This is a genomic window from Tardiphaga sp. OK246, from assembly GCF_900188215.1.
Classification (GTDB): domain Bacteria; phylum Pseudomonadota; class Alphaproteobacteria; order Rhizobiales; family Xanthobacteraceae; genus Tardiphaga; species Tardiphaga robiniae.
Genome location: NZ_FZOX01000001.1, coordinates 229539 through 284572, shown reverse-complemented (window position 1 = coordinate 284572; position 55034 = coordinate 229539). Strand labels below are relative to the sequence as shown.

Genomic DNA, 55034 nt, shown 5'->3' with positions numbered 1-55034 from the left:
CGGCTACCCGTGCATAGACGGCCAAAATAAGCCCCTGGAAGGGGCCCGCCGACGAAGAAAAAGCCTGTCATTTCCTTGTCTTTTTGGCGTTTCGGCGGTAGAAGCCGCCCACGTCCGCAGCCCCCGCACCCCTGGAGGCTTGCTGCAGCGTGAAAACGGGCCGCATTGCGGCCTTTAACTTTTAGAAAACAAGGACTTAAACGATGGCGACCGTCAAGGAATTGAAGGCGACCTCACGTCCGGTCGGCGGCAAGGGGGCCGCACGGGCAGAGCGTCGCGCCGGCCGAGTGCCCGGAGTGATCTATGGTGACAACAAGCCCCCGGTGGCGATTTCGGTGAATGATGCCGAACTGCGTCAGCGCATTCTGGCAGGCCGGTTCCTCACCACGATTTACGACATCGAGCTTGAGGGCAAGAAGCACCGCGTGATTCCGCGCGACTTCCACCTCGACCCGGTCAAGGACTTCCCGCTCCACGTCGACTTCCTCCGCCTCGGCGAAGGCGCGACCATTCGCGTCAGCGTTCCGCTGCACATCAAGGGCGCTGAAGGCGCTCCGGGCGTGAAGCGTGGCGGCACCATCAACATCGTGACCCACACGATCGAACTGGAAGCCGAAGCCGAGAGCATTCCCCAGTTCCTCGAAGTTGATGTCGGCCAGCTCGATATCGGCACGTCGCTGCACATCACCGACGTTGTTCTGCCGAAGGGCGTGAAGACGCTGGCTCGCGATGCCGACCTGACGCTGGTCACCATCGTGCCGCCGTCGGGCTACGGTGAAGAAGCTGCGACCCCTGCGGCTGCTGCTGCGGCTCCCGCGGCTGCTGGTGCCAAGGCTCCGGCTGCCGGCGCCAAGGCCCCCGCCGCTGGTGCAAAGGCTCCGGCCGCTGCCGCCGCTCCGGCGAAGAAGAAGTAATCCGGCGCGGAGCTCCGCGTCATGCTTCTCTTTGTTGGACTCGGAAACCCTGGTGCCAAATACCAGGGCAACCGGCACAATATCGGGTTCATGGTTCTCGATGATATCGCGCGGCGTCACGGTTTTGGACCGTGGCGCCGTCGCTTTCAGGGCGAGACCTCGGAAGGCACGCTGTCTGGTGAGCGCGTCATCCTGCTGAAGCCCATGACCTTCATGAACGAGTCCGGCCGCTCGGTGCAGGAAGCGTCCGCCTATTTGAAGATTTCACTCGGCGACATCGCCGCGTTTCATGACGAGCTCGAACTGCCATTCGCGAAAGTGCGCGTGAAGGTCGGCGGCGGCATTGCCGGACATAACGGTTTGCGCTCGATCTCCGCGCATGTCGGCAACGACTATCGGCGCATTCGCCTCGGCATCGGACATCCCGGTGCCAAGGAGCTGGTACATAATCACGTGCTGAGCGATTTCGCCAAGGCCGAACGGCCTCAGCTCGAAGCGTTCAACGATGCGGTGTCGGACCATGTCGGCCTGCTGGTCGGTGGTCAGGACTCGTCGTTTCAGAACAAGGTGCATCTGACGATGCAGGCCAAGGGTTTCACGTCGAAGGACGACAACGGCTCCGCTGAGAAGCCGTCGAAGAATTAGGACAGGGTCATGGGATTCAAATGCGGGATCGTCGGACTGCCGAATGTCGGCAAATCGACGCTGTTCAATGCGCTCACCGAAACTGCCGCGGCGCAGGCTGCGAACTATCCGTTCTGCACCATCGAGCCGAATGTCGGTGAAGTCGCGGTGCCGGACAAGCGGCTCGACAAATTGTCCGAGATCGGCAAGTCGCAGCAGATCATCCCGACGCGCCTGACCTTCGTGGACATTGCGGGCCTGGTGAAAGGCGCGTCGAAGGGCGAAGGCCTTGGCAACCAGTTCCTCGCCACGATCCGCGAAGTCGATGCCGTCGCGCATGTGGTGCGTTGCTTCATCGATGACGACATCACCCATGTCGAAGGCAAGATCGATCCGCTCGCCGACATCGAGATCATCGAGACCGAGCTGATGCTCGCGGATCTGGATTCCTGCGAGAAGCGCATCGATAACCTGACCAAGAAGGCCAAGGGCAACGACAAGGACGCCAAGGAACAGCTCGATCTGGTCCAGCGCGCTTTGGTGTTGCTGCGCGACGGCAAGCCGACGCGTTTTCTCGAGCGCAAGCCCGAGGAAGAGCGCGCTTTCGGAATGCTCGGCCTGCTGACCTCCAAGCCTGTTCTCTATGTCTGCAACGTCGAAGAAGGCGCGGCGGGCGAAGGCAACGAATACTCGAAGCGGGTTGCAGAACATGCTGAGAAGGAGGGCGCTGTTGCGGTCGCCATCTCGGCCAAGATCGAATCCGAAATCGCGACGCTGTCACGTGCCGAACGTGCGGAATTCCTCGATACGCTCGGGCTTGAAGAAGCGGGCCTCGATCGCCTGATCCGTGCAGGCTATTCGCTGCTGCACCTCATCACCTACTTCACCGTCGGCCCAAAGGAAGCCCGTGCCTGGACCATCACCCAGGGCACCAAGGCACCGCAGGCTGCAGCCGTGATTCACACGGATTTCGAGAAGGGCTTTATCCGCGCGGAAACCATTGGCTATGACGACTATGTCAGGCTCGGTGGCGAAGCCGGGGCGCGCGATGGCGGCAAGCTGCGGCTGGAAGGCAAGGAATATGTCGTCGCCGACGGCGACGTGCTGCATTTCCGATTCAACACGTAAGATATTCTCAGTCCTCTCCCCGTCATTGCGAGGAGCGAAGCGACGCGGCAATCCAGGAGCCACAAGCGAAGACTGGATTGCTTCGTCGCAAGGGCTCCTCGCAATGACGGCGGAGAGAATTAACGCTCAGTACTGCTGGCCGTGGCCGTGATCCTGCCCGAGGTTTTGCCCCTGATCCCGTAGCGCGCCGAGGTGTTCGTTGATGCGGAACACGATCAGAACGAACTCAGCCGCAATGCGCGCGAAGATGATGCCGACGATCACGCTGGCGAGGCTCGACATCACGAGGACGAAACCGCCGAACGGGCTGATGGCCATTGCGGCGAGACCCGAAAAGATCCCGGAAATGCCGAACAGAATGATCAGTGCGATCACCAGCCAATAGAACGTCTTGATGATGGTGGGCGTGATGAAACGGTCCCACTGAAACAGATCGCGAAATTCGAACATCGGTAAAATCCCCCGCCGTGTAGATGTGTGACAAATTCAATTGCATTGAGAAACGGCTTCAAATATCCCGGCCCGACCACATTGACGGGCAGGATCGCGGGAAAGCCATGCAAGCGACCGGGTTGAGATTGCTGCAAATAACGGCCACAATCAGGCTTCCTCGACGGCATTCCCCATTATGACCCTGACATTTGAAGATTTTAAGCCCGGCCACTTCGGGACCTTCGGGCCGCGCCATATTACGCGCGACGAGATTATCGCCTATGCGAAAGAATACGATCCGCAGCCGATGCATCTCGATGAAGTTGCCGCAAGCGCATCGATGCTCAAAGGACTTTCCGGCTCCGGCTGGCACATGTGCTCGCTGATGATGCGGATGATCTATGACGGGTTTCTGCACAAGACCGCATCGATGGGCTCGCCGGGTGTGGATCAGATGCGATGGCTCGCGCCGTTTCGCCCCGGCGACGATCTGACGCTGGATGTCGAAGTGGTCGAGGCGCGCGTATCGCAAAGCCGGCCGACCTTGGGCATCGTCAAATTCAAGTTCAGCACACGCAATGCCAAGGGGCAGACGATTTCCGAGATGATCACCCCGATCATGATCGGGGTGCGTGAACCCGCCTCCGGGAACTAGGGTCGCAGCATGCGCTATCTGGAAGACATCCAAATCGGTATGCGCCGTGAACTCGGCTCGTTCACGTTCACGGCGGAGTCGATCAAGGCGTTTGCCAGGCAATTCGATCCGCAACCGTTCCATCTCGATGAAGAGGCCGGCCGCAAATCGCTATTCGGTGGTCTCGCTGCGTCGGGCTGGCACGTGGCGTCGGTGTGCATGAAGTTGCTGGTGGCCGACGGCCAGCGCGCAAAGGCGGAAGCAGAGTCGCGTGGCGAAGAGCCTCCAGTCGGCGGCCCATCTCCCGGTTTTCGTGATTTGCGCTGGACCCGGCCTGTTCTCGCCGGCGATACCCTGACCTATAGCAGCGAGGTCGTGTCCGTGCGCGCGACCGCGACGCGTCCGGGTTGGGGGATCTTGCAGTCGAGGAACGTTGCCGTTAATCAGCGCGGCGAGGAGGTCTACAGCTTCCTTGGTTCGGTCTTCCTGCCGCAACGGGGCGACGCGGCTTAACCATTTCAAACTTTATCGATGGAACCCTAGCTCTGTTAAGGGGTTCTGAACCTTGTGAGCGTGATCTGCGACTCACGGGTATGACGACCGAGACGACACTTCGTAGGACGATTTTGGGGACGACAATGGCTGACCGCACCGGATTAAAATTTGTGGGCTTCATCTTCGCGAGCGTGACGCTTGCGGTGATGCTGGCCACGTGCATGGTGGTCAAGGGTTATGCCGATGGCGCCTATACGCTCGAGAGCAGCGCGGTCGTCAGCGAGTAATTTTACGAGTTGCTAACCAGACCCGCGCCGAACTGCGCGGGTTTTTTCGTGAGCGGGGTCTATGGCGACCTCAGCGACTCCAGGCCCAGGCGAGCAATGCCACGGCCACCAACAGCAATCCGACAAAGCGTAAGATAATGGTCCCCATCCTGGGCGCATTGTTGCGCGCCGGAATGGGGTCGGTGTTGTTCGGCCGAATGGTCTCCACGGATCGATTCCCCCCAAAGCAGTTCGCAGGTGCTGCGTAACCGTTGGTCGGGAACAAAACGAATAAAGTTCAATTGAACGAGCTCATGAAAAAGCCGCCGCCCTTTCGGGCGGCGGCTTTTGATTCGGGTGGTCTAGTGCCGATCAGTCGTGACGCAGACCGTCAGCGGTACGCTTCCACTGCGCGACGTTGTCGGCGATCAGGCGGGTCGACTTCATCGCGGCCTGGCTGAGCTGGGCATAGCCGGAGATCTCGCGCTGAACGCGCTGGCCTTCGGCGTGGAGCAGGTCGCGCAGGCTCTCGAGTTCGGAAACCAGCTTCTCGATCTCGCCGAGCGAGGTGCCTGCAACGCGCTGGATCAGCGAATTGACGCTGTTCACGGTCGCTTCGGTCGTCGCTTCCAGCGGCGCTTCGGTGCCGGTGGTGGTTTCACTGCTGTTGTTCACCATGCCAGGCACCGGACGACGGAGGTAAGCGATATCGTTGCGCACGAAGTCGCGGATACCCGCTTCGACTTCAGACACAGCGGCGAGGTTGCTGTCGTCATCTTTGGCTTCTGTCTGTTCTGAACGAATGGCACTCATCAGCTCTTCCTTGTTTGTGTGAAGCGGACTTCACAATGAGCGAGCGCGGTCCCCCGCATGACAAATTTACGTGTACATCTGCGCAGTGGATTTTGACGAGATAGCGGCGAATATGCGGCAGGGCGCCGATCTTTGCCGGCAATCGTCTGGCAAAGTGTATTAAAACTTAATTCACCAACTATGCTTGAAGCCTGCCGAGAACGTCTTGTTGGTCACGCCCTGAACGGTCTCGCTGATCGATCCGGAGACGTTGACGCCGCCAAACAGCTTCTGCTCGGCGCCGAACTTGCGCAGCCATTTGTCGTCGGTGGTGGCGAGCGATTGCCCGGCGATGAAGCTGGTGCCGGTATCGGTGATGTTGAAGCGCGCGAGCTGATCGGTCTCGTAGCTTCGCGTGGGGCGACCGTTGTAACCAATGGCTGGAATGCTGCCTTGCTGGATCACGTTGTAGCCGCTCTGCAGCGTCAGCGAATACTGATCGCCGGCAATGGGTACCGACTTGCTGAGCGAAGTGCCCAGTTTGGTTTGATCCGCGCCCGGATCGACGCGCGCTTCGATCGCCGTCTTGTCCCAGATTGAGCCCACGCCGGGAGCAGTCGCTGCCGCCCAGGCGGCGCCGCCCGATTGGGCCTGCACCGTGCCGTCGCCGAATTGGTTGCGGTAGGCATCGGCTGCACTGCGCGGCGCGTTTTGCCGCGCGACATTGATGTCGGCGCCGACGCGGGTATCCCAGAACGGCGTAACCGACTGCTTGACCGAGAGCGCGGACGCGCCGTTGCTGTCGTTGGAAGTCCAGCTGGACGACGGGCTGCCGACGATCAGCGACGAGCGCTTCTCGCGGAGCGATGCCTTCGCCGTCGGCGAATCGTCGGTGTTCAAGAGGCTCCAGTCGGGTTCCGGGGTGTCAGCAGGAGGAGTGGCTGCCGTGTCGACCTGCTCTATTTCGCCGGGAGGCGGCGCAACGTCGACGAGGCCGCTCCACGGATTCTGCGCGTGAGCCGGAAAGGCAAACGCCGTTCCGCCGAGTGCTGCGATGAGCGCCCAATATGTCGGTTTGATTGAAGCCATCGTGCCACTGCCCAGCAAGATCGCGGATCGATTGGCACATAATACCATCAGGCTCGGCGGAATTGTGGCGTCGCAACATTTCGCTGGGGATGAACTTGGCGATTGGCAATCGCCGTGCTGCTCAGGCGATCTTCGGCAGATGGATAGGTCGGCCCAATGCCTGTTCGACCAGGTCGAATGTATCGACGACCACGCGCATGCTGGTCAGACGCCCGGCCTTGAACTGCGCGAATTGCGCCAGCCGCAGGCTGATAGGGCGGTTCGAATCCAGTGCGGTCAGCGAGAAGCGCATCATTGCGGAGCCAGACTCATCACCAAGGATCATCGACTCCCGCTCGAAGCGATGCACCCGCACATTGTCGGCGATCTGCTTGCAGACATCGAGCACGGCGGCTTTGCCGTGGCGCGCACCGAGAAACGGAAACATGTCGATCGGCCCGTAGACCGCCCATTCGATATTGTCGTCGATGATGTCAGCGAGTTGGTCGAGTTGGCGTTCATTGATGGCGCGATGCAACGCACGCGAGAAACGCCAGAGGCTGTGCTCTGTCATTGGGATAGTCCTGAAAATGGTTGAAACACTTGCGCGCCGGGGCAACGTTGTCCGGGCGGTCTGCACAAATTGCTTGATAGCTGAAGTAATATAATTTCGCTAAAATTCAACGGTTTATTTTGCAATGCACAAATGTTCGTGGTGAGGAGCTGCTCACCAAAACGTTAAGCTGCATTGCGGCGTCGGCATAACCTTACCGATATGTCTGCTCGTGGTCCTGCACGGGGAGCGGTTCCATGGCGACATCACCATTGCGGGCAGCCATGACGCCGAACAGGAGGGCCCCGCCGACGGCGCCGAGGAGTGCGCCAATGGGCATGAAGGTGAAAAACACCAGCATGGCGCTATAGCCCTCGAAATTGCTGGTCTTGAACAATTCGACCCAGGCAACGCCGGCGCCGATCCCCACGGCCGCTCCACCGAGCAAGCCCAGAACCAGACCCAGCAAGATCAGCAACGCGATTTTCATGCAGCGCCCCCACTCAATGTTTTATGCGTCAAACAACGGCGCCAGAAGGTTCAACGGCGGGCGGCGATTTCATGTGCCGGAGCCCGGGAAAGGAACGCTGCTTGGGCGGCTGCGTTTTCTCCCGATCTGCAAGGGAGATTCCCGATGACCAAGCACATCCAGCCCGTTCCCGAAGATAACTGCAGCGACAAGGGACCTGGCAGCGCGCCGAAGGTGACGCTCGATAACACCAAGGGTCATCGCGACGACGAGAAGCACAATATTCGCGAACAGGCGGCGCACGGCAATCTCACGCAGAACACCAGCAACCGTCGGTCGGGGTGATCGCAATGCAGCGGGCGGTTTCTATATAAGAGGAATGGCCAGCAAACCCGTCGTCACCGCGCGCTTGCGCCGCGCGCCCCCCGTTCTTGTCTGCAAGAAATGCCTTGGTCGCATTGATGACGGCAAGGCACTGCGCAAATCGCTCAAGTCGGACTTGAAACGCCGCAGCGCGAAGCAGGACGTGAAAAGTCCGCGCGTGGTACTGACGAGCTGTCTTGGCATCTGCCCGAAGCGGGCCGTCGTCGTGGCGAGCGCCGCGACGTTGCAGAACGGGCAGTATCTGTTGCTGTCAGGTGCGGACGCCAGCGCAGAGGCGGCGGCGACGCTGATGCCAGATCGGGTGCCCTAGACAGAGGGGTCAGGCGGCCGATTTCTCCGGCAGTTCTCCCAGCGGGCGGCGCTCCATCTCTTCGCCGAAATCGATCGGATGCAGCAGCGCCTCGTGGAGCTGATGGCGATCGAGTTCGCCTTCCCAGCGGCTGATGACGATGGTGGCGACGCCGTTGCCGATCAGATTGGTGAGCGCCCGGCATTCGCTCATGAACTTGTCGATGCCGACGATGATGGCCAGTGCGGTGATCGGAATATCGGGGATGATCGACAGCGTCGCGGCCAGCGTCACGAAGCCCGCACCGGTGACGCCCGATGCACCCTTCGATGTCAGCATCGCCACGCCGAGCACCGCGGCCATCTGGCCGAAGGTGAGATGCGTGTTGGTGGCCTGCGCCAGAAACAGCGTAGCGAGCGTCATATAGATATTGGTGCCGTCGAGATTGAAGCTGTAGCCGGTCGGAATGACGAGGCCGACCACCGGCTTCGATGCGCCCAGAGCTTCCATCTTGGTGATCATGCGCGGCAGCACGGTCTCGGACGACGAGGTGCCAAGCACGATCAGCAGCTCGTCCTTGATATAGCCGATGAAACGCAGGATCGAGAAGCCGAAGGCACGCGCGATACCGCCGAGCACCAGCAGCACGAACAGCAGCGACGCCAGATAGAAGGTGAAGATGAGATAGCCGAGATTGACGAGGGCGCCGAGGCCGAACGAGCCGATGGTGAAAGCCATTGCGCCAAAGGCGCCGATGGGCGCGAGCTGCACGATCATGCCGATGATGCGGAAGAACATCTTGCCGGCGAGATCAACGCCTTCGGCAATCTTTTCGCCGGGCTTGCCCATATGCGAGATCGCGAAGCCGGACAGGATCGCCACCAGCAGCACCTGCAGCAGATCGCCTTTGGCCAGCGAGTCGAAATAGGACGTCGGAATGATTCCCATCAGATGGGTGACGAAGCTTTCCTCCTTGGCGCGGCTGACATAGCTGGCGACGGATTTTGCGTCCAATGTGGAGGGATCGATATTGAAGCCGGCGCCTGGCTGCAGGAAGTGGCCGACCAGCAGGCCAATCAGCAGCGCCAGGGTGGAGACCGTCTCGAAATACAGCAGCGTCTTGCCGCCGATGCGGCCAACCTTGCTCATGTCGCCGATCGAGGCGATGCCGTGCACCACGGTGCAGAAGATCGCCGGTGCGATCATCATCTTGATCAGGGCAATGAAGCCGTCGCCGAGCGGCTTCAGGGCCTTGCCGGCATCCGGATAGAAGTAGCCGACGGTGACGCCGATCGCGATCGCGATCAGCACCTGGATATAGAGAATGCGATACCAGGGTTGCTTGGCCATCGTGGTTTCGTCCCTTGAAAGCGCTCATCACCATCGACAGCCGCGCGCAAAACATAGGTGCGCTGAGCTGCGGCGTAAAGTCACGGTTTGAACAGACCTGAGGTTAAAGCGCGGCGCAGCCCGGCCATGTCTCCCGCGCATGCTGCACTTGCAGTGGTGCGCGCCGGGGCCATTTAAATCTCAAAGGAAGCATCGCCATGCTTGATATCACCGCACATCCCTTAAATGACGATTCCGCGACACCCGCCGTTGCCGCAGTGCCGAACGATGCTGCGCTGCTCGATGCCTATTCGAACGCTGTCATCGATGTCACCGAACGCGTCGGCCCCGCGGTCGTGCGGGTCGAGACCGGAGCCAAGACGCCGAATGCCCGCGAACGTGGCGGGCTCGGCTCTGGCATCGTCATCTCGCCCGACGGCCTCGTCCTGACCAATAGTCATGTCGTCGGCGATTCCAGGCATATCCGCCTGCGCGACACCGAAGGCGTCGTCACCGATGCCCGCGTGCTCGGCGCCGATCCCGATACCGATCTTGCTTTGCTGCGGGCCGATGGCGCGCGCGAATTGCGTTATGCGGGTCTCGGCAACTCCAAGAACCTGAAGCGCGGCCAGCTTGTCGTGGCCATCGGCAATCCGCTTGGCTTCGAATCCACGGTCACTGCCGGTGTGGTCTCGGCACTCGGCCGCTCGATCCGCTCGGTGAGCGGGCGCAACATCGAGGACGTGATCCAGACCGATGCCGCGCTCAATCCCGGCAATTCCGGCGGCGCGCTGGTGTCGTCGCGCGGCGAGGTGATCGGCATCAACACCGCCATCATCCAGGGCGCGCAGGGCATCTGCTTTGCGGTCGCCAGCAACACCGCGCAATTCGTGCTGTCGGAGATCATCCGGCACGGCTATGTCCGCCGCGCCTTCATCGGCGTGTCCGGCCAGACCGCGCCGATCCCGCGCCGCCATGCGGTGCTCGCCGGCATCGAGAACACCATGGGCGCGCTGCTCGACCAGATCGATCCCGACGGTCCGGCGTTCAAGGCTGGTCTGTTGCCTGGCGATGTGGTGATCAGCCTCGATCACGTGCCGGTGAATGGCGTCGATGATCTGATCCGCATTCTTGATCGCGACCGTATCGATCGGACGATCGAGATCGACGTGCTGCGGATGGGCCGCTTGCGTGCCATCGACATTCATCCCGTCGAACGCAAGGTGCTGGCGCGCGCGTAACTATCAGGCCTTGTGCAGCAGCGACAGCTCGGCCTTGAGGCGCAGGCTGCGTTTGCCGGCGAGGGCGGTGGCTTCGAAGGCCGCGCGGCCGTCGCTGCAACTGCCGGAAAAGCCGATGCCCACTTCATAGCCGGCGAAAAGCGAACTCCCGCCGGCTGCGGGCGTGTGCTCCTGATTGACGATCTCGCCCTTCCAGCGGCCGCCGGCCGAGCCATAGGCGCCGAGATAATAGAACCGCGCGTCGCCGCCGAGAATGCGGCCGTCGAACAGCAGCATCACGCCGGTCAGCCCGTCCTCGACGCCGTCGAGGGTTTTCATGTGCAGCGAATACAGCCCGTTGGCGATGCCGCCATCACCCACGGTGCCGGTGTCCGGGAAGTCCTCTTCGTCGAGCCGCGTCATCACCGACTCGAAGGCCGGCCCCTTGCCCTGCGCGTCGCCGCCCGTGAACCTGTAGTTCTTGCCGTCGTGGATGCCACGGACGCGGATCGAGCCGTCGTCGTCGCCATAGAGCGTGCGAAACTGCGAGCCGACATGATGGCGCTGGCCGTGGATCACCGCATGGATGCCGTCGTCGGCTTCCTCATAGGTGCCGATATGGGCGAAGGCGGTGTTGCCGCCCAGCATGCGGCCGTCCTTGCAATACATGACGCTGCGGCCGACCACGTCGCCCGCCCGGTAGTCGCATTTGTAGAAACCGTCGAACACCTAAAGCCACCCACTGCGCCAACGGGCATCAGTGTAGACGTTCGCGCAGTGCGATAACAGGCATTCCCGGCCGGGCATATCAGCCATCCCGTCCGCGTGACGAACGGAGGTTGGTCGCGCCGGGCCGATCACGCTGTCATTGGAGGCTCGGTCGCCGATTGTCGCGCGGCGGGTTTGCGGGCATGGTCGCGCCGAAATCGGGGAGGCCTATGATGCGTATTTTACGATGGATGGTGCTGTTCATGAGTGCTGCACTTCCGGCTTTCGCCCAGCCGGCGCCGTCGCCCGAGGTGCTGCGCGATCTCGCTCCCACGGGCAAACTCCGCGCCGCGATCAATTACGGCAATAGCGTCCTGGCCCAGAAGGGTCCCGACGGCGCGCCGCGCGGCGTCTCGGCGGATCTTGCCGCTGAACTCGCCAAGCGCCTCGGCGTGCCCGTGGACTATGTGCCCTATGAGGCGGCAGGCAAGGTGTTCGAGGGCGCCAAGGCCGGCGCCTGGGATGTCGGCTTCATCGCCATCGAGCCGGTGCGCGCGCAGGAGATCATCTTCACCGCGCCCTATGTGATCATCGAGGGCACCTACATGGTCCCCGCGCATTCGCTGCTGAAGACCGTCGACGACGTCGACAAGGACGGCGTCCGGATGTCGGTCGGCCTCGGCTCGGCCTACGACCTCTATCTCACCCGCACCATCAAGCATGCCACCGTGCTGCGCGCCGATGCCGGCGGCGGCAGCGCGATGATCCGCAAGTTTCTCGACGAGAAGCTCGATGCGGCCGCCGGCGTCCGTCAGCAGCTCGATGCCTATGCCAAGGACCATCCGGAGATGCGCGTGATGTCCGGTCACTTCCAGGAGATCCAGCAGGCGATGGCCATGCCGCGCATCGCCGACAAGCCGCGCACGACTGGTGTCGCCTATCTTGCCGCCTTCGTCGAGGAGATGAAGGCCTCGGGTTTCGTCGCCGACGCGCTCAAGCGCAGCGGCCAGGTCGCCGACGTCGCGCCGCCGGCGGGGAAGTAACGACGCGGGAGAAGCCCGCCGTCGTTCGCTCGGATGTACATGTCAAACAGCCACGCGACATCGTTCTCGTGGGCGAAAGCCCCGAGGTGAGCTGTCGTTCTCCCCTCGGAACTGAGGGGAATGGAGCGCCGCAAGGCGCACCTTGATAGTCAGTCGCTGCGTCCGGTCCGGTTGCGACACCGTTCCGTCCACAGCGCAACGCCTTGCGGCGCTCCATCACGGCGATTTCTGTTCCAGGGACCGTGCTTCCGGGTACTGGGCAGGACTAATGAAAGTCCCCCGTTCCGGACAGGCTTTCGCCTGCCTTCACCCGCACCCGTCCAGCCGTTTCCGGCGCAGCCCCGTAGTGGGCCAGGACGGTGACCCCGGACCTCCCGAGTCCGTGCTTGCGAGGCACGTCCGCAGGCGCCGTATCCTGCTCCACTCCGAAAGCGCCCTCGAGAAGCGCCCCTCACGAGCAGGACGGAGAGGGGTATATAGTCTTATAGGAATCATGTCAATATGAATTGCGAGGATGCAGCGCTTCCTAAAGAATAAGTGGTCATTCCAATTTCATTTCCTTGTAAATGCGCCGGAATAGGTCAACCGCGCGACCTACGTAGGCCGTGATCTCATCGGCGGCCGCCCTCATCCGAGCAACGCTGGAATGTACCTCGACAAGCTCGAATGTCTCTTTGCGAGTCTGCCGATACAGCCTGAATTCGATATCGTGATTGCCCTGAGGGTCGGCGGTCAATTTCACCATGCCGTGTGCCATGAGGTGTCTTGCCTCGTCATACTCCAACAGTTCGTCGCAAATCTTGATCATCTCTTCGCGGTAGGACGCGTACTCGGGCCGCTCAACGATTTTCTTCGCCGCTTTGATGCGGTCCTTTATCCGATAAGGAAAATCGACATTAATCTTCACCGAAAAGTCGGCGAGCAGGAATTCTACTTGGGCATACGAGGTGATTATCCGACCCCGCAAGTGGGTCAGCTCTTTCACCAAGGCGACGGTCTGTTCTCGCGGTCTCATAGGTATTTGTAGAACGCGATGGCCCCGAAGAACACGACAACGGCGGCCACAATACCGAGCGCACCTTCAGCGGAAATACTCAGGCCAATGAACTTAACTTCAAACTTAGTAGGTTCGGGCATGTCACAGCTCTCCATTTGAAATTCATGGAGAACAATCAGGGGGTAGAGAATCTGTCGGTGATTTGCGGACTCCACGCAAGGGAATCGTGCCGTTACACCCGATTCCCACCGATATGGTGGATAACTGGGATAACGTGGATAAGTAGCCCTTCGAATATTTTGTGCGGTCGGGTTCGACTGCCGCGGTCAGGCGTGGGATTGGTCGCCGCGAGATGCTCGTCGTTCAATGCGATGTGTGGAGCGCGGTTACATCGGCCTCCGCTCGCGGCTCCCCCTCTCCCGCGAGGGGAGAGGGACATCGCGGGCGGTTCGTGTGGCAAAGAGAGCAGCGATCAGGGCCGCTTCTTCCACCCGCCCCGATGCCCCGGCGCGCCGCCGGTCGATCTTGGCGCAGGGCCAAACTCCGGTCCGGACTCGCGGCTGTTCTTCGGCTGGAAGATCTTGCTCTCGGTGCCCGGACCCATCTCGTCGAGTGTCGGCTTGCGCGGACGTTCCACCTCTTTGCCACGGGCGGGCTTCACTTCATGCCAGTTCGCGATGCCCATCTCGTCGAGCCCGGGCTTGTGCACTTTCGACGACGCACCGCCCGCTGATGAACTCTTGCCGTATTTGCCACGCGCCTTGCCTTGCGCGGCCTTGTCGAGACGCGCGGGAAGATTGGCGGCGTCGCCATATTTCTTCTCGCCTTTGTAACCGCCGCCGCGCGCGGCGACGCCGCGCTGCTTGACGGTGGGGTCGTCGACCACGGCGAGTTCGGTGGCGCGCAGGCGCTTGACCTCGTCGCGCAGGCGGGCGGCTTCCTCGAAGTTTAGGTCGGCGGCAGCCTCGCGCATCCGCACTTCCAGATCGGCCAGCACGGCTTCAAAATTATGCCCGATGGTGATGGCATCCTCTGCCATGCCGCCGCCGATATCCACCAGCACGCGGTCGCCTTCATAGACCGAGTTCATGATGTCGCCGATCGACTTCTTCACGCTTTCCGGCGTGATGCCGTGCAACGTGTTGTATTCGACCTGCTTCTCGCGGCGACGATCGGTCTCGGCAATGGCGCGCGTCATCGAGCCGGTCATCTGGTCGGCATAGAGAATGACGCGGCCGTCGACATTGCGCGCGGCGCGGCCGATGGTCTGGATCAGCGAGGTCTCCGAACGCAAAAAGCCTTCCTTGTCGGCGTCGAGCACGGCGACCAGCGCGCATTCGGGAATGTCGAGACCTTCGCGGAGGAGATTGATGCCGACCAGCGCGTCGAATGCGCCGAGGCGGAGATCCCGGATGATCTCGATACGCTCGATGGTGTCGATGTCGCTGTGCATGTAGCGCACGCGAATGCCCTGCTCATGGAGAAATTCCGTGAGGTCTTCGGCCATGCGCTTGGTCAGCACGGTGATCAGCGAACGATAGCCCTGGGCCGCGGTGGCGCGGACTTCGCCCAAGAGATCGTCGACCTGGGTGCGGGCCGGGCGGATATTGATCGGCGGATCGATCAGGCCGGTCGGGCGAATGACCTGCTCGACAAAGACGCCGCCGGATTCCTGCAGCTCCCAGCCGGACGGCGTCGCGGACACCGCAATCGATTGCGGGCGCATCATGTCCCATTCCTCGAAGCGCAGCGGCCGGTTGTCCATGCAGGAGGGCAGTCGGAAGCCGTATTCCGCCAGCGTCGCCTTGCGGCGGAAGTCGCCTTTGAACATGGCGCCGATCTGCGGCACCGAGACGTGGCTTTCGTCGGCGAAGACCAGCGCATTGTCCGGCACATATTCGAACAAAGTCGGCGGCGGCTCGCCCGGGCGACGCCCAGTGAGATAGCGCGAATAGTTCTCAATGCCGGCGCAGCTACCCGTGGCTTCCATCATTTCGAGGTCGAAGGTCGTGCGCTGCTCCAGCCGCTGCGCTTCCAGCAGCCGGCCCTGATTGTGCAGCTGGTCGAGCCGCCACTTCAGCTCTTCCTTGATCGATTTCATCGCCTGGATCAGCGTCGGCCGCGGCGTCACGTAGTGTGAGTTGGCGTAGATTTTGATGAATTCGAGCTCGTCCTGCTTGTGGCCGGTGAGCGGATCGAACTCCTCGATGCTCTCCACGGTGTCGCCGAACAGGTTCACGCGCCAGGCGCGGTCTTCATAGTGGGCCGGGAAAATGTCGATGACATCGCCGCGCACGCGGAAGGTGCCGCGCGTGAAATCGTGCTGGGTACGCTTGTATTGCAGGGCGACGAGGTCGGCGATCAGCTGGCGCTGGTCGATGCGCTCGTCCTTCTTCAACGCGAAGGTCATCGCGGTATAGGTTTCCACCGAGCCGATACCGTAGATGCACGATACCGAGGCCACGATGATGACGTCGTCGCGCTCCAAGAGCGCGCGCGTCGCCGAGTGGCGCATGCGGTCGATCTGCTCGTTGATGGACGAGTCTTTCTCGATATAGGTGTCGGTGCGCGGGACGTAGGCTTCCGGCTGGTAGTAGTCGTAATAGCTGACGAAATATTCGACGGCGTTGTCGGGGAAGAAGCTCTTGAACTCGCCATAGAGCTGCGCGGCCAGCGTCTTGTTCGGCGCGAGGATGATCGCCGGGCGCTGCGTCGCCTCGATCACCTTTGCCATGGTGTAGGTCTTGCCGGAGCCGGTGACGCCGAGCAGCACCTGGGTGCGGTCGTTGCGGTCGATGCCCTCGACCAGTTCCTTGATCGCGGTGGGCTGGTCGCCCTTCGGCTCATATTCCGATTTCAGCTCGAAGCGCACGCCGCCTTCGGACTTCTCCGGGCGCGGCGGACGGTGCGGCGTCCACACTTTCTGGTCCTTGAACTCCGGACGGCCATCGCGCACCAGCGCTTCCAGCGCATCGGCGGTGGCCTGCACGCCCAGTGCTTCCATCTTGTTGCGCGGCGGCCGCGCCGTCAGCGCCTCGGCGTCTTCTTCCTCGGTGGTGAAACCGAGCTGCTTGGCCAGTTCCGGATCCAGCGTCGGGATCGAGGCCGAGGTGTTGTAATTGGCCTGCGGCGCTTCCTCGAGACCCTTCTGCTCGCTCAGCCGCGGCGCATAGGGCGCCACCACCGGCTGCGGAAACGGCTGCAACGGCGTCGGGCGCATGCCTTCATCGCCCTCGAACTTCTTAGGCGTCGATTTGCGCGCGCGATGCACCGCGGCCTCGCCGCCGGAGCGGCGCTCGAAGGAATTACTCGGCGGCGGCTGCAACCCGGTGCCCGAGCCCATGCCGGCATCGCCGCGATTGATCGCGGGATTCAGCAGTTCCGCCAGCGCAGGCCCGATCGGCTTGACGTCGGGACGGCCGGCGCCAGGCTTGGCGGCGGGGGTCTTGATTGATTTTGTGGGCTTTTTCGGAGAGTCGGGTTTCTTCGCCATGGGCGGAATATGGGGCGAGTCCGGTGGCGATAAAAGGGCCCTACTTGAGCAGCTTCAACAGCTTCTTGCCCGCCGGCGTGGCGAATTCTCTGGCGTCGATGGTGCCGTCATTATCGGGGTTTGCCGCGCGGAACCGGGTTTCCACCACGGCGAGATATTCCGCCTTGTCGAGCGTGCCGTCATTGTCCGGATTGGCGGCAGCGAATTCGCTCTTGCTCATGCGGCCGCGCAGCTCCCGGGCGTCCAGCGTGCCGTCCTTGTCGCGGTCGAGCTTGTCGAACAGTTTGCCGGCGGCCGCCTTCGCCTCGGCGAGGTCGACGGTGCCATCCTTGTCGGGATCGAGCTGCGCCAGGAAAGAGGCGGCCTGCGCCGGCACCAGCGCGGCAAGAGGTATCGCGAGAGATAGCAGAACCGTGCGGCGTGTGGTCATGATCATCTCCCTTGGCGTACTCTATATTTCAATCAGGATGCGTCATTCGGATTCCGGGTTCAACACTCAAATCCGGCGATGCGGCCGAGGTCTGCGAGGGATTGCCATGCGTGTGATGCCGACAATATTGCTGTGCACTGCAATAGGATTTGCAACAGCGCCGTGCCTCGCTCAGTCCAGGGACGCCGAGCCGGCCACGAAGGGGCTGAACGAATCGGTGCTGAAGACGCTGCCGTTTTCCGACCGTGCCGATTTCGATGATGCCAAACGCGGCTTCATCGCCACGCTGCCGGATGGCGTGATCGCAGGTCCGGACGGTAGGCCGGCATGGGACACCAAGCCCTATGCGTTCCTGCAAAACGACGCTGTGCCGGCGACCGTCAATCCCAGCCTGTGGCGACAGGCGCAGCTCAACGCGATCAACGGCCTCTTCAAGGTCACCGAGCGCGTTTATCAAGTGCGCGGGCTCGATATTTCCAACATGACCATCATCGAGGGCGACAGCGGCCTGATCCTGATCGATCCGCTGCTGTCGAACGAGACCGCAAAAGCCGCGCTCGAACTTTATCTGAAGAACCGGCCTGCGAAGCCCGTTACCGCCGTGATCTACACCCACAGCCATGCCGATCACTTCGGCGGCGCCAAGGGCGTCATCAGCGAGAACGACGCCAGGCAGCGCAAGGTCAAGGTGATCGCGCCCGACGGCTTCATGGAGCATGCGGTGGCGGAGAACATCATTGCCGGCAATGCGATGTCGCGCCGCGCGCAATACCAGTTCGGCAGCGCACTGCCGGTCGGTGAGCGCGCCCAGGTCGATACGGGGTTGGGCAAGGCATTGGCGAGGGGGACGATCTCGCTGATCCCTCCAAACGACCTCATCAAGCAGTCCTACGAGACGCGCATCGTCGATGGCGTCGAGATCGAATTTCATCTGGTGCCGGGCTCGGAAGCCCCAAGCGAGATGATCTTGTATTTTCCGCAGTTCAAGCTGTTGAACATGGCGGAAGATGCCACCCACAACATGCACAATCTCTACACGATCCGGGGTGCGGAGATTCGCGACGGCCGGTTGTGGTCGCGCTACATCGGCGAGGCGATCGCGCGCTACGGCGACAAGACCGATATCGTGATCGCACAGCATCACTGGCCGATGTGGGGCAACGCGCGCATCGTCAATTTTCTCAAGAAACAGCGCGATCTCTACAAATTCATCCACGACCAGGCCGTGCGGTTGCTCAATCACGGCCTCACATCGACCGAGATCGCGGAGCAATTGAAGCTGCCGCCGTCGCTGGCGAACGATTGGGCGTCGCGCGGCTATTACGGCACCCTGAGCCACAATGCCAAGGCGGTCTATCAATTCTATCTTGGCTGGTATGACGCCAATCCCGCGGACCTCAATCCGTTGCCGCGCGCAGAGGAGGCGAAGAAGCAGGTCGAATACATGGGCGGTGCGGACGCCACGATCAGACGCGCGCGCGAGGATTTCAAGGCAGGGCAATATCGCTGGGTTGCTAGCGTGATGAGTCGGGTCGTGTTCGCCGACCCGTCGAACACGGAGGCGCGTGATCTCGGTGCCGATGCACTCGAACAGTTGGGCTATCAGAGCGAGGCGGCGACGTGGCGGAATGCTTATCTGCTCGGTGCACTGGAACTGCGCAGCGGCGTCGGGCCGCAGAGATCGTCGCTGGCGAACGCCGAGCTGCTCAAGGGCGTATCCATCGATCTGGCCTTCGATTTTCTCGGGGTGCGGCTCAACGCGACGAAGGCGGAAGGCAAGAAGATCGTCATCAACTGGACCTTCACCGATCTCAATGAAACCTATGTGATGAATCTGGAGAATTCAGCGCTGACGCATATGTCGGGCAAACTTTCCGACAACGCCGACGCCAGCGTGACGCTGACGCGCGCAGCGCTCGACGCCATCACGCTGAAGCAGCGCACCTTTGCGGATAGTGTGGCCGCCGGGGAAACATCACTCAGCGGCAATCCGCTTAAGCTGCGCGAATTGTTCGGTCTGCTGGACGAATTCTCGCCGGGATTCGAGATCGTGGAACCGAAGAAAGCGCGCGCGGAATAGGTCCGGCTATATCACGCCTGTCCGGCCGGCTCCGCCCGCAGGCGCTTGAGCGATGCGGGCAGGCGCGCGTCAACCCAGGCGCTGATGTCGCGCTGGTGGCGGTTCACATAGAGCCCCAGCGCAATGATGCCGATGCCGATCAGCGACAGCGCGAACGGGAACAGCATCGAATCCTTGAAGATCTTCTCGGCGAGGTCGCCGAGATAGATCGCAATGCCGATGGTGCCGAACACCGCGAACACCCGTCGCGACAGCGCGACCGAGATCAGCAGGAAGCCGACGTTCAGCAGGCAGTATAGCGCCTTGTCGAGATTGGTGCCGTTAGACGTGGCGGTGATGCCGCCCCAGAATGTCAGCACGCCGAACAGATAAAGCCAGAATGCGAAATCGCCGCTGCGCTGGCGCAGGTTGACGATCACCGCAGCAACCAGAATGCCAAGGCCAAACCAGATGGACACCTTGCGCGATAGCTCCCAGTTGCCGTAGCTCGCGCCCGCGATCCACGGCACGACATCCATCGACAGAAACCACAGCGCCACCGCCATGATGAACACGATGAACGGAAAGCGATAGAATTGCAGCGCCACGATTGCCGCGGTGATGGTCGCCAGCTCCATGAAGACGAAGCTGCCCTTGATCCAGACATAGAAATCGCGCATCGCCGCCGGCTTGCCGAATTCGGTCCAGGCACCGTAGGCGTCCTGTATGCCGAACACGGCCAGCGGTGTCATTGCCACGGCGACCGCGATCAGCAGTCCGCCCGGCGTCCGCAGCTTCTTGACCGTCCAGAGATAGTGACCGGCGGCGGTGAACAGGCCGGCATAGACAAGGGCAGTGGCGGTCAGCGCCGGCCCGCCCATTTGCGAAAACGCCAGCGTCGAGAACAGCCCCATGGCTGATATCACCACCAGCGCGCCTGCGTACCAGAGCAAATGCACGACGTCGAATTTGGGCCCGGCAGCCGGCTGCTCCGGCACACGCGCCGTGAGGAAAGCCAGCAGGGCGTCGAGCTGCGTGGAAGGAAGCACGCCGGCTGTGACAGCCGCGCGCAGATCATCGGTCGAATATCGCATGCACTCTCTCCGCAATGCGCCATTCGACGCCGAACACTGCCCTTTGTCGCTTACACAGGCCGAAGCGTTCAAGGGCCAAAACCGGTCGCCGTGAGACTACAACGCCCGCGCGGCATTGCCCTTGAACGATACAGGCCCGGTCGGATGGCCGGCCGGCGAGCCGTCTTCGTGCTCCCGGGTGATCTCGAACGGCTGGTCGGCGACGATTTCCGGCGACAGTCGGGACCACGACGAAGCGACGGGCGCCGCCGTGCTGCGCCAGCTGCGCGAATGGACACTCAACCCGAAAGCGATTGATGTGGATAAATCAATCAAAGGAAATGCCCTGATAAATATCAACTACGGGATGTGCCGCGAATCTGGCGAGCTTCACCTCATTACAAATCAAAGATTTGCTTGGGGGCGATCATGTTTTCAGGATTCGCGACGCGCTTTACTGCGCGAATGACGGCGCTTGTTCTGGTGGCGTCAATGCTGACGGGGTGCGCGGAGATTGATCGTCGGGGTGGCGTAGTAGCAGAGGTCGAAGACTACGTACTGTTTACGGCGCACACTAAGAGTCACCGGTTGTTTCGATCTTACATGCTGATTGGCGTCTTGATGGCAGCGGCGCGGCAGGGCGGGCACAATCAAGCAGACCGAGCGGCGATCGAAGGAAGTTTGAAGGAGACCCTGAGTGTTGCCTTCGAGGCCTATGCCTGCCTCTACCAAAATCGTGGAGATGCACGTGAGGATCGACAAAATCGGACACTAACGGAATGGATGGCGCAGGTCGCGAGCGATGCGCCGGCGAGTGCCACTTTCAAAACTATCGCCTTTGCGGAGCCGGCCAATTGTCAATTTTTCGATGAGAAGATGGCACGGCTTGACTATGCGCTTTACCGGTTAGCTCTGAGTGCGCTGTTCAACGAGAAGACGAACGCAAAACTTGCCACGATCCGCGATAAGCTTGTGGGTGAAATCCCGGTTCTGTCTGCATCGGCCAAAGCTGCTATCTTCACTGTCATGGCTGCGAATGAAGCGACAAATATCGTGGATGATCTGCTCAATCTGAGCTTCTCCAGCCTCGGACCGACGCTCATCTTGCTGCCACTGTACAGGGATGCGCTTGAGCTGAACATGTGGGTCATCCTGGATTCGCTCAACAAGGCCTGCAACCTCAATGTCAGCACTGATGCCGCTCGTCTTTTCAACGCGGATGGTACGCCTGCGCTCACAAACATGGAGCCTTGCGACAAACGCGACTATGTTTACTACATTTTAAGTCGAGGTGGCGGCAGTCTTTCGCTTTGGCGCAATTTCGTTCGTAACATGAACTATACAAACCCCTATGTTGAAGCGTACGCGCCACACTTTATGCTCGTTAGCCGTTTTATCTGGCGGTCCTGCACGAACTATCTTACGGAGACGGAATGCGGTGCGCTGATGACCAAAGCTTCTGCCTATGCGACGAAGCAGTCGATTCAGGTCAATCTCAGTCATCCGAATGATCGCTTTGATCGCATCGATAGTGCCGCTGCACCGAGAGCCACAAGAGTTGCGCAGCCCCCGTCAAAGCCCTCAGCAAGTCCACCGCAATCGTCTTCCAGTCCAGCCGCCCGGGACCCTGATCCAACCGGCTCCATTGCGAAGCCGGACAAGCCTACGCAACCGACAACTCAGTGATGGCGTTCAGTTCGCGGGGCGTGACTTCGGCACGAGCGATGAGGAGGCTTAAAGCGCCCTTGCCGCATTCCCCTTGAACAAAATCGGCCCGGTCGGACGACCGATCGGCGAGCCGCCTTCGGGCTCCAGTGTGATCTCGAACAGCTGATCTGCTACAGTATCCGGCAATGCTTCCAGATCGAGCTGCAATGTCCGCGACTGTCCGGTGAGACCGATGGACTTCGGGCCGATGTCGCGATCCCACAGGGTCCAGACCTGCAGCGTGCGGCCGGCGGGCACGTCGATCGGGCGCAGCGGGATCAGTTCGACGCGGCCGTCGGAGAAGGTGTTGACGATGGCGCCGGTTTCCCTGGTGGTGTCGTTGACCAGCACGGCGACATAGATCGGCTTGCGCTGCGCCAGCGCGATCAGTTCGCGGCGGAGCTGGCGCGACGTTGCGAGCGCGCCGATCAGGATCACCACAAGCATCAAGGCCGCGAACACCCCGCCGATCCCGGTGCCGCGCCAGAAGCCGATATTGTCCCACAGCGTTGCGCCGCGCAGCGCGGCGCGGGCGCCAGGCAGCGGGATCGCCGGTTTCACCTTGGTGGAGTCGGCGATGCGGTCCCACAGTGCGGCACTGGGGGCGAGCGCTTCGGCTGTGGCGTCGAGATCGGCCAATCGCTCGCGCCAGGTGCTGACGGCCCTGGCGAAATCGGCATCGTCGGTCATGCGCGCTTCGGCAGCGGCGAGCTCGGTGCCTTCCAGCAGGCCCATCACATAGTCGGCGGCGAGATCGTCGGTGGAATGCGTGTTGTCGTCGTGCATGCTCATCCCATGCACTCCTGCAGTGCGAACAGACTGCGGCGGACCCAGCTCTTCACGGTGCCCAAGGGCACCTTCAGCCGGCCGGCCAGTTCGCCGTGGCTCATGCCATGGACATAGGCCAGCACCACGACATCGCGGCGTGGCCGGTCGATGCGCTCCAGGCATTTGCGAAGCGCCGATGTCTCGGGCATCCGCGTCATGGTCGCCTCGCAGTCGATATCCAGCGCACTGTCGTCGGACGCGTCATAGCGATGCTCGTTGCGATGAATGCTGAGCGCGCGATTGCGCACGACGGCATAGAGCCAGCCGCGCGCCGAGCCGCGATGCGGATCGAACGACGCGGCCGCGCCCCAGATCCGCACGAAGGCATCGTGCACGGCTTCCTCCGCCAGATCCTGCCGGAACAGGATGCGGCGGGCGACGCCGATCATCTTCGGGGCTTCGCTGTTGTAGATCATCTGCAGAGCCGCCCGGTCGCCGGCGGCGCATCGCGCCAGCGCGGCCGACAGCTGCGCCTCGCGCGCGTGGTCGAGGCCCGCTTCGTCGCGCCGGGTCTCGGTGATGGTGCCATTCCCAGTCATGTCCATGCCCTTGCATGGTCAGTCTACCTTTGCTGCGCGCAATTGGATGCACCCAAATGAATTTATTTTCAGGGGCGTGCATCCAGTCGGGAGGGCCCGCCGGTAGTCCTTGTGTCGGTCCCGAGGGGACCGCGGAAACACAGGGAGCCACTCATGTCATTTCGTTCGCTTTTTGCCGCCTCCGCCGCGCTGCTGCTGACATCCGCCGCCGCCAATGCCGCCCAGGTCGCAGCCCTGGTCGGTGGCGACACCATCGCCATGGTCGATACCACCAAGAAGATGGCCACCGGGTCCGTCAAGGTCACTGGTATTTCCGGCGCGCTGGTCGGCATCGACGTCCGTCCGGCCGATGGCATGCTCTATGGGGTGGTCGATGACGGCACCGTGGTCACCATTGCCGCGGACGGCAAGGCGACGGCGAAGTCGAAGCTCGACACCATGCTGGCCAAGGGCGTCACCGCCACTGTGGACTTCAACCCGGTGGCCGACCGTCTGCGCGTGATGGGCTCGGATGGCATGAGCCTGCGCGCCAATGTCGAGGACGGCAAGGTGACGAAGGACGGCGATCACAAATATGCCGAGACCGACATGCACAAGGGCGAGAAGCCGAATGTCATCGCCGGCGCCTACACAAACTCTGTGAAGGGCACCAAGGAGACCGCGCTGTTCAACATCGACGGCACCATCGGTGCTCTGGTCAAGCAGGCGCCACCGAATGACGGCATTCTCGGCGCGGTCGGCAAGCTCGGTATCAAACCGGCGAGCGTCGCCTTCGACATCTGGTCGGACGGCACCAGGAACGAAGCCTGGCTGATGGCCGACGGTACGCTCTATTCGGTCGATCTCGCCACCGGCAAGGCGACCGAAGCCGTCAAAATCTCGGGCGTCACCGGCAAGGTGACGGATATCGCGATCATGGGCATGTAAGCTTCAGTCGATCACTTCTATCACGATGCTGCGCTCTCAAGGGCGCGGCATCTCTATTTTCCGGTTCCCAGATACGGCCGGATCATATCGACCATCTTCTCGGCAGAGGTGCCGGGCGGAAAGAAGCCGAGATATTTTCCGTCGCGGTCCATCAGATAGACGAAGGCCGAGTGATCGACGGTGTAGTCGGTCGGCCTGTCGTCGAAGTCGATGCGCTTGTAATAAACGCGATACGCTTCGGCGGCGGCATGAATCGCGGCAGTGCTGCCGGTCAGGCCGATCAGCTTCGGGTGAAACATCGGCACATATTGCGCCAGTTGCTCCCGGGTGTCGCGCTCGGGATCCAGAGTGATGAAGAGCGGCTGCACATGAGCGGCGTCGGCGCCAAGCCGGTCCATCGCCAGTCCGATGGCCTGCAGGTCGGTCGGGCAGATGTCCGGACAATAGGTGAAACCGAAATACACGAGCAACAGCTGGCCGCGATAGTCGCGGTCGCTGCGGGCATGGCCCGACTGGTCGATAAGCTGGAACGCGCCGCCGATCGGCTCGCGATTCCACATCACTGCGTCCATCAATTCGGCTGCCGAACGGGACGACCCCTGCGCCGAGGCGGGCGCCGCACTCCAGCACCCGAGCCACAGCGCAGCCATGGCGGCTATGCCGGTCCGGTACCAGAAGGCGCGTGCGGCGCGCGAGGTCACGCGCTGAAGGTCAGGCGGCTGCCGGTCGAGACGTTGATGACGTTGTCCGGCATCTGCGCGCGCGCCTCGAGAAGGAAGTTGAGACCGCTGCAATGCATCGGGATGACCACATCGGGCTCGAGCTTCTTGATCTCGCCGACGATCTGCTTGAGGTAGTCGGCAGGGGCGGGACCGAGGTGAAAGCCGCCGACGACGGCGTGTACCTTCTGCACGCCCGATATCTCCTGCGCCTGCCGGACCGAATTGACGATGCCGACATGGCCGCAGGAGCTGATCACCACCAGCCCCTTGCCGCGGATGTTGAAGCAGGTGGCGTGTTCGTGGACGTGTTCGTCCGGTGCAAAATTGCCCTGCAGTTCGGCAGCCGTATAGTGGCCGTAGTCGCAGCCTGCGCTGTCCGGCTTGTAGTCCACGAAGGTGTTGGGCAGCACGCGCTCGACGCTGTTACGCTTGATCTTGCCTGTTGTGAAAGCATGGCCCTCGATCACCGTCGGGGTTTCGCAGAGAACGGTCTGCACCTTCTGCGCGGCGATCTGCTTGCGGTCGAGGATGCCGCCTTCGCCGAACTGACCGGTCGATGCGCGGCTGACGCGGTGGCAGAAATTATCCTCGCCGCCGGCATAGAGCTTGATGTCGGGTGGCAATACGCTGCGATATTGCTCGAGAAAGCCGATCAGTCCACCGTAATGATCGATATGTCCGTGACTGACGATCAGCGCGTTGAGCGAGGCCGGGTCGACCTTGAGCAGCCCGATATTGTTGATGATCGCCGGCGAGGTATAGCCGAAATCCAGCAGGATATTACGCTTGTCCTGCTCACGCTGCGATTCCAGAAACAGCGACAGGCCCCACTCATTGTGCAGCACGTTGCGCGCATCGGCGCTGCGGGCCGGTCCTGGCCCCTCATGCACCACGCCATTTACCGTGCTGCCGCGCAGGAATTGATCGTGCTGCTGATCGACGAGCACGCGGATCGAGAGCCGATCGACGGTCGGCACCTGGATCGGCGCCGCGTTGGCAACCTCCACGCAGGAAAATCCGGCCGCAGCCATGCCAGCAAAGGCTGCCGAGGTCTTGAGAAAGTCGCGGCGGCGGATATCTGCGGTCATGGCATCTCTCCCGGAAATCATCCGCCTGTGCGGAGTTTCCGTTTGATAACAGACCGGATGCGCCACTGGCAGGGAATGATCTTTCGAAGATCATCGGAGGCGGAGCAAATTGCATTGACTTGATCCGATGATCCGGCAACATTTCATGCAGTCGCATTCAATCGGCCTTCGGTCGGGTTTGCGGGTTGCCTCATCACGCAAAACGGATTGAACGATGATCGATCTCTATTACTGGAGCACGCCGAACGGCCACAAGATCACGATCTTTCTTGAGGAGACGGGGCTCCCCTACAAGATCATTCCGGTGAATATCAGCAAGGGTGACCAGTTCAAGGACGAGTTTCTGGCCATCGCGCCGAACAACCGCATTCCGGCGCTGGTCGATCATGCACCCAAGAGTGGCAGCAGGCCGATCTCGGTGTTCGAGTCCGGCGCGATGTTGATGTATCTCGCCGAGAAGACCGGGAAGTTCCTGTCGGGCGATCTCGCCGTGCGCTATGATGCGATCCAGTGGGTGTTCTGGCAGATGGGCGGCCTTGGTCCGATGGCCGGACAGAACCATCACTTCCGCAATTACGCGCAGGAAAAGATCACTTACGCCATCGACCGCTATGTGAACGAGACCAACCGGCTCTATGGCGTGCTCAACAAGCGCCTTGCAGATCGCAAGTTCATCGCCGGCGACTATTCGATTGCCGATATGGCGAGCTATCCCTGGATCGTGCCCTACAAGAACCAGGGCCAGGACATCAACGACTTCCCGCATCTCAAGCGCTGGCTCGAAACCATCGCCGAGCGGCCGGCGGTCAAGCGTGCATACGAGATCGCCAAAGAGGTCAATCCGAATTTCGGCCAGCCGCCGATCCGCACCGACGAAGAGCGCAAGCTACTGTTCGGCCAGACCTCGGCTGTGGTGAAGAGTTAGCTCAGAATTACGAGAAGCAATCATGGCGCTGCAACTGTTCGAACTGGTCGGCACCGAAGAAGATCGTCCCTTCAGCCCGTTCTGCTGGCGCATCCGGATGGCGCTGGCACATAAGGGCCTCGACGCCACATCGATCCCGTGGCGCTTCACCGAGAAGGACGCGATAAACAAGCACAAATCCGACAAGGTGCCGGTGCTGCTCGATGGTGAGCGCGCGGTCAACGACTCCTGGGCGATCGCCAATTATCTCGAAGACACCTATCCGGATCGCCCGTCACTGTTCGGCGGCGAGGGCGGTCGCGCCATGGGGCGGATGCTGAACTGGTGGGGCGACACGGTCGTGGTCGCCGGCATGTTTCCGTTCATTGTCGCGGATATTCACGGTCATCTGCGTCCGGTCGATCAGGCCTATTTCCGCGAGAGCCGCGAAGCGCGGTTCAAGAAGTCGCTGGAAGAGGTCGCATCCAATCGCGACACGGGCGTAGATGCCTTCCGCAAGTCGCTTGATCCGATGCGCCTCACCCTGAAGACGCAGCCGTTCCTTGGTGGCGCCGCGCCAAACTATGCCGACTACATCGTATTCGGTCCGTTCCAGTGGGCGCGTGCGATCTCGCCGTTCAAGCTGCTGGCGGAAGACGACGCGATCTATGCATGGCGCGAAAGAATGCTTGATGCTTTTAACGGCATGGCGCGGAACTCGGCGGGCTATCCGGTCTGAGTTCCACTCTCTACGGGCGATGAATTGAGCAACGCTGGTATTCATGTCCGCATACCAGCGTTGTTCTCGATGGTGCTTGGTGCCTTCGTGAAAATCCGAGGATATTCCCTGTAACTCTCGCTATAAGGGAATACCTCAACGATTCACGCTGTCTCACGCGCCAAGGTCTCTATGTCCGTTCCGCCTACCAATCTCGCCGACGATGCCGTGATGTTCGATCTTGCCCCGGTCTCGCTCTGGATCGAGGACTACAGCGATGTGAAGGGGCTGTTCGAACAGTGGCAGGCGCAGGGCGTCGACGACATCGAGACATTCCTGCTCGCCAATCCCGAGCGGGTCCGTGAGTGCTCGCAGCACATCCGCATTCTCAAGGTCAATCGCAAGACGCTGTCACTGTTCGGCGCGCGCGACCTGTCTCACCTGACGCTCAGTCTCGGCCTGGTGATGCGCGACGATACGTTCAAGAGTCATGTGTCGGAACTGGCCCAGCTCTGGAGCGGCCGGAATCATTTTTCCAGCCATACGGTCAACTACACGCTCAAGGGCGAGCGGCTCGACATCCAGCTGCACGGCATTGTTCTGCCCGGGCATGAAGAGCGCTGGGATCGCGTGATGATCGCCATCGAGGATGTGACCGAACGTGAAGGCGCGCGTCGTCGCCTCGCAGAGAGCGAGAATTATGCGTTCGGCCTGTTCGCGCATTCGCCGGTGTCGCTGTGGGTCGAGGATTTCAGCGGCGTCAAGCGCCTGGTGGACGACGTTCGCGCGCGGGGCATCGAGGATTTTCGCGTGTTCACGGATGTGCACGAGGAATTCGTTTTGCGCTGCATGAGCGAGATCCGTGTGCTCGATGTCAACAGCCGTACGCTGGAATTGTTCGGAGCGCCCGACAAGGACACGTTGCTCCGTCAATTGTCGGATGTGTTTCGCGACGAGATGGAGCCGCATTTCCGCGAACAACTTATCGACCTGTGGGAGGGCAAGCTGTTCCAGCAGCGTGAGGTCGTCAACTACGCGCTCGACGGCACCAAGCTGCATCTGCTGCTGCAGTTCTCGGTGTTGCCCGGGCATGAGCGCGACTGGTCACAGGTGCAGGTCGCGCTGACCGACATCACCGCGCGCAAGAAGGCGGAAGCCTATCTGGAATATCTCGGCACCCACGACGTATTGACGCGCACCACGAACCGCTCGTTCTTCGTGGACGAACTCAACCGGCTCGAACGCAAGGGATCGCAACCGGTCACCGTGATCGTTGCCGATCTCAATGCGCTGAAGACTGCCAATGACGATCTTGGCCATGCCGCCGGCGACGGGTTGCTGCGCCGGGCCGGTGAAGTGTTTGGCGAACTGGTCGAAAAGCCGGCGACGGTGTCGCGCATCGGCGGCGACGAATTCGCCATCTTGCTGCCCGGAGTCGATGCTGCCGGCGGCGAAGCTGTACTTGCCTCGCTGGCGCGACTGATCGAGGTCAACAACCAGTACTATCCGGATCTGACGCTGAGCCTCTCCACCGGGATTGCCACCAGCCGGACGGGCGAGCGGCTCGAAGCCGTGGTCAAGCGCGCCGATATGGAAATGCTGCAAGCCAAGCGCAGCTACTATGCGCAACCCGATCGTGACCGGCGCAGCGCGGGCATGGTGTAAGCAGGCTGCGGGAGCCGATGCGCAATCGCGCGCCATGCGGATCACCACGTCCGTCAGGTCGTGGCGTGCGCCGCCGCTGCCTTGGCGCGCAGGCAGTCGCGGCACAGGCAATCGCCGCCTGTGGTCGGCATCGGCAGTTTCGCGGTCTCCTCGGCGCACCAGCAATTGCCGGACAGGTCGCAGCCGAATTCAGTCCCGCAGTCCGAGCAGGTGAGGCTGCGGCTGAGCGGCTTTAAGCTTTCTGTCCGATAATTCATGAAAGCAGCCCAAATTTCAGCGCGATTTTCATGCCGGGTTCATCTGTTCCACCCGTATATCGGGTGTGGCGCCTGTGACGGCCAGATGCATCATAGGACGAAGGCAGAGTGAGGGAAACCCGATGGCCCGCGACCCGCAAGGTGCGCTGATCGCGCTGAACCGATTCGGCTTTGGCGCGCGGGGTGGCGCTTCCGGCGACATCGTCAATGCGGCCTCCGATCCCCGCGGCTTCGTGAAGGCCGAGCTGGCGCGCCCCAATGCGGCGCTGCTGGAATTGCCCGGCCTGCAATCCACGACCGAGCTGGGGCAGGCGATGTTCGCCTATCAGCTCGAAGTGAAAACGGCACGCGAGGCGGCGCTGAAGACGCCGGGGCTGGTGCCGGTTGAAGCGCCGCCGGCTGCGATGGACAGGAAGCCGGAAGCTCCCGCGATGACCGGCAATACGACCATGACCGTGCAGCCTGACGCACCGAAGCCGCCGCCGGCCGTCGCGCTGCCGCCCAATGTGGTGCAGAAGACCTATCGCGCAGAAGCGCTGGCGCGGATCCAGCGCGCGACCATTACCGAGGGTGGCTTTGTCGAACGCCTCGTCGTGTTCTGGTCGAACCATTTCTGCATCTCGGCCAGCAAGGGCGACCCGGCGCGGATGTGGGCTGGCTCCTTCGAACGCGAGGCGATCCGCCCCTATGTGCTGGGCAAATTTGCCGACATGCTGAAAGCCGTCGAACAGCATCCGGCGATGCTGTTCTTTCTCGACAACCAGCAATCGATCGGCCCGAATTCGAAAGCCGGTGAGAGGGGCAAGCGCGGCCTCAATGAAAATCTCGCGCGCGAGATCATGGAGCTGCATACGCTCGGCGTCGGCGGTGGTTACACGCAGGCCGATGTGACGTCGCTGGCGCGCATCATCACCGGCTGGACCTTTGCCGGACGCGAAGGAAAGATCGGCACGCCCGGCAGTTTTGCCTTCAACGCCAATGCGCATGAACCGGGGCCGCAGCAATTGCTGGGCAAGACCTATGACGACAGCGGCGTCGCGCAAGGCGAAACAGCGCTCGCCGATCTTGCGCGGCAGCCATCGACGGCGACATTCATCGCCAGGAAATTCGCGCAGCATTTCGTGGCTGATGCGCCGCCGCCGGCACTGCTGGCGCGGCTGGAAGGCGTGTTCAAAAAGACCGACGGCGATCTGAAGGCGCTGGCGCTGACGCTGCTCGATTCCAATGAAGCCTGGCAGATGCCGATGGCCAAGCTGCGCACGCCCTATGAATATCTGATCTCTACCGGCCGCCTGCTGGCGCGCATCCCCGAAGATCCCGGCCGTTACTTTGCGGGACTGCAGACGCTTGGCCAGCCGCTCTGGACACCGCCGGGGCCGAACGGCTTTCCGGACGGCAATGCCGCCTGGGCCGTGCCCGAAGGCATGAAGCTGCGGCTCGATCTCGCCGCACAGGTTTCGTCGCGCATTCCCGACAGTATCGATCCGCGCGAGATGCTCGACGTGGTCGCCGGCGAGGCGGCCTCGTCCGAAACACGACAGACGATCGCGCGCGCGGAGACGCGGCAGCAGGCACTGACGCTGCTGCTGATGTCGCCGGAATTCCAGAGGAGATGACGATGGACTGCTGTGAAAGCCGCATGCTCGGCCCCACGCGCCGATCGCTCTTGCTGTCAGGCGCAGCCTTTGCGGCGTGGGCCTATCTGCCGAAATTCGCTAGGGCCGCCGACGCGCGCGATCCGCGCCTGATCGTCGTGATCCTGCGCGGTGCGCTCGATGGTCTGGCCACCGTCGCGCCGCTCGGCGATCCCGATTACGCCGGCCTGCACGGCTCGATTGCGCTGGCGAAGGATGGCCCGAACGCAGCCATCGCGCTGGACTCGTTCTTCGGCATGCATCCGGCGATGCCGGAATTCGCGCGGATGTATGGCGACAAGAAAGCGGCCGTGGTCCATGCGGTCGCGACGTCCTATCGCGAGCGCTCGCATTTCGACGGCCAGGACGTGCTTGAGAGCGGCTATGCCGGCCCCGGCCGCGTGCAGTCGGGCTGGCTCAACCGCGCCATTGAATCGCTGCCGCGTGGCGAACGCGTCTCGTCAGGTCTTGCGATCGGACCGACCACGCCGCTGGTGCTGCGCGGCGCCGCGCCGACGGTTGGCTGGGCGCCGGTCAATCTGCCCAATGCGGCCGATGATACGGCGATGCGGCTGATGCAACTCTATCAGGACCGCGATCCCGCTTTGGCGACGGCGCTGTCGCAAGGCCTGAAGCTCGACAAGATTGCCGTTGGCGACGAGATGAAGCCGAAGGGCGGCGGAAATGCCGTAGCGGCGATGCGTCAGGTCGCACGCGGCGCGGCGAAACTGATGGCCGCGGATGACGGCCCGCGCATCGCGGCGCTGGCCTTCGATGGTTGGGATACTCATGCACAGGAAGGTGGCCCGGTCGGGCGTCTTGCGCAATTGCTCGGCGGTCTCGATGGCGCGCTGGCGGAATTCGAGAGCGGGCTTGGGCCGCATTGGAAGGACACCATTGTCGTTGTCGCCACTGAGTTCGGTCGCACCGCCAAGATCAACGGCACGGCCGGCACCGATCACGGCACCGGCACGATTGCGTTGCTTGCGGGTGGTGCGGTCAAGGGCGGCCGGGTGATTGCGGACTGGCCCGGCCTTGCGAATGGCAAGCTCTATGAAGCCCGCGATCTCGCGCCAACCACGGATCTGCGCGCGATCTTCAAGGGCGTGCTGCACGATCATCTCGGCATCAGCGAGCGTGCACTGGCCGAGCAGGTGTTTCCTGACAGTGCGTTGGTGAAGCCGGCCAAGGGATTGGTGGGGTAGCTTGCTTCCCCTCTCCCCAAGCGCAGCGTAGCTGCGCGCAGTGGGAGAGGGTGCCTGAGCGAAGCGAAGGCGGGAGAGGGTCTAGCCGCAAGCACGATAGAGCCCTCGCGCTGGGGGAGAGGGGAAGAATCTGCGCGTTTAACTACCCCAATGTAATCCCGTCGATTTCCTTCATCTCGTCCGTCGTCAGCTTCCACTGCGCCGCCTTCACATTTTGCTCGATCTGCTCGGGCGATGATGCGCCGGCGATGACGCTGGAGACTTGCGGGCGGGCGGCGAGCCACGAGAAGGCGAGCTCAAGCATCGAATGGCCGCGCGCGCTGACGAAGGCCTGCAGTTGATCGACCAAGGCGATGTTGCGCGGGTTCAGATAGCGCTCCTGCATATAGGGGGTCTTGCCGAAGCGCGTATCGGCGGGGACGTTCTTCAGGCCGGCATATTTACCGGTCAGCATGCCGCCGGCGAGCGGGAAGAACGGCAGCAGGCCGAGATTGAAATGCTGCGCGGCCGGCAGCAGGTCCTTCTCGATGTCGCGGACGACGAGACTGTATTCGTCCTGGCACGACACGAAGGGCGCGACGCCCATCTGGCGCGCGGCCATCTCGGCTTCGGCGATGCGCCAAGCCGGGAAGTTGGAATTGCCGATATAGCGCACCTTGCCCTGACGCACGAGGTCGTCGAGCGTGCGCAGCGTCTCTTCGATGGGCGTCAGCGCATCGTAATCGTGCTGTTGATACAGATCGATATAGTCAGTCTTCAGCCTCCTCAGGCTGGCCTCGACGGCGCTCATGATGTAGCGGCGCGAGGCGCCCTGCTTGCTGCCGTCATTGCTCATCGGCTTGCAGTATTTCGTCGCGAGTACGATGTCCTTGCGGCGATCGCCCAGCACTTCACCCAGCACCGTCTCGGAGCCGCCCATGCCGGCATAGATGTCGGCGGTGTCGAACAGCGTGATGCCGAGATCGATCGCCTTGTGGATGACCTTGCGCGCGGTCTCCAGATCGGTGCGCTGGCCGAAATTGTTGCAGCCGAGACCGACGGCGGAGACGCGAAGGCCGGAGCGGCCGAGATTGCGGATTTCCATGATGAGTGTGCCTTGTGAGGGAAGCGCGGACCAAGGTTATGGCGCGCGCCTCATCGCGCAGCAAGACGCGCTGCATCATGGCAGTCGCGCGGGCGCTCAGGCGATTGCGGAAGCGGACTCGGGCGTTTGAACTTCGGGTGCGGGCGCGGCGGTCGGGGTCTTCCGCGGCGGGCCGGCGCGCAGGGCTGCGGATGTCATGCGCCGTACAGCGTTTTCCGCGTTACGCGTGATGGTCTTGCGATCAGCGGACATGTCATAGGCGACGGCTTCGCCCCAGCTTACGACGACGTCGATGGCGCCCGACGACAGGATGCCGATGAAATGCGGGATCAGATCGATGTCGCCATACCACGCCACGTTTTCGCGAAAGGCGCGGCCGACCGGCAATCCACCGAAGCCGACATAGGCGATCGACATCGGCTGCACCGTGATCTCTTTGTGATGCGTGGAATCGCCGAGCGCGTGATGCACCGAGCCGACCAGTGCCGAGCGAAACGGCAGCACGCGCATGCCGTCGCTGGAGGTACCCTCCGCGAACAGGACCACCGCGTCGCCGGACAGCATGCGGTCGCCGATTTCCTGCGCCGTCGCGCCGGTCTTCTGCCGGCGTTCGCGCTCGACAAAAATCGTGCGCTGCAGTTTGGCGAGCCAGCCGAACACGGGCCATTTGGCAACTTCGCTCTTGGCGACGAACACCACGGGCGCCCTGGCGCCGATGATGATGATGTCGAGCCATGAGACGTGATTGGAGAGGATCAGGACCGGCGTGTCCGTCGTCCGCTTGCCGACCTCGTGAATGCGCACCCCGATCAATGCGCAAAGCACGCGGTGAAACAGATGCGGAATACTCCGCTGCCAGCGCAGGCCGAAGGCCAGTGCGATCAGCTGAAACGGCGCCAGCAGCAGCGTCAGCATGGTCAAGGAGATCAGGACGGCGGCGAAACGGATCATGGGTTTATTATACCGGGGCCGACTTCCGCAGGCAAAGTCAGTTGCTTGAATTAAGAGAAACCACGGCAAAAAGAAGCGGTCCCGGTCAGCGCGGCAACTGACGGAGACCGCTGGGGAAGCACCCGATTGGCGACGGGGGGAAGCAACCGGCTGCATGAGGAGCCTAGCCGGGGCGAGTGACATCGCCATGACAACCCGGGATATCCACAGGTGGCATTGCGCCCTATTCGGCCGCGTCCAGCCGGTGGGAGCTGAACACGTCGCCTTCGCGCAGCGCCAGATAATAGTCGCGCTCGGAGAGCTCGTCGGTGTGACGAATGAGGTCGGTCACCGGAGTGTAGCTCAGCATCCGCCCGCCATCGGGCAGCACGGCGCAACTCATCCGCAGCACCCGGCCATTGGCGAGGCGCAACGTCGTCGGCGTGGAAGTGCCGGCGCGGATCATCTCGACGCGTCTGGCGATGAAGCTGTCGACCTCGTCGTCGGGGAGGGCGTAAGCGTGGATATCGCGCGCGTGATACATCAGCGCGATCAGCGGCGGCTTGCTGTCGGCCTTCTCATCGGGGAGCGTAAAGTAATCGCGAAACGCGCGGTTGATGAATTCGGCGCGGGTGTCGGCATTGAGAAGCACGACACCGATATCGATCTGGTCAAGTGCAGCCGAAAGGCGCTGGGCAGTGGCGTGCTGCTCGTTCTCGCGGGCCCGGGCCGCGCGTCGCAGCCGGAAGAGGCGGATTGCCAAAGTAATCCCGACGGCTGCGATCACAATGATCGCCGTTTCAATTCCCGGATCGAGAATCAGTCGCCAATCGTACTGCATCGGCTGTACCTGTGTCCGTACAAAGGTAAGAAACGCAGGTTGGCCTCTGGTTGCAAAAAGGCCCACAATTTCCCGCCGGTATAGCTAACGGCGCGTGAAGAGCCCGGCATCATTTTCCCCTTGTTCGCTTCAAATGCTATCGATGCCACCGGAACCGGCGCCGGCCCCTGAATGTTAGCGCCGGGATTTAAAAAGGACCCCGATCGAATGCCCTTCACCATTCCGCCGCTGCTGCTGCCGATTTTGATGCTGCTGGCCTCGAATATCTTCATGACCTTCGCTTGGTATGGCCATCTCAAATTCAAGGATCACTCGTTGCCCCTCGTCATCATGGTGAGCTGGGGCATTGCCTTCTTCGAATATTGGCTGGCGGTGCCCGCCAATCGCTGGGGCAGCGAAGTCTACAATGCGGCCCAGTTGAAGACGATGCAGGAAGTCATCACGCTGGTCGTGTTTGCTGCATTTTCGGTGCTGTATCTGAAGGAGCCGCTCGGCTGGAATCACGCGCTGGGCTTTGCCTTCATCGCGCTCGGGGCGTTCTTCATTTTCCACAAGTGGTCGTAACGACCGCTTACTTCCCGGCCGGCGTAATCCGCAAGATCCGTCCCGCTGAACTATCCGTCAGCAGCCACAGTGCGCCGTCCGGTCCCTGCCGGACGTCGCGGATGCGTTCGTTGAGATTTTGCAGGACGCGCTCTTCGGACGTGACCGTGTTTCCGTTGAGCTGTAGCCGCACCAGCATCTGGCCTGCCAGCGCGCCGGTGAACAGGCTGCCCCGCCAGCGCGGGAAGAGATCGCCGGTATAGAACGTCATGCCGGACGGGGCGATCGACGGCACCCAGTATTTCACCGGCTGCTCCATGCCCGCCTTCGACGTGGTTTCGTGGATCTTCGCGCCGGAATAGTCGATGCCGTAGCCGATCACAGGCCAGCCGTAATTCTTGCCCTTGCCGATGATGTTCACTTCATCGCCGCCGCGCGGCCCGTGCTCGGTCTCCCACAAGTCGCCGGTCGCCGGATTGATGGCGAGGCCTTGCTGGTTGCGATGACCGTAGCTCCAGATCTCCGGCCTGGCGCCGTCGCGGCCGACAAATGGATTGTCTTTCGGCACAGATCCATCCGGCGCGATGCGGATCAGCTTGCCGAGATGATTATCGAGACTCTGTGCCTGATCGCGGCCGCTATAGTGTTCGCCGAGCGTGACAAACAGGTTGCTGTCAGGCGCCTGAACAATACGGCAGCCGTGGTGATTGCCCGACGACAGCGGGCCGTCCTGGCGAAAGATCACCTTCATGTCGTCGAGACGCGGCGCAGTGCCGTCGATGAGCTTACCGCGCGCCACGGCGGTGCGACCGCCGCTGCCCGAACGTTCCGAGTAGCAGAAGTAGATTGTGTTGTTCTGCGCGTAGTTCTTGTCGGTGATGACGTCGAGCAAACCGCCCTGGCCGACGGCCATCACCTCGGGCACGCCTTTCACCGCAGGCGACAACTGTCCCTGCGGCGAGACGATACGGATGCGACCGGGCCGTTCTGTAACGAGCATGCGGCCCTCGGGCAGAAACGCCAGTGCCCATGGATAAGCGAGACCGGAGGCGACGGTCTGTACTTCGAGCCTGCCGGCCGACGAGCCGAACGAGGTGTTTTCGCCACGGGTGGTCGTGGCGATCAGAAGGGTCGCGGTCACGACGATAGCCGCCGTCAACGTGACAGTGACCCAGATCACGGGCCTTTTCATCGAAATGGCTCCATCACGGAGTCGCAGGTTGCATAAGCGATGCGCGGCATCGCGGTTGAGTGTTTATGAGTTGTGGGGACCGTCAGAGCGGCATCGCACTCGCCACCGGGATCGACATCACGGTGAGGGCGAGGATGACGCAGAGCGACAGACAGCCAACCGCGAGCGACGCCGCGACGGCGTGGGTCAACCGGGTGGATGCGATGGACGTGGGGCGCGCCTGAAATCCTGCACCCACGCGAAGCGACCGTATCATGGCCGTAAATCCTTCAAATCGCGGGCGAATCACCCGCGTGCTACAAATTCGCAGCTGCGGCAGGCGAGATTTGGGCGGGATTGGCCGTAACTATGGCGGGAAAATGGCATTCACAGCGCTTATGCCCGCTATTTCAGGACTTAAGCGTCGGCAACCACGTCCAAAGTATCATATTCCGACGACGTCGGGTGCCAGTCCATGGAGATAAAACCCGGCTGGGTTTCCACCAGACGCAGCCAGCGGCGGATCGACGGAAAGCTGGAGAGGTCGAAATCGCACTTCTCGGCGACGTGGGTGTAACCGTATAGCGCGATGTCGGCGATGGTCAGCTGGCCCGCGGCGAAGAAGTCATGGATCTTGAGGTGATTCTCCATCACCTGCAGCGCGGCATAGCCCCGCTCCATCCAGTCTTCCAGCGCGTGGGTCTGCAGGTCGCGGCCGCCGCGCACCAGGCACAGCCAGAAATAGGCGGCACCGAGATTCGGCTCCAGCGCGTGCTGCTCGAAGAACATCCACTGCATGGCTTCGGCACGGTCCATCCGCGATTCCGGCGCCAGAGATGTACCGATGGCGACATACCACAGGATGGCGTTGGATTCGGCGAGATAGCGGCCTTCGGCGATCTCGAGTAGCGGCACCTGACCGCTGGGGTTCTTGGCCAGAAATTCCGGGGTACGGCTCTCGCCGCGCAGGATGTCTACTTCGATGGCGCGATAAGGCGCGTCCAGGAACGCCAGCGCAAGGCGAACCTTGTAGCTATTGCCAGAGCGCTGCATCGAATAGAGTTTGTACATTCGCAGATGTTCAATTCATTTCAGGTCAAGGCAACTGCGCGATTGGCCAGCGCAGATCGCGGTTAGACAATGATGCTGATGCGAGCCTGTCGCAAGGCCCTCGGAATGGAAAAAGTCGAAAACGGCTGCGGCAGTCTGGATTGAGAAAAATGTATGTCAGGCAGCATTCGGCAATGGAAGATCACGCTGCCGCGATCTGTGTGTGAAGGTGCCGCGATGTGCTGTTATCAGCGAGTGCGCGCCGCAGCACGATGATATAGAAAGCGACCATCACCAGAAAGCCGAGCGGCAGTTCGATGGCGCCAGCGATGCTGCGCGTCAGCAGCGGCATGATCCAGGTCAATGCGAGCAGGCTGATCTCGCCCGCGCGAAAGCCATGATCGAGTCCATGCCGCGCGAAGAAGGCGATGGCGATGGCGAGCACCATGAGATCGTAGTCGAGCACATAGGGCGTCGCCAGCAGACTGCCGACCGCGAGCGCTGTTGCCTTGAGTTCGAACGCTGCATGGCTGCGCCATAGCCACATCAGACTGATGGCAATGCCGGCTGCGAGACTGAACTGTGCGGCATAAGCGACAGGAAGACCGGCGCCCCACATCCGTGTTGCGGCGAAGATCGACTGGATTTTCTGCCACCCGGTGCCGCCTTGTTCGAGTACGACATCGCGAGTGAAAGCAGTGGAGTCGGCAAAGGCCTGCCAGATGCTGGCGCCGAACAACCCCGTGCTCAATACGATGAGGACAGCGACGGTGAGTGCGGCCGATACCATCGTGATCCAGCGTCTGTCGGCGAGCAGGGCGAGAGGAATCAGCACACCGAATTGCGGCTTGTAGGCCAATAGCCCGATCAACGCGCCGGCCAGCCACGGCCGGCGATGTAGCAGAAGCAATGCGCCGCCCAGCAGTGCGGTGGTTAGAAATCCGTTATGGCCGTGACCGACATTTATGAAGACGGCAGGAAAGGCGGCGGCCACCAGCAGCGTTTCCCGGCGGGGCAGGATCGTGCGGATCGCGGCGAGGTAGGCGGCGAAGCTGGCGACGAGCCACAGACCGAGCCCCCATCCATAGGGTACCGTGGCCACCAGCGCGGCAATTCCGAGAAAGAACGGCGGATAGTGCCAGCCGTAGAACGGCACATCGCGGCCGAACACCCGCTGTTCCGCGGCATGTTGCAGGGCGGGATCATACGCGTCGGCGGGTTTGCCTTCGAGGGTGAGCCGGCCCGCCGCATAGATGTTGGAAAAGTCGGTCCCGATCGGCTTGCCATTGCGGTCGATCGCGCCGTCCGAGACCGCAATCCAGCCGGCGAAGGCCAATGTGCCCAAAGCGAGCACGATCAGGCTGTAAGCCCGCACGCGTTCGAGGGTCAGCCATGCGCCGCTTTCAATGTGCTGCCAGATCCAGATCATTTTAAGGGTGCATTTTGGCCCAAATCGTCGATTGCGACGTGCGGTTGACGCTACCGTCCCCCGTTTAACGCTTGCTGAATTGCATCACTTCCAGATGTGTTTTTGCCCAAGCTTCTTGCGATGCAACGTCGCACGCACTAGGGTGCGCCGATCCCAGCAGGATCAGCCATTTTGACGTCGCCGACCGCGGGTCCGCGACCTTTCTCAGGAGAAGATGATGTCGTTTTTGTCCGCTGCGCTCGACCGTGTGAAGCCGTCCGCGACGATCGCGGTGACGGATAAAGCACGTGCGCTGAAAGCAGCCGGCCGCAACGTCATCGGTCTTGGTTCGGGCGAGCCCGATTTCGACACCCCGGCGAACATCAAGCTGGCAGCGATTCACGCCATCGAGGCCGGCAAGACCAAGTACACCGCCGTGGACGGTATTCCCGAACTGAAGGAAGCCATTATCGGCAAGTTTCAGCGCGAGAATGGCCTGACCTACAAGCCGAACCAGATCATCGTCGGCACCGGCGGCAAGCAGGTGCTCTACAACGCGCTGATGGCGACGCTGAACCCGGGTGACGAAGTCATCATCCCGGCGCCGTATTGGGTGAGCTATCCGGAAATGGTGGCGCTGGCCGGCGGCACGCCCGTGTCCGTGGTCTGCACCGCAGAATTCGGCTTCAAGCTGCAGGCTTCAGCGCTGGAAGCAGCGATCACGCCGAAGACCAAGTGGATCATCCTGTGCTCGCCGTCGAACCCGACGGGCGCCGCCTACAAGAAGTCGGAGCTCAAGGCGCTGACCGATGTCCTCGTGAAGCATCCTCACGTTTGGGTGATGACCGACGATATGTATGAGCACCTCGTCTATGACGACTTCGAATTCACCACGCCGGCACAGATCGAACCGTCCCTGTTCAATCGCACGCTGACCGTGAACGGCGTCTCCAAGGCTTACTGCATGACCGGCTGGCGCATCGGTTACGCCGGTGGTCCCGCCGAGCTCATCAAGGCAATGGCGACGATCCAGTCGCAATCGACCTCGAACCCGTCGTCGATCGCACAGTGGGCGGCGGTGGAAGCCTTGAACGGTCCGCAGGATTTCATCCCGAAGAACAATGCTGTGTTCAAGGAGCGCCGCGATCTCGTGGTGGCAATGCTGAATCAGGCCTCGGGCATCAACTGCCCGCGCCCGGAAGGCGCATTCTACGTCTATCCGTCCTGCGCCGGCACCATCGGCAAGACTGCGCCTTCGGGCAAGGTTATCGCCAATGACGAAGACTTCGTCACAGAACTGTTGGAAACCGAAGGCGTGGCGGTGGTGCAGGGTTCGGCCTTCGGCCTTGGCCCGGCATTCCGCATCTCCTACGCGACGAAGACGTCCGATCTCGAAGATGCCTGCAAGCGCATCCAGCGCTTCTGCGGAAATCTTCGGTAACAAAACCCGCTCCGAAACTTTTGACGGTTTCGGGGCTTATTCCGGGAAGCGCCTTGTTTTCGACACGGCGCTTCCTTCTTGTCCCCTCGCTATCAAAATCCCCAAGGTGGAGTAACACTATGCGACTTTCCAAGATGTTCGGCCTGACGGCCGTGGCCTTTGCGGCGTCGGTTGCGACCGCAAATGCACAGCAGCCTGGCAGCGTTCAGGTTGGCGTGCTGGAGTGCCGTGGCGGCCAGAACGTCGGCTACGTGGTCGGTTCGAATGCGCACCTCAACTGCGTCTTCCAGAGCGCCGGTGGCCGCGCCGAAGGTTACGTCGCCAACATCCGCCGTTTCGGCCTTGATCTCGGCTTCACCGAAAACACCACGGTGCAGTGGGCTGCCTTCGCTCCGACCACCCGCGTGCCGCGCGGCGCACTGGCCGGCAGCTACGGCGGCGTTGGTACCAACGCATCGGTTGGCCTCGGTTTCGGCGGCAACTTCCTCGTTGGCGGTCCGGGCAACACCTATTCGCTGCAGCCGATCTCGGTGCAGGGCCAGACCGGCTTGAACGTCGCCAGCGGCATCGTGCAGCTCGAACTGGAAGCGACCGGTCCGGTCAGCGGTCATCGCTACAACAAGAAGCGCCGTCATCGCAGCCATCGCTAAGCGATCGCCAGCGATCGCTGTGATCGCGTAAGCGATCCGGCAAGGTTAACGAAAAGGCCCGCGCGAGCGGGCCTTTTTTGTTGCGCGCGCTGCGCGTGCGCCGCTGTCATTGGGCGGTATCATTAGCTATGGATAGTCGATCTACATCCTTACTTCCGTTCATCACCCGGAGATTCCTGATGGTCCGCCTCTCATCGCTTGTTCTCGGTATCGCTGCCGCCGCCTTTTTCACTGCATCGCAAGCGCAGTCGCAGCAAGGCGTGCAGGTCGGCGTCTTGAACTGCCGGGGCGGAGCCAGCGTCGGATTCGTCGTGGGCTCGGTGACCAATCTCGGCTGCGTGCTCACCGGCACCGGTCGTCCGGACCAGCCTTATGTCGCCACGATCCGCAAGGTGGGCATCGATCTCGGTATTACCGAACAGACCGCGCTATCCTGGGCCGTGTTCGTGCCGGTGAACTATAGCGGTCCCGGCGATCTGTCCGGCAACTATGCGGGCGCACAGGGCAGTGCGTCGGTTGGTGTCGGCGTCGGCGCGAATGTCCTGGTTGGCGGTTCGCAAAACGCCTTCTCCCTGCAGCCGCTCAGTCTGCAGGGGTCGGTGGGGCTGAATGTCGCCGCCGGCCTGCAGAGCCTGGAGTTGCGCCCCGGTCGCTGATCCCGCGGCGATCGCTCACACAAATTCATCCGGCTTCGCCCATGGCGGAGCCGGATTTTTTATGGCGCAATCCGATCACGTTCATCGCAGCGCAGCAACTTTTCCATCTTGCCAAATATCCGGACCGGGCGGAGCATTGACCGCCGACCCAATCATGGGCCGAGCTCCACATGAGGAGGCGGCAATGGGACAAGACCTGAGAAGTCCCCGCGGTCCACAAGGCAATGCCGCAAAGTGCATTGCGCTGGTGGGCCCTTTCCAGAGCGGAAAAACCACACTGCTTGAAGCGATCATGGCCCGCACCGGGGCGATCCCGCGGGCCGGCAGCGTCGACAATGGGACAAGCATCGGCGATGCCAATGCGGAAGCCAGAGCCCACAAGATGGGCGTCGGCCTGACGGCGGCGACCACCACCTTCATGGGCGACAGCTACACATTCATCGACTGTCCGGGCTCGGTGGAATTCGCACATGACATGCGCGCGGCATTACCCGCCGTCGATGCAGCCATCGTGGTTTGCGAGGCGGATGCGCGAAAATTGCCGCAGCTGCAATTGATCCTGCGCGAACTCGAAGACCTCGGCATTCCCAGATTTCTGTTTCTCAACAAGATCGACCGCGCCCACAAGCGCGTGCGCGAGACGCTGGCGACATTGCAGCCGGCCTCGCGCGTGCCGCTGGTGCTGCGGCAGATCCCGATCTGGAACGGCGATCTGGTCGCCGGTTTCGTCGATCTCGCGCTGGAGCGCGCTTTCGTCTATCGCGAGCACAAGGCGTCCGAAGTCATCAAGCTCGAAGGCGGCGATCTCGATCGGGAGAAGGAGGCGCGTTTCTCCATGCTGGAGAGGCTTGCGGATCATGACGACGCGCTGATGGAGCAGTTGCTTGACGACATCGCGCCGCCGGCTGACGCCGTGTTCGACGATCTCGCGCGCGAATTGCGCGAAGGTCTGATCTGTCCGGTGCTGCTGGGCTCGGCAATGCGCGAGAATGGCGTGCTGCGGCTGATGAAGGCGCTACGCCACGAGGCACCCGGCGTGGCCGAGACGGCCAAGCGCCTCGGCGTGCCTGACAGCAAGGATGCGATCGGTTACGTGTTCAAGAGCAGCCATCTACAGCATGGCGGCAAGCTGTCTTACGCGCGCGTGCTGAGTGGTCATCTCGATGATGGCGCAACATTGCTGTCCTCGTCGGGCGAAAGCGGGCGTGTCTCCGGCATTCTTGCGGCGAGCGGCGGGCATGACAGCAAGCGCGCATCGGCCGAAGCGGGCGAGACCGTCGCGCTCGGCAAGCTCGATCATGTCAGGACCGGCGACACGATCTCGACCGGCAAGACTGCGCCGGCCTCTGTCGTGAGTGTCATAGCTGCATCGCCCGTGCTGGCGATGGCGCTAGCGTCCGCCGATCGCAAGGACGACGTCAAGCTCGGGCAGGCGCTGTTGCGGCTGACCGAGGAAGATCCGTCGCTTGCGGTGGTCAATAATGCGCAGACCCATGACGTGGTGTTGTGGGGGCAGGGCGAGATGCATCTGCGCGTGGCGATGGAGCGCCTGCACGAGCGCTTCGGCATCAACGTCAAATCGCATGCGCCGGTGATCGGCTATCAGGAGACCATCCGTAAACCGATCACCCAGCGCGGCAGGCACAAGAAGCAGTCCGGCGGTCACGGCCAGTTTGGCGACGTTGTGCTGGAGATCGGCCCGTTGCCGCGCGGCGAGGGCTTTGCATTCCAGGAAAAGGTGGTCGGCGGCGCGGTGCCGCGCAACTACATTCCCGCGGTGCAGGAGGGCGTCGTCGACGGGTTGCAGCGTGGCCCGCTCGGTTTTCCTGTCATCGACGTGCAGGTGACGCTCACCGACGGGTCCTATCACAGCGTGGATTCTTCCGATCAGGCGTTCCGGACCGCTGCCCGGATCGGTTTCACCGAGGCGCTGCCGCAATGCCAGCCGGTGCTGCTGGAGCCGATCCATACGGTGGAGATCGTCTGTCCCACCGAGGCCACGGCCAAGGTCAACGCCATTCTGTCAGGACGGCGCGGCCAGATCCTCGGCTTCGATACCCGTGACAACTGGCCGGGCTGGGACACGGTGCGCGCGATGTTGCCGGAAGCGGAGATCGGCGACCTGATCGTCGAGTTGCGTTCGGCCACCGCGGGTGCCGGCAGCTTCACCCGCAGCTTCGACCACATGGCCGAAGTCTCGGGCCGCGCCGCCGACCAGATCGTTGCGGCGCATCGGGTGGCGGCTTAGTACAGTGGCCCATGACGCTTGGACCGCGGGTTGTAATCATTGGCAATAGCGGCTCGGGCAAGAGCACGCTGGCGCGGCAGCTTGAAAGCCGCGTCGGCGGCGAACGCACGGATCTCGATCATATCCATTGGCTGGACAAAGTCGGTGTGAAGCGCGACGAGGGGCAGGCCAAAGAACTGGTGGCCGCCCTTGCCGTGAAGTCGAACTGGATCATCGAAGGCGTTTACGGCTGGCTGGTCGAAGCGGCATTGCCGCGCGCCACAGCATTGATCTGGCTCGACATGAGCCCGGAGGTTTGTCGTGATAGCCTCGCTCTCCGGGGCCCCTGGGGTGGCGCGACGGCCGAGGAACATGCAGATTTTTTGGCTTGGGCCGAGGCCTACTGGCAGCGCAAAACGTCGAGTTCGTTCGCTGGCCACCTGGCGCTGTTCGACGACTTCGGCGGCGTCAAACGACGCCTGACATCGCGCGCCGCTGTCACCCAGTTCGTGGCGACCATGGCGGCTTCGCCGCTCAAGTGATGTTTTATACATCATTGAAGATATCTCACATATGATATAAGACTCGTGAAACTGGAAACCGCCCTTGATTACATCGTTTCAGATGCGGGCCGCCCGTGCGCTGCTGGGTATCGATCAAAAGCGGCTGGCCGAAATGGCCGGCGTGTCGCTACCGACCATCCAGCGCATGGAAGCGAGCGAAGGCAATGTCAGGGGCGTAGTGGATTCGCTGATCAAGGTTGTCGATGCCCTCGATCGCTCAGGCGTCGATTTGATCGGCGAGAACGTCCGCAGCGATTCCGGCGGACGAGGGGTGAGGCTGAAACAGCCCGGTCCACCACCGAAACTTGAAGAGCCAAAGCTGACGGATTGAGAACGGGCCGCGGCCTCGATCGAGATCCGCGGCAGGTGACAGGGGCGAGTCGGGAATGGACATGTCCAGAAATCGCGCGTGGGGGCCGCATCAGCCGACCTTCGCCGAACTGTTCACGCCGAAATTGATCACGGTGTTGCGCGAAGGCTACGGCATCGCCGATCTGCGCGCCGACATCTTGTCCGGCTTGACGGTGGCAATCGTCGCGCTTCCGTTGTCCATGGCGATTGCCATAGCCTCGGGGACGTCGCCGGATCGTGGCCTCATCACCGCTGTGATCGGCGGCTTCCTCGTGTCTGCGCTGGGTGGAAGCCGCTTTCAGATCGGCGGTCCAGCCGGCGCCTTCATCGTGCTGGTGGCTGCCACCGTGAGCCGCCATGGCATCGACGGACTGATCCTCGCGACCATGCTCTCTGGCGTGTTCCTGATGGTGGCGGGCTATTTGAAGCTCGGCACTTACATCAAGTTCATTCCCTATCCGGTCACGGTGGGATTTACCGCCGGTATTGCCGTCATTATTTTCGCCAGCCAGATCAGGGATCTCCTCGGGCTCACACTCACCGGCAAGGAGCCTGGCGAACTGATCCCGAAGCTGCAGGTGCTCGGAAGTGCGATCCACACCGTCAACCTGTCGGCCGCCGCGATCACCATCGCGACCATTGCGATCATCCTTCTGCTCAAGAAGCTGCGGCCTTCCTGGCCCGGCATTCTGATCGCGGTTGCCGCAAGCGCGGTCGCGGCATGGTTCTTTGCGCTGCCGGTTGAAACCATCGGCACCAAGTTCGGCGGCATTCCGCAATCCTTTCCGCTGCCGTCGCTTCCCGCGATTTCCCTGGCAAAGCTGCAGGCCATTCTGCCGGACGCCATCTCCTTTGCGCTGCTGGGCGCGATTGAATCTTTGCTCTCAGCTGTCGTCGCTGACGGCATGACCGGCCGGCGGCATCGCTCCAATTGCGAACTGGTGGCGCAGGGCATCGCCAATATCGGCTCGGCGCTGTTCGGTGGAATCTGCGTGACCGGCACCATCGCGCGAACCGCCACCAATGTCCGCGCCGGCGCGCACGGCCCGATCTCGGGCATGCTGCATGCGGTATTCCTGCTGGTATTCATTCTCGTCGCGGCGCCATTGGCAAGTTACATTCCGCTGGCGGCGCTCGCCGCGGTGCTTGCCGTGGTCGCCTGGAACATGGCGGAGAAGCATGAATTCGCGACGTTACTGCGGTCATCATGGGGCGATGCTGCCGTGCTGTCGGCGACTTTCCTGCTAACGATCTTCCGCGATCTTACCGAAGGCATTGTGGTCGGCTTCGCGCTTGGCGCGATTCTGTTCATCAACCGCATGGCGCAAACAACCGGCATTGAGGCGGATAAGCCGCTGGTCGTGGCCGACAAGGCCGACGACGCCAATGGCGACCGAAAACCCTATGATCCCGGTCTCGCTGCCGATCCCGACGTCGTTGTCTATCGCATCACCGGCGCATTTTTCTTCGGCGCGGCCTCCACCATCGGATCTGTGCTCGAGGGCTTCTCGGATCGCCACAAGGCTTTTGTGATCGATTTTGCCGCGGTCCCCTTCCTGGATTCGACTGCTGCGAATGCGATCAAGGGCATTGCCGAGAAGGCAAAGCGACAAGGCGTCCGTGTCATTCTCACCGGCACCTCGCAGGGCGTGCGCCGGGCGCTGCTGACCCACGGCGCGCGACCGCCACTGGTGAAATACCGTGCTGATGTTGCAGTGGCCGTCAGCGAGATCAAGATCCGACGCGCTGCAGCGATCCAGGAGACGTCGAGCTGATGGCATCGGCAGTTGCTCGCAGCTGCAGTATTGATCGTCTGCATGGTTGTCGGACTTGCTGTGCGCTGCAAACTGTCTGATGATTAAGAGCCCCTGCATGATTTTTATGCTACGCACGCTTCCGCTTGAAGCGAAGGATGAATGATGCCGAACGAGACCACGCCCCGCGCCGCCTGTTTGATCGGCTGGCCTGCCGCGCATTCGCGCTCGCCGCTGATCCACCATCACTGGCTGCGCAGCATGGATATTCCGGGCGGTTACAGCATCGAGTCGATCCCGCCGGAAGGCGTAGCCGAATTCGTGATGAACCTCTCCAAGCACGGTTACATCGGCGCCAATGTCACGATCCCGCACAAGGAGCGTGTGCTGAAGCTGACCTCACCGGATCGCCGCGCGCGCGCAGTCGGTGCCGCCAACACGCTATGGTACGACCACGGCACGCTGCGCGCGACCAATACGGATATAGAAGGCTTCATCGACAATCTCGATCATGCAGCTCACGATTGGGACCACACGGACGATGCACTGGTGCTCGGCGCGGGCGGTTCGTCGCGTGCAGTGGTGTTCGGATTGCTCGAACGCGGAATCAAACATGTCTATGTCGCCAATCGCAGTCTCGATCGCGCCGAGGCGATGGCAGCGCAATTCGGCTCGCAGGTGGTGCCGCTGGCGTGGGAGAATGTCGCCAGCATGTTGCCGCGCGCATCCTTGCTGGTGAACACCACGTCGCTCGGCATGAGCGGCCAGCCGCCACTGACCATCGATCTCGATCTGTTGCCAGACCAGGCGGTCGTCGCCGATCTCGTTTACGTGCCGCTCGACACTCCGCTGCTCGCCGGCGCCCGCACGAGGGGCCTCCGCACCGCTGATGGTCTCGGCATGCTGTTGTATCAGGCCGTGCGTGGCTTCGAGCTCTGGTTCGGGCAGCGCCCCGATGTGACGCCGGAACTGCGTCGCCTCGTCGAGGCCGACCTCACAGTGGCGTGAGCGGGGAATAGCTATTTGGCCTTGGGGTTTCCATCTGCAGCGGTGGGCGCTGCCTTCAAAGGAAATTCCCCTATGGTTCAGATCGTATCGACTTCGGCTCGCTTGTTCGCGGGCTCACTTCTTGCTGGTTCATTGCTGATTTCCGCCGCATCGGCGCAGCAGCCGCAACCCCTGCGCATCCGTGGTGCCATCGAGGCCGTCGATGGCGCGGTGCTGACGATCAAGACGCGCGAAGGCGATGAGCGCAAAGTGAAGATGACGGACAATGTCACCGTCACCGGCATTGCCAGAACGACAATGGCCGAGGTGAAGCCCGGCTCCTATATCGGCGTGACCGGCATGCCGCAGGCCGATGGCACGCAGAAGGCCATCGCGATCCATATCTTTCCAGAAGCGATGCGCGGCACCGGCGAAGGCTCGCGCCCCTGGGATCTGCGCCCCAACAGCAGCATGACCAATGCCACCGTCGATCAGAAGGTCCAGGCCTCCGATGGCCAGACGGTGACGGTGAAGTACAAGGACGGGGAAAAGAAAGTGACCGTGACGCCTGACACACCCATCGTGACATTCGTGCCGGGCAACAAGGATGAACTCAAGCCTGGCGCCAAGATCATCATCATGGGCGCTACCAAGAAGGATGACGGCACCTTCGAGACGGCGCGGGTTAATGTTGGGCTGGATGGGTTGACGCCGCCGATGTGAGCTAGAAAGCTTGAACTAGAACACCATCGTCATGCCCGGCCTTGTGCCGGGCATCCACGTCTTGGGCAAGGCAGAAAGACGTGGATGGCCGGGACAAGCCCGGCCATGACGACTGAGAGAGGCATTCAGCCCACCAAAACGTGCCTGTCGATCTCGGCGATCGAATTCACGCCGCACAGGCCCATGGTCACGCTGAGTTCGTTGCGCAGGATGTCCAGCGCCTTGGTCACGCCGGGGCCGCCATAGGCGCCGAGACCGTAGATATAGGCGCGGCCGATCATGCAGGACTTGGCGCCGAGGGCGAGCGCACGCATCACGTCCTGCCCCGAGCGGATGCCGCTGTCGAACATCACTTCGATCTCCGAGCCGACGGCATCGGCGACCCCTGGCAGCACCGAGATTGACGATGGCGCGCCGTCGAGCTGACGTCCGCCGTGGTTGGAGACGACCATCGCCTGCGCGCCGACCTTCACGGCTTCGCGGGCATCCTCGATATCGTGAATGCCCTTGATCACGATCTTGCCGGGCCAGATGCTGCGGATCCAGTCGAGATCCTTCCAGTTCAGCGACGCATCGAATTGCGATGCCGTCCACTCCGCCACTGAGCCGAGATCGTTGGTGTTCTTCACGAAGCCGGCGATGTTGCCGAAGTTGCGCCGCTTGGCTTTCAGCGTCCGCACTAGCCAGCCGGGCTTGCTCATGAAATCGATCAGGTTCTTCACATTCAAGATCTGAGGCGGCACCGACAGGCCATTCTTGATGTCGGCATGACGCTGGCCGATCACCTGCAGATCGACGGTCAGCACCAGCGCGCTGCACTTCGCCTTGATGGCGCGCTCGATCAATTCCTTGATGAAGCCGCGATCCTTCATGACATAGAGCTGAAACCAGAACGGCTTTTCGACATTCTCGGCGACGTCTTCGATCGAATTGATCGACATCGTCGAGAGCGTATAGGGAATGCCCGCCGCCTGCGCCGCCCGGCAGGCGTGAATTTCGCCGTCGCCATATTGCAAGCCGGTTGAGCCGACCGGCGCGCAGATCAGCGGCATGGTGGCCTTCGCACCGAGGATGGTCGTCGAGGTGTCGCGATTGGCGATGTCGACCAGAATACGCTGGCGGAACTTCAGCTTCTGCAGATCCTCGCAATTTGCACGGAACGTGTCTTCGCTATAGGAGCCATGGTCGACATAATCGAAGAACGCCTTCGGCACGTTGCGCTTGTGCTCGAGGCGAAGATCTTCGATGCAGGTGATATGCTTCATGAGATGTCCCAGCCGTTCTTGTCTTTGCTTGTATTTGCTTGTTTCGGTGTCATCTAGCATGGTTAGGCGGTCCGCCATATCATCCTTGTCATTGGAATGTCGTCGAAATTGAAGGAGGCCAGAATGTCCGGCTCCAAGACAAATCCAGCAGGCCACGGGGCCGGCAAGGCTCCCGGCAAGGCAGCCGAGGACGAAGAAAAGCGACAGCTGGAAGTTGCGCTGGACGAAGGGTTGGAGGAGACTTTTCCGGGCTCCGATCCGGTCAGTGTGACCCAGCCTGCCCATTCAAAGGCGGACGCGCATATCAAGCGAAAGGGTTGAGCGGCCGGGTTCCGGTCAGCCGATGCTCCATCGAAGGCATTACATGAAAGGTAAGGTATATAAGTAATATCAATGGCTTGTCGTCGATCGCGTGCTCCGGGCCTTGGTAATGATTCATCATATTTTTTGAAGCGATTTTAGGGGCCGTAGCCTTATAAGTCCGTCACATATATGGCGCTGCCAATGGGTCAGTCGCCTGAGACAGGGTTTTGAGCCCTCGCGCAAGGCGCGAGGGCATTGGGGGTTACCATGAGCCGTAAATATTTCGGGACAGACGGCATTCGCGGCCGCGCCAATGGTTTGATCACGCCGGAACTGGCACTGAAGGTTGGGCAGGCGGCAGGTCTTGTGTTTCAGCGCGGCGAACACCGTCATCGTGTCGTGATCGGCAAGGACACCCGATTGTCCGGCTACATGATCGAAAATGCGATGGTGGCAGGCTTCACGTCGGTCGGCATGGATGTGCTGCTGGTCGGGCCGATGCCGACGCCCGCCGTGGCGATGCTGACCAAGTCGATGCGCGCCGATCTCGGCGTGATGATTTCCGCATCGCACAATCTGTTCGAGGACAACGGCATCAAGCTGTTCGGACCGCTCGGCTACAAGCTGTCGGACGATGTCGAGAAGCAGATCGAGGAATTGCTCGACGAGAATCTCGACAAGAGACTGTCGCAGAGCGCCAGCCTCGGTCGGGCGCGCCGCATCGACGGGGTGCATGATCGTTACATCGAATTTGCCAAACGCACGCTGCCACGAAATCTCAGCCTCGATGGTTTGCGTGTCGTCATCGATTGCGCCCATGGCGCCGCCTACAAGGTGGCGCCGGAGGCGCTCTGGGAACTCGGCGCGGACGTCATCTCCATCGGTGTCGAGCCGGATGGTTTCAACATCAACAAGGAATGCGGATCGACCGCACCGGAAGCGCTGAGTCGCAAGGTGCGCGAGATGCGCGCCGATATTGGCATTGCGCTGGATGGCGACGCCGATCGGCTGATCATGGTCGACGAGCGTGGCCATCTGGTCGATGGCGATCAGTTGCTCGCCGTTATCGCGCAGAGCTGGAAGGAAGACGGGAGGCTTGCCAAGCCGGGTATCGTCTCCACCGTGATGTCAAATCTCGGTCTGGAGCGCTTCCTGAAGGGGCAGGGCATCGACCTCATCCGCACCGCGGTGGGCGATCGCTATGTGCTCGAGCAGATGCTGCAGCACGGCTACAATGTCGGCGGCGAACCCTCCGGCCATATCATCATGTCGGACCATGCGACGACAGGCGACGGTTTCGTAGCCGCGCTGCAGGTGCTGGCCGTGGTGACCAAGCTCGGTCGGCCGGTGTCGGAAGTTTGCCACCTGTTCGATCCGTTGCCGCAGATTCTGAAGAATGTGCGTTATCGCAGCGGCAAGCCGCTCGATGATGCGGAAGTGAAATCCACCATCGCTGCCGGTGAACAGCGCCTCAACGGCCATGGCCGTCTCCTGATCCGCCCGTCGGGCACGGAGCCGGTCATCCGCGTGATGGGAGAGGGCGATGACCGCGTGATGGTCGAGGAAGTGGTGGATTCCATCGTTGACGCGCTGGGCCACGCAGCCGCGGCGTAAGCTTCCTGTTCGTTCGCTCTGGCCAAGGCGCCAGCGCGCGATGCCTGCCGAACTGACATGAAGAGCTGTCTTGTCCGAATTTGATCGGGCGAGGCGGCTCTTTTGCGTTTTGATAGTTCGCGTTGGAGCGCTTTCGAGCGAAGTGGGCACCGGTTCGCATCAAGGAAACGCGTCTCAAAAAAAAGCCGGAGCCTCGGTTCTGATCCGGTCAGAGCCGAAATCTCCGGGCAGGTAAGTCCTCGTTAACACCTGGCGATGCCGCGGCGCATTGCAGCGCGGTTTGATAGCAAGACATTGTTAGTAACTGTGGCGACGCAGTGGCGTGATGGAGTTTGCGTGCATTTTCGTCACCAAATATCAACCTTAAAAGTTAGGGTTAAGCGCCGCTTAAGGAGTTGGTGTCATCGTCCGTTTGTGAGTTTCCGAGTGTGAGGCCTCCATTAGTTGCCTCTTTGGCCCAAAAGGACGAAGCCAATGCGTAGCGTTAAATTCATTCTGGCCGCGGGCGCGGCTTCCCTGATGTCGACCGCCGTTCTCGCTGCCGACATGCCCATTGCTCCACCGCCTCAGATGTATGCGCCGCCGCCGGTCGAAGACTTCGGCGGTTGGTACCTGCGCGGCGATATCGGTTTCAGCAACCAGCGCGTCAAGAACATCGAGATGGGTGATGGTCGCAACGCCAATCTGCTCTCGCTTCAGCAGACCACTGCCTTCGATACGGCTGGCATCTTCCAGCTCGGTGTCGGTTATCAGTTCAACAACTGGTTCCGCGGTGACATCACCGGCCAGTATCGCGGCAATTCGAATTTCAAGGGCGCCGATCACGTAACGTTCCCGTCGAGCGGCCTCGTTGGTACCGGCGTGAACAACTATAACGCCACCAAGTCCGAATGGGTGGTGATGGCCAATGGTTACGTCGATCTCGGTACCTGGTGGTGCGTGACCCCGTTCGTCGGCGCCGGCGTCGGTATGGCTCGCGTTAATATCGGGAACTACACGGATAACGGTGCGATCAATGTCGGTTCTGCCGGCGGCGTGCCCTTCATCGGCGGCCCGTTCCCGAGCTACGCTAGTGCACCTGCTGCATCGAAGTGGAATTTCGCATGGGCCCTGCACACGGGCTTGGCTTACAAGGTCAATCCGGCAATGACCGTCGAACTCGGCTACAGCTACATGAATCTCGGCGATGGCCAGACCGGGCCGGTCTCGACCTATGACGGCTTCACCCGCGGCGTGGCGATGCAGTTCAAGGACATCACCTCGCATGACCTGAAGCTCGGCGTGCGCTGGAATCTCGACAGCCCGCCGGCCTATGCGCCGCCGCCGTTGATCCGCAAGGGCTAAAGCTAAGCGGATTGCCTCAACTATCTTAAGAGACCTTAACGGCGCGGGAGCTTCCCGCGCCGTTTTGTTTTGCACGGGTAGTATCATCGCAACCAATGATTAAGGTTAACAGCGGATGATCGGGACAGTTCGGTGAGTTGAGGAATTGTCGTGATGCGTAGACTTCTGATCACTGCAGCGCTGCTGGGCGCAGTGCAAACCGCTCAAGCCGCCGACATGCCGGAGTTCCCGGCGCTGCGCGGAGGCTTCCCGGAAGGTTTGAGCAAGACGTCGCGAACGTGGGAGGGAACCTACGTCGGCGGCCAGTTCGGATATTCCAATGCGAATATGGATTTCACGCGTTCGACTTCGGCGCTGACCGACACCATGCTCAAGAACGATGTGCTTCAGAGTTCGATCAATGGCTTTGACCTTATGGAAAAGACCCACAACAGCAGCACGGGATTTGGTGGCTTCGTCGGCCAAAACTGGCAGTGGGAAGACGCAGTTCTCGGCCTCGAAGCAAACTATAACCATTTTTCGGGCTTGAGTTCGGGGAGCGGCGGAGTGATGGCGCTTACCATCATCAACCCTCCGGGGTTGGTGAAGCCGGATACCGATACGTACTACTATGGGACGAGGCTGCGCGGTCAAGCTGCGCTCAATGTCCAGGATGCGTTGACGATGCGTGTCCGAGCCGGTTGGTCCGCAGGCGAGTTCATGCCGTATATGTTCGCTGGTGCGGCCATTGGACGGGTCGAGGCCTCGCGCTCGGCAACACTGGATGTTACGACGCGGGTCGATCGCACGACGACCGTTATAGATCCCGTCAGTGGTCTGGCATTTAACAGCACATCCACGATTTCGAATGGCAGCCGTCCGCAACAGTCTTTGGCCGAGAACCGTGGAAACAGCATCGTCGGTGGTTGGACCGTTGGCTTGGGTACCGAAGTCGCTCTGTTTGGAAATCTGTTTGCGCGCGCTGAATGGGAATATATCAGCTTCCTGAAGGTCAAGGACATTTCGGTGAACGTGAATAGCGTTCGCGGTGGCATCGGCTACAAGTTCTAAGTCCTGGCTGCTGCAAGTTGCGCGGCAGTCGCTCATATTGACATATGTTCTGGCTGGTGCTGCTTTGCTGTGTCCATCGCGGCGGGGCAGTCATCATGAAAATCTACGGCGATCTGAATTCCGGCAATTGCCTGAAGGTGAAGTGGGTGAGCGATCACCTCAAACTTCCCTATACGTGGATTGATATCGACACGAGCAAGGGCGAGAGCCGGACGCCGGAGTTTCTGGCGCTTAACGGCGCCGGCCAGGTGCCGACCGTCGTGCTCGATGACGGTCGCCCGCTCGCGCAGTCCAATGCCATCATCCGCTATCTCGCCCGTGGTAGCGATCTGATCCCGACCGATGCCTATGACGCCGCCAAGATGGATGAATGGCTGTTCTGGGAACAATACAGCCACGAGCCCTATATAGCGGTGTGCCGCTATCAGATCGTCTATCTCGGCAAGGCGATTTCGGATCTCGATCCCGAAAAGCTGAAGCGCGGC

The 55034-nt window shown here is 61.6% G+C and carries 59 protein-coding genes (1 of these 59 only partly in view); 34 read left to right on the top strand and 25 right to left on the bottom strand.

Annotated elements, in window-relative coordinates:
- Nucleotides 1-203: 203 nt before the first annotated feature.
- Genes CHC01_RS01360 through ychF form a run of 3 tightly spaced genes read left to right on the top strand, consistent with a single transcriptional unit; the run spans nt 204 to nt 2666 of the window.
- Nucleotides 204-914 carry a 50S ribosomal protein L25/general stress protein Ctc gene (locus CHC01_RS01360; RefSeq protein ID WP_068731165.1) on the top strand — a complete coding sequence of 237 codons (711 nt, stop codon included), beginning with the start codon at nt 204-206 and terminating at the stop codon, nt 912-914.
- Between the two features lie 21 nt (nt 915-935).
- Nucleotides 936-1559, top strand: coding sequence for an aminoacyl-tRNA hydrolase (gene pth / locus CHC01_RS01355; RefSeq protein ID WP_089261791.1), 624 nt, complete (start codon nt 936-938; stop codon nt 1557-1559).
- A 9-nt stretch (nt 1560-1568) separates the two neighbouring features.
- Complete coding sequence (gene ychF / locus CHC01_RS01350) at nt 1569-2666, top strand: redox-regulated ATPase YchF (RefSeq protein WP_089261789.1); 1098 nt, start codon at nt 1569-1571, stop codon at nt 2664-2666.
- Between the two features lie 126 nt (nt 2667-2792).
- Here ychF and CHC01_RS01345 read toward each other — a convergent pair whose 3' ends face one another.
- On the bottom strand, nt 2793-3116 hold the full coding sequence (locus CHC01_RS01345) for a DUF4282 domain-containing protein (protein WP_068731168.1): 324 nt from the start codon (nt 3114-3116) through the stop codon (nt 2793-2795).
- A gap of 178 nt (nt 3117-3294) precedes the next feature.
- Between CHC01_RS01345 and CHC01_RS01340 the strand changes: the two genes are divergently transcribed.
- The 3 genes from CHC01_RS01340 (at nt 3295) to CHC01_RS32195 (ending at nt 4514) form a co-directional block, all read left to right on the top strand.
- Nucleotides 3295-3753: a MaoC family dehydratase gene (locus CHC01_RS01340; protein WP_089261787.1), complete on the top strand. Its 459-nt coding sequence runs from the start codon at nt 3295-3297 to the stop codon at nt 3751-3753.
- A gap of 9 nt (nt 3754-3762) precedes the next feature.
- Complete coding sequence (locus CHC01_RS01335; RefSeq protein ID WP_089261785.1) at nt 3763-4245, top strand: MaoC family dehydratase; 483 nt, start codon at nt 3763-3765, stop codon at nt 4243-4245.
- A 125-nt stretch (nt 4246-4370) separates the two neighbouring features.
- On the top strand, nt 4371-4514 hold the full coding sequence (locus tag CHC01_RS32195) for a hypothetical protein (protein WP_170849743.1): 144 nt from the start codon (nt 4371-4373) through the stop codon (nt 4512-4514).
- Nucleotides 4515-4865: 351 nt separating this feature from the next.
- Here CHC01_RS32195 and CHC01_RS01330 read toward each other — a convergent pair whose 3' ends face one another.
- The 4 genes from CHC01_RS01330 to CHC01_RS01315 form a co-directional block, all read right to left on the bottom strand.
- Nucleotides 4866-5306, bottom strand: coding sequence for a hypothetical protein (locus CHC01_RS01330; RefSeq protein ID WP_089261783.1), 441 nt, complete (start codon nt 5304-5306; stop codon nt 4866-4868).
- A gap of 171 nt (nt 5307-5477) precedes the next feature.
- Nucleotides 5478-6374 carry a hypothetical protein gene (locus CHC01_RS01325; protein WP_089261781.1) on the bottom strand — a complete coding sequence of 299 codons (897 nt, stop codon included), beginning with the start codon at nt 6372-6374 and terminating at the stop codon, nt 5478-5480.
- 121 nt (nt 6375-6495) lie between these two features.
- Nucleotides 6496-6927, bottom strand: coding sequence for a nuclear transport factor 2 family protein (locus CHC01_RS01320; RefSeq protein ID WP_089261779.1), 432 nt, complete (start codon nt 6925-6927; stop codon nt 6496-6498).
- A 193-nt stretch (nt 6928-7120) separates the two neighbouring features.
- Nucleotides 7121-7396, bottom strand: a complete 276-nt coding sequence (locus tag CHC01_RS01315) for a hypothetical protein (RefSeq protein ID WP_089261777.1) — start codon at nt 7394-7396, stop codon at nt 7121-7123.
- A gap of 144 nt (nt 7397-7540) precedes the next feature.
- Between CHC01_RS01315 and CHC01_RS01310 the strand changes: the two genes are divergently transcribed.
- Both CHC01_RS01310 and CHC01_RS01305 read left to right on the top strand, forming a co-directional pair.
- Nucleotides 7541-7720: a hypothetical protein gene (locus CHC01_RS01310; RefSeq protein ID WP_089261775.1), complete on the top strand. Its 180-nt coding sequence runs from the start codon at nt 7541-7543 to the stop codon at nt 7718-7720.
- A 34-nt stretch (nt 7721-7754) separates the two neighbouring features.
- Nucleotides 7755-8069, top strand: coding sequence for a hypothetical protein (locus CHC01_RS01305; RefSeq protein WP_089261773.1), 315 nt, complete (start codon nt 7755-7757; stop codon nt 8067-8069).
- Nucleotides 8070-8078: 9 nt separating this feature from the next.
- Here CHC01_RS01305 and CHC01_RS01300 read toward each other — a convergent pair whose 3' ends face one another.
- A complete protein-coding gene (locus CHC01_RS01300) occupies nt 8079-9398 on the bottom strand; it encodes a dicarboxylate/amino acid:cation symporter (RefSeq protein WP_089261771.1) in 1320 nt (439 codons plus the stop codon).
- Between the two features lie 197 nt (nt 9399-9595).
- On the opposite strand from CHC01_RS01300, the gene CHC01_RS01295 reads away from it, so the two are divergent.
- Nucleotides 9596-10618, top strand: a complete 1023-nt coding sequence (locus CHC01_RS01295; protein WP_089261769.1) for a S1C family serine protease — start codon at nt 9596-9598, stop codon at nt 10616-10618.
- A gap of 3 nt (nt 10619-10621) precedes the next feature.
- Here CHC01_RS01295 and CHC01_RS01290 read toward each other — a convergent pair whose 3' ends face one another.
- Nucleotides 10622-11326, bottom strand: coding sequence for a hypothetical protein (locus tag CHC01_RS01290; RefSeq protein ID WP_089261767.1), 705 nt, complete (start codon nt 11324-11326; stop codon nt 10622-10624).
- A 212-nt stretch (nt 11327-11538) separates the two neighbouring features.
- Here CHC01_RS01290 and CHC01_RS01285 point away from each other — a divergent pair, with 212 nt between their 5' ends.
- The gene (locus tag CHC01_RS01285; RefSeq protein ID WP_089263588.1) at nt 11539-12348 is read left to right on the top strand and encodes a transporter substrate-binding domain-containing protein; all 810 of its coding nucleotides are present in this window, start codon (nt 11539-11541) and stop codon (nt 12346-12348) included.
- Between the two features lie 541 nt (nt 12349-12889).
- On the opposite strand, the gene CHC01_RS01280 is transcribed toward CHC01_RS01285, so the two are convergent.
- From CHC01_RS01280 to lanM, 4 genes are all read right to left on the bottom strand, one after another.
- Nucleotides 12890-13333 (bottom strand): hypothetical protein, encoded by a 444-nt coding sequence (locus CHC01_RS01280; protein ID WP_141137019.1) that lies wholly within the window; start codon nt 13331-13333, stop codon nt 12890-12892.
- Between the two features lie 26 nt (nt 13334-13359).
- Nucleotides 13360-13485, bottom strand: a complete 126-nt coding sequence (locus tag CHC01_RS33270; RefSeq protein ID WP_283805439.1) for a hypothetical protein — start codon at nt 13483-13485, stop codon at nt 13360-13362.
- Between the two features lie 332 nt (nt 13486-13817).
- Nucleotides 13818-16838: an excinuclease ABC subunit UvrB gene (uvrB, locus tag CHC01_RS01270; protein ID WP_089261761.1), complete on the bottom strand. Its 3021-nt coding sequence runs from the start codon at nt 16836-16838 to the stop codon at nt 13818-13820.
- 40 nt (nt 16839-16878) lie between these two features.
- The gene (gene lanM / locus CHC01_RS01265) at nt 16879-17268 is read right to left on the bottom strand and encodes a lanmodulin LanM (protein WP_089263587.1); all 390 of its coding nucleotides are present in this window, start codon (nt 17266-17268) and stop codon (nt 16879-16881) included.
- 115 nt (nt 17269-17383) lie between these two features.
- On the opposite strand from lanM, the gene CHC01_RS01260 reads away from it, so the two are divergent.
- Nucleotides 17384-19348 carry an alkyl/aryl-sulfatase gene (locus tag CHC01_RS01260; protein ID WP_244558240.1) on the top strand — a complete coding sequence of 655 codons (1965 nt, stop codon included), beginning with the start codon at nt 17384-17386 and terminating at the stop codon, nt 19346-19348.
- 11 nt (nt 19349-19359) lie between these two features.
- Here CHC01_RS01260 and CHC01_RS01255 read toward each other — a convergent pair whose 3' ends face one another.
- Nucleotides 19360-20421, bottom strand: coding sequence for a hypothetical protein (locus tag CHC01_RS01255; protein WP_089261757.1), 1062 nt, complete (start codon nt 20419-20421; stop codon nt 19360-19362).
- Between the two features lie 121 nt (nt 20422-20542).
- Here CHC01_RS01255 and CHC01_RS32190 point away from each other — a divergent pair, with 121 nt between their 5' ends.
- A complete protein-coding gene (locus tag CHC01_RS32190; RefSeq protein WP_176454465.1) occupies nt 20543-20869 on the top strand; it encodes a hypothetical protein in 327 nt (108 codons plus the stop codon).
- Nucleotides 20830-22086, top strand: a complete 1257-nt coding sequence (locus CHC01_RS01245; RefSeq protein WP_089261753.1) for a hypothetical protein — start codon at nt 20830-20832, stop codon at nt 22084-22086. The genes CHC01_RS32190 and CHC01_RS01245 overlap by 40 nt, the downstream gene beginning before the upstream one ends.
- 48 nt (nt 22087-22134) lie before the next feature.
- Here CHC01_RS01245 and CHC01_RS01240 read toward each other — a convergent pair whose 3' ends face one another.
- Nucleotides 22135-22899, bottom strand: coding sequence for an anti-sigma factor (locus CHC01_RS01240; protein ID WP_089261751.1), 765 nt, complete (start codon nt 22897-22899; stop codon nt 22135-22137).
- On the bottom strand, nt 22896-23474 hold the full coding sequence (locus CHC01_RS01235; RefSeq protein WP_089263586.1) for a sigma-70 family RNA polymerase sigma factor: 579 nt from the start codon (nt 23472-23474) through the stop codon (nt 22896-22898). The genes CHC01_RS01240 and CHC01_RS01235 overlap by 4 nt, the downstream gene beginning before the upstream one ends.
- Nucleotides 23475-23627: 153 nt before the next feature.
- On the opposite strand from CHC01_RS01235, the gene CHC01_RS01230 reads away from it, so the two are divergent.
- A complete protein-coding gene (locus CHC01_RS01230; protein ID WP_089261749.1) occupies nt 23628-24401 on the top strand; it encodes a DUF4394 domain-containing protein in 774 nt (257 codons plus the stop codon).
- Between the two features lie 53 nt (nt 24402-24454).
- Here the strand turns inward: CHC01_RS01230 and CHC01_RS01225 are convergent, their stop codons facing one another.
- Nucleotides 24455-25051, bottom strand: coding sequence for an SCO family protein (locus CHC01_RS01225; RefSeq protein ID WP_089263585.1), 597 nt, complete (start codon nt 25049-25051; stop codon nt 24455-24457).
- A 47-nt stretch (nt 25052-25098) separates the two neighbouring features.
- Nucleotides 25099-26211 (bottom strand): MBL fold metallo-hydrolase, encoded by a 1113-nt coding sequence (locus CHC01_RS01220; protein ID WP_089261748.1) that lies wholly within the window; start codon nt 26209-26211, stop codon nt 25099-25101.
- A gap of 214 nt (nt 26212-26425) precedes the next feature.
- On the opposite strand from CHC01_RS01220, the gene CHC01_RS01215 reads away from it, so the two are divergent.
- The 3 genes from CHC01_RS01215 (at nt 26426) to CHC01_RS01205 (ending at nt 29498) form a co-directional block, all read left to right on the top strand.
- Nucleotides 26426-27136 carry a glutathione binding-like protein gene (locus CHC01_RS01215; RefSeq protein WP_089261746.1) on the top strand — a complete coding sequence of 237 codons (711 nt, stop codon included), beginning with the start codon at nt 26426-26428 and terminating at the stop codon, nt 27134-27136.
- 22 nt (nt 27137-27158) lie between these two features.
- A complete protein-coding gene (locus CHC01_RS01210; RefSeq protein ID WP_089261744.1) occupies nt 27159-27854 on the top strand; it encodes a glutathione S-transferase family protein in 696 nt (231 codons plus the stop codon).
- Nucleotides 27855-28025: 171 nt separating this feature from the next.
- Nucleotides 28026-29498: a sensor domain-containing diguanylate cyclase gene (locus tag CHC01_RS01205; protein ID WP_089261742.1), complete on the top strand. Its 1473-nt coding sequence runs from the start codon at nt 28026-28028 to the stop codon at nt 29496-29498.
- Between the two features lie 53 nt (nt 29499-29551).
- Here CHC01_RS01205 and CHC01_RS01200 read toward each other — a convergent pair whose 3' ends face one another.
- Nucleotides 29552-29755 carry a hypothetical protein gene (locus CHC01_RS01200; RefSeq protein WP_089261740.1) on the bottom strand — a complete coding sequence of 68 codons (204 nt, stop codon included), beginning with the start codon at nt 29753-29755 and terminating at the stop codon, nt 29552-29554.
- A 122-nt stretch (nt 29756-29877) separates the two neighbouring features.
- On the opposite strand from CHC01_RS01200, the gene CHC01_RS01195 reads away from it, so the two are divergent.
- Entirely contained in the window at nt 29878-31371 is a 1494-nt protein-coding gene (locus CHC01_RS01195) for a DUF1800 domain-containing protein (RefSeq protein ID WP_089261738.1), read from the top strand.
- The gene (locus CHC01_RS01190) at nt 31368-32594 is read left to right on the top strand and encodes a DUF1501 domain-containing protein (RefSeq protein WP_089261736.1); all 1227 of its coding nucleotides are present in this window, start codon (nt 31368-31370) and stop codon (nt 32592-32594) included. Before CHC01_RS01195 ends, CHC01_RS01190 begins: the two co-directional genes overlap by 4 nt.
- 142 nt (nt 32595-32736) lie before the next feature.
- Here CHC01_RS01190 and CHC01_RS01185 read toward each other — a convergent pair whose 3' ends face one another.
- From CHC01_RS01185 to CHC01_RS01175, 3 genes are all read right to left on the bottom strand, one after another.
- Nucleotides 32737-33678 carry an aldo/keto reductase gene (locus CHC01_RS01185; RefSeq protein ID WP_089261734.1) on the bottom strand — a complete coding sequence of 314 codons (942 nt, stop codon included), beginning with the start codon at nt 33676-33678 and terminating at the stop codon, nt 32737-32739.
- A 96-nt stretch (nt 33679-33774) separates the two neighbouring features.
- A complete protein-coding gene (olsA, locus tag CHC01_RS01180) occupies nt 33775-34629 on the bottom strand; it encodes a lyso-ornithine lipid O-acyltransferase (RefSeq protein WP_089261732.1) in 855 nt (284 codons plus the stop codon).
- Between the two features lie 223 nt (nt 34630-34852).
- Nucleotides 34853-35395 carry a PAS-domain containing protein gene (locus tag CHC01_RS01175; protein ID WP_374725693.1) on the bottom strand — a complete coding sequence of 181 codons (543 nt, stop codon included), beginning with the start codon at nt 35393-35395 and terminating at the stop codon, nt 34853-34855.
- A 261-nt stretch (nt 35396-35656) separates the two neighbouring features.
- Between CHC01_RS01175 and CHC01_RS01170 the strand changes: the two genes are divergently transcribed.
- Nucleotides 35657-36013, top strand: a complete 357-nt coding sequence (locus CHC01_RS01170; protein WP_068731204.1) for a DMT family protein — start codon at nt 35657-35659, stop codon at nt 36011-36013.
- Between the two features lie 7 nt (nt 36014-36020).
- Here the strand turns inward: CHC01_RS01170 and CHC01_RS01165 are convergent, their stop codons facing one another.
- The 4 genes from CHC01_RS01165 to CHC01_RS01155 form a co-directional block, all read right to left on the bottom strand.
- On the bottom strand, nt 36021-37184 hold the full coding sequence (locus CHC01_RS01165) for a PQQ-dependent sugar dehydrogenase (RefSeq protein WP_089261728.1): 1164 nt from the start codon (nt 37182-37184) through the stop codon (nt 36021-36023).
- A gap of 82 nt (nt 37185-37266) precedes the next feature.
- The gene (locus CHC01_RS32185) at nt 37267-37440 is read right to left on the bottom strand and encodes a hypothetical protein (protein ID WP_175367576.1); all 174 of its coding nucleotides are present in this window, start codon (nt 37438-37440) and stop codon (nt 37267-37269) included.
- 140 nt (nt 37441-37580) lie between these two features.
- The gene (locus tag CHC01_RS01160; protein WP_089261726.1) at nt 37581-38234 is read right to left on the bottom strand and encodes a glutathione S-transferase family protein; all 654 of its coding nucleotides are present in this window, start codon (nt 38232-38234) and stop codon (nt 37581-37583) included.
- Between the two features lie 181 nt (nt 38235-38415).
- Nucleotides 38416-39642 carry a glycosyltransferase family 87 protein gene (locus tag CHC01_RS01155; protein WP_089261724.1) on the bottom strand — a complete coding sequence of 409 codons (1227 nt, stop codon included), beginning with the start codon at nt 39640-39642 and terminating at the stop codon, nt 38416-38418.
- 217 nt (nt 39643-39859) lie between these two features.
- Between CHC01_RS01155 and CHC01_RS01150 the strand changes: the two genes are divergently transcribed.
- The 9 genes from CHC01_RS01150 to CHC01_RS01110 all read left to right on the top strand — a co-directional run bounded on the left by CHC01_RS01150 (nt 39860) and on the right by CHC01_RS01110 (nt 48973).
- A complete protein-coding gene (locus CHC01_RS01150; protein ID WP_068731379.1) occupies nt 39860-41062 on the top strand; it encodes a pyridoxal phosphate-dependent aminotransferase in 1203 nt (400 codons plus the stop codon).
- A gap of 119 nt (nt 41063-41181) precedes the next feature.
- Entirely contained in the window at nt 41182-41712 is a 531-nt protein-coding gene (locus CHC01_RS01145; RefSeq protein WP_068731210.1) for a DUF992 domain-containing protein, read from the top strand.
- Nucleotides 41713-41891: 179 nt separating this feature from the next.
- Nucleotides 41892-42368, top strand: a complete 477-nt coding sequence (locus tag CHC01_RS01140; protein ID WP_068731211.1) for a DUF992 domain-containing protein — start codon at nt 41892-41894, stop codon at nt 42366-42368.
- Nucleotides 42369-42552: 184 nt separating this feature from the next.
- Nucleotides 42553-44616: an elongation factor G gene (locus CHC01_RS01135; protein ID WP_089261722.1), complete on the top strand. Its 2064-nt coding sequence runs from the start codon at nt 42553-42555 to the stop codon at nt 44614-44616.
- An 11-nt stretch (nt 44617-44627) separates the two neighbouring features.
- A complete protein-coding gene (locus CHC01_RS01130) occupies nt 44628-45137 on the top strand; it encodes a P-loop NTPase family protein (protein WP_089261720.1) in 510 nt (169 codons plus the stop codon).
- Nucleotides 45138-45201: 64 nt separating this feature from the next.
- Nucleotides 45202-45489 (top strand): helix-turn-helix domain-containing protein, encoded by a 288-nt coding sequence (locus tag CHC01_RS01125; RefSeq protein ID WP_089261718.1) that lies wholly within the window; start codon nt 45202-45204, stop codon nt 45487-45489.
- 55 nt (nt 45490-45544) lie between these two features.
- Nucleotides 45545-47284, top strand: a complete 1740-nt coding sequence (locus CHC01_RS01120; RefSeq protein WP_089261716.1) for a SulP family inorganic anion transporter — start codon at nt 45545-45547, stop codon at nt 47282-47284.
- A gap of 141 nt (nt 47285-47425) precedes the next feature.
- Nucleotides 47426-48271: a shikimate dehydrogenase gene (locus CHC01_RS01115; protein ID WP_089261714.1), complete on the top strand. Its 846-nt coding sequence runs from the start codon at nt 47426-47428 to the stop codon at nt 48269-48271.
- Between the two features lie 72 nt (nt 48272-48343).
- Nucleotides 48344-48973 carry a hypothetical protein gene (locus CHC01_RS01110; protein WP_089261712.1) on the top strand — a complete coding sequence of 210 codons (630 nt, stop codon included), beginning with the start codon at nt 48344-48346 and terminating at the stop codon, nt 48971-48973.
- A gap of 125 nt (nt 48974-49098) precedes the next feature.
- Here the strand turns inward: CHC01_RS01110 and CHC01_RS01105 are convergent, their stop codons facing one another.
- Complete coding sequence (locus CHC01_RS01105) at nt 49099-50238, bottom strand: alpha-hydroxy acid oxidase (protein WP_089261710.1); 1140 nt, start codon at nt 50236-50238, stop codon at nt 49099-49101.
- A 123-nt stretch (nt 50239-50361) separates the two neighbouring features.
- Between CHC01_RS01105 and CHC01_RS01100 the strand changes: the two genes are divergently transcribed.
- The 5 genes from CHC01_RS01100 to CHC01_RS01080 form a co-directional block, all read left to right on the top strand.
- Complete coding sequence (locus CHC01_RS01100) at nt 50362-50559, top strand: hypothetical protein (protein WP_141137017.1); 198 nt, start codon at nt 50362-50364, stop codon at nt 50557-50559.
- A 249-nt stretch (nt 50560-50808) separates the two neighbouring features.
- A complete protein-coding gene (gene glmM, locus CHC01_RS01095; protein ID WP_089261706.1) occupies nt 50809-52155 on the top strand; it encodes a phosphoglucosamine mutase in 1347 nt (448 codons plus the stop codon).
- Nucleotides 52156-52629: 474 nt separating this feature from the next.
- Nucleotides 52630-53499: an outer membrane protein gene (locus CHC01_RS01090; RefSeq protein ID WP_089261704.1), complete on the top strand. Its 870-nt coding sequence runs from the start codon at nt 52630-52632 to the stop codon at nt 53497-53499.
- Nucleotides 53500-53652: 153 nt separating this feature from the next.
- Entirely contained in the window at nt 53653-54549 is an 897-nt protein-coding gene (locus CHC01_RS01085) for an outer membrane protein (RefSeq protein WP_089261702.1), read from the top strand.
- Between the two features lie 95 nt (nt 54550-54644).
- On the top strand, nt 54645-55034 hold the 5' portion of the coding sequence (locus tag CHC01_RS01080; protein WP_089263584.1) for a glutathione S-transferase family protein. It continues 192 nt past the right edge of the window; the window shows 390 of its 582 coding nt (coding positions 1-390); its start codon is at nt 54645-54647; its stop codon lies off the right edge, out of view.

Bases quoted from the DNA above. Each gene is read 5' to 3' on its own strand.
- CHC01_RS01360 (WP_068731165.1), top strand. From the start codon at position 204: ATGGCGACCGTCAAGGAATTGAAGGCGACCTCACGTCCGGTCGGCGGC.
- pth (WP_089261791.1), top strand. From the start codon at position 936: ATGCTTCTCTTTGTTGGACTCGGAAACCCTGGTGCCAAATACCAGGGC.
- ychF (WP_089261789.1), top strand. From the start codon at position 1,569: ATGGGATTCAAATGCGGGATCGTCGGACTGCCGAATGTCGGCAAATCG.
- CHC01_RS01345 (WP_068731168.1), bottom strand. From the start codon at position 3,116: ATGTTCGAATTTCGCGATCTGTTTCAGTGGGACCGTTTCATCACGCCC.
- CHC01_RS01340 (WP_089261787.1), top strand. From the start codon at position 3,295: ATGACCCTGACATTTGAAGATTTTAAGCCCGGCCACTTCGGGACCTTC.
- CHC01_RS01335 (WP_089261785.1), top strand. From the start codon at position 3,763: ATGCGCTATCTGGAAGACATCCAAATCGGTATGCGCCGTGAACTCGGC.
- CHC01_RS32195 (WP_170849743.1), top strand. From the start codon at position 4,371: ATGGCTGACCGCACCGGATTAAAATTTGTGGGCTTCATCTTCGCGAGC.
- CHC01_RS01330 (WP_089261783.1), bottom strand. From the start codon at position 5,306: ATGAGTGCCATTCGTTCAGAACAGACAGAAGCCAAAGATGACGACAGC.
- CHC01_RS01325 (WP_089261781.1), bottom strand. From the start codon at position 6,374: ATGGCTTCAATCAAACCGACATATTGGGCGCTCATCGCAGCACTCGGC.
- CHC01_RS01320 (WP_089261779.1), bottom strand. From the start codon at position 6,927: ATGACAGAGCACAGCCTCTGGCGTTTCTCGCGTGCGTTGCATCGCGCC.
- CHC01_RS01315 (WP_089261777.1), bottom strand. From the start codon at position 7,396: ATGAAAATCGCGTTGCTGATCTTGCTGGGTCTGGTTCTGGGCTTGCTC.
- CHC01_RS01310 (WP_089261775.1), top strand. From the start codon at position 7,541: ATGACCAAGCACATCCAGCCCGTTCCCGAAGATAACTGCAGCGACAAG.
- CHC01_RS01305 (WP_089261773.1), top strand. From the start codon at position 7,755: ATGGCCAGCAAACCCGTCGTCACCGCGCGCTTGCGCCGCGCGCCCCCC.
- CHC01_RS01300 (WP_089261771.1), bottom strand. From the start codon at position 9,398: ATGGCCAAGCAACCCTGGTATCGCATTCTCTATATCCAGGTGCTGATC.
- CHC01_RS01295 (WP_089261769.1), top strand. From the start codon at position 9,596: ATGCTTGATATCACCGCACATCCCTTAAATGACGATTCCGCGACACCC.
- CHC01_RS01285 (WP_089263588.1), top strand. From the start codon at position 11,539: ATGCGTATTTTACGATGGATGGTGCTGTTCATGAGTGCTGCACTTCCG.
- CHC01_RS33270 (WP_283805439.1), bottom strand. From the start codon at position 13,485: ATGCCCGAACCTACTAAGTTTGAAGTTAAGTTCATTGGCCTGAGTATT.
- uvrB (WP_089261761.1), bottom strand. From the start codon at position 16,838: ATGGCGAAGAAACCCGACTCTCCGAAAAAGCCCACAAAATCAATCAAG.
- lanM (WP_089263587.1), bottom strand. From the start codon at position 17,268: ATGACCACACGCCGCACGGTTCTGCTATCTCTCGCGATACCTCTTGCC.
- CHC01_RS01260 (WP_244558240.1), top strand. From the start codon at position 17,384: ATGCCGACAATATTGCTGTGCACTGCAATAGGATTTGCAACAGCGCCG.
- CHC01_RS01255 (WP_089261757.1), bottom strand. From the start codon at position 20,421: ATGCGATATTCGACCGATGATCTGCGCGCGGCTGTCACAGCCGGCGTG.
- CHC01_RS01245 (WP_089261753.1), top strand. From the start codon at position 20,830: ATGTTTTCAGGATTCGCGACGCGCTTTACTGCGCGAATGACGGCGCTT.
- CHC01_RS01240 (WP_089261751.1), bottom strand. From the start codon at position 22,899: ATGAGCATGCACGACGACAACACGCATTCCACCGACGATCTCGCCGCC.
- CHC01_RS01235 (WP_089263586.1), bottom strand. From the start codon at position 23,474: ATGACTGGGAATGGCACCATCACCGAGACCCGGCGCGACGAAGCGGGC.
- CHC01_RS01230 (WP_089261749.1), top strand. From the start codon at position 23,628: ATGTCATTTCGTTCGCTTTTTGCCGCCTCCGCCGCGCTGCTGCTGACA.
- CHC01_RS01225 (WP_089263585.1), bottom strand. From the start codon at position 25,051: ATGGCTGCGCTGTGGCTCGGGTGCTGGAGTGCGGCGCCCGCCTCGGCG.
- CHC01_RS01220 (WP_089261748.1), bottom strand. From the start codon at position 26,211: ATGACCGCAGATATCCGCCGCCGCGACTTTCTCAAGACCTCGGCAGCC.
- CHC01_RS01215 (WP_089261746.1), top strand. From the start codon at position 26,426: ATGATCGATCTCTATTACTGGAGCACGCCGAACGGCCACAAGATCACG.
- CHC01_RS01210 (WP_089261744.1), top strand. From the start codon at position 27,159: ATGGCGCTGCAACTGTTCGAACTGGTCGGCACCGAAGAAGATCGTCCC.
- CHC01_RS01205 (WP_089261742.1), top strand. From the start codon at position 28,026: ATGTCCGTTCCGCCTACCAATCTCGCCGACGATGCCGTGATGTTCGAT.
- CHC01_RS01200 (WP_089261740.1), bottom strand. From the start codon at position 29,755: ATGAATTATCGGACAGAAAGCTTAAAGCCGCTCAGCCGCAGCCTCACC.
- CHC01_RS01195 (WP_089261738.1), top strand. From the start codon at position 29,878: ATGGCCCGCGACCCGCAAGGTGCGCTGATCGCGCTGAACCGATTCGGC.
- CHC01_RS01190 (WP_089261736.1), top strand. From the start codon at position 31,368: ATGACGATGGACTGCTGTGAAAGCCGCATGCTCGGCCCCACGCGCCGA.
- CHC01_RS01185 (WP_089261734.1), bottom strand. From the start codon at position 33,678: ATGGAAATCCGCAATCTCGGCCGCTCCGGCCTTCGCGTCTCCGCCGTC.
- olsA (WP_089261732.1), bottom strand. From the start codon at position 34,629: ATGATCCGTTTCGCCGCCGTCCTGATCTCCTTGACCATGCTGACGCTG.
- CHC01_RS01170 (WP_068731204.1), top strand. From the start codon at position 35,657: ATGCCCTTCACCATTCCGCCGCTGCTGCTGCCGATTTTGATGCTGCTG.
- CHC01_RS01165 (WP_089261728.1), bottom strand. From the start codon at position 37,184: ATGAAAAGGCCCGTGATCTGGGTCACTGTCACGTTGACGGCGGCTATC.
- CHC01_RS32185 (WP_175367576.1), bottom strand. From the start codon at position 37,440: ATGATACGGTCGCTTCGCGTGGGTGCAGGATTTCAGGCGCGCCCCACG.
- CHC01_RS01160 (WP_089261726.1), bottom strand. From the start codon at position 38,234: ATGTACAAACTCTATTCGATGCAGCGCTCTGGCAATAGCTACAAGGTT.
- CHC01_RS01155 (WP_089261724.1), bottom strand. From the start codon at position 39,642: ATGATCTGGATCTGGCAGCACATTGAAAGCGGCGCATGGCTGACCCTC.
- CHC01_RS01150 (WP_068731379.1), top strand. From the start codon at position 39,860: ATGTCGTTTTTGTCCGCTGCGCTCGACCGTGTGAAGCCGTCCGCGACG.
- CHC01_RS01145 (WP_068731210.1), top strand. From the start codon at position 41,182: ATGCGACTTTCCAAGATGTTCGGCCTGACGGCCGTGGCCTTTGCGGCG.
- CHC01_RS01140 (WP_068731211.1), top strand. From the start codon at position 41,892: ATGGTCCGCCTCTCATCGCTTGTTCTCGGTATCGCTGCCGCCGCCTTT.
- CHC01_RS01135 (WP_089261722.1), top strand. From the start codon at position 42,553: ATGGGACAAGACCTGAGAAGTCCCCGCGGTCCACAAGGCAATGCCGCA.
- CHC01_RS01130 (WP_089261720.1), top strand. From the start codon at position 44,628: ATGACGCTTGGACCGCGGGTTGTAATCATTGGCAATAGCGGCTCGGGC.
- CHC01_RS01120 (WP_089261716.1), top strand. From the start codon at position 45,545: ATGGACATGTCCAGAAATCGCGCGTGGGGGCCGCATCAGCCGACCTTC.
- CHC01_RS01115 (WP_089261714.1), top strand. From the start codon at position 47,426: ATGATGCCGAACGAGACCACGCCCCGCGCCGCCTGTTTGATCGGCTGG.
- CHC01_RS01110 (WP_089261712.1), top strand. From the start codon at position 48,344: ATGGTTCAGATCGTATCGACTTCGGCTCGCTTGTTCGCGGGCTCACTT.
- CHC01_RS01105 (WP_089261710.1), bottom strand. From the start codon at position 50,238: ATGAAGCATATCACCTGCATCGAAGATCTTCGCCTCGAGCACAAGCGC.
- CHC01_RS01100 (WP_141137017.1), top strand. From the start codon at position 50,362: ATGTCCGGCTCCAAGACAAATCCAGCAGGCCACGGGGCCGGCAAGGCT.
- glmM (WP_089261706.1), top strand. From the start codon at position 50,809: ATGAGCCGTAAATATTTCGGGACAGACGGCATTCGCGGCCGCGCCAAT.
- CHC01_RS01090 (WP_089261704.1), top strand. From the start codon at position 52,630: ATGCGTAGCGTTAAATTCATTCTGGCCGCGGGCGCGGCTTCCCTGATG.
- CHC01_RS01085 (WP_089261702.1), top strand. From the start codon at position 53,653: ATGCGTAGACTTCTGATCACTGCAGCGCTGCTGGGCGCAGTGCAAACC.